Consider the following 57,494-nt stretch of genomic DNA (forward strand, 5'->3'; position numbering starts at 1 on the left):
CTCTCCGGCGGTGAGCTGCAACGGGTGTGGCTGGCCGCCTGCCTCGCCCAGGACACCGGCGTGCTGCTGCTCGACGAGCCGACCAACCATCTCGACCTGCGCTACCAGGTCGAGATCCTCGACCTGGTCCGTGACCTCGCGGACCGGCACCAGACGGCGCTCGGCGTCGTCCTGCACGACCTGAACCAGGCCGCCGGCGTGGCCGACCAGATCGTGCTGCTGAGCCAGGGCCGGGTGCGGGCCGCCGGCCCGGCGGCCGAGGTACTGACCACGGAACACCTCTCCGAGGTCTACGGGTTGCCGATCGACACCACCGTGGACCCGACCACCGGTCTGGTGCGGGTCGAGCCCCGAGGGCGACACCACCGGCGCCACTGAGCGCCCGGTCAACCAACGAGTGAGGAATCTGATGAGAACCCGATCGATGACGGCTGCCCTGGCCGCCGTCCTGTTGATCCCGTCGGCGCTGGCCGCCTGCGGCACCAGCGATCCGCAGACCGCAGACGCCACGCCCACGGCCAACGCCTCCGGTGAATGCGCCGACGACACCACCGTGACCTCTACCGGACCGGTGGAGGTCACCGACGCGCTCGGGCGCACCGTGACGTTGGACGAGCCGGCGCAGCGGGTGGCCGTGCTGGAGTGGCAGCAGATCGAGGACGTCCTCACCCTGTGCCTCACCCCGGTGGCGGTGGCCGACCCGGACGGCTACCGCACCTGGGACACCGCCGAGGAGCTACCGGACGGAGTCGCCGACGTCGGCCTGCGCGGCGAGCCCAACCTCGACGCGCTGTTCGCCGCCGATCCGGACCTGGTGATCGTCGAGGCCACCGCCGAGGACGACCCGGTCATCGCGCAGCTCGCCGAGTACGACGTCCCGGTGCTGGCCACCCGGGGGGCGGATGCCGCCGACCCGGTCCAGAACATGCTGGACACCTTCGCGATGATCGCCGAGACCCTCGGCCGCTCCGAGCGGGCCGACCTCGTCGCCGACGAGTTCCAGGCCAGCCTCGACGAGGCGAAGCAGCAGATCACCGGTGCTGATCTCACGAGCACCGAGTTCGTCTACTTCGACGGCTGGGTCCAGGGCGGCAACGTCGCCATCCGGCCGTTCGGCCAGGGATCGCTGGTCGGTGAACTCGGCGAGGCGATCGGCCTGACGAACGCCTGGACCGGCGAGGTCGACCCTGCGTACGGCCTGGGCCAGACCGACATCGAGGGGATGACCACCGTCGGTGACGCCACGCTGTTCTACACCGGCACCACCGACCCCGCCGGCAGCGTCCTGACCGAGCTGGAGAAGAACGAGATCTGGGCGTCGCTGCCGGCGGTCGAGCAGGGGCGGGCGTACGCCTTCCCGGCCGGCATCTGGACCTTCGGCGGCCCCCGCTCGTCGCAGCAGGTGCTCGACGCCTACGTCGACGTCCTGGCCAGCTGACCATCGTGAACGACGGTCCACGGGTGCCCACGGGGATCCGTCCGACGCCGGGCGCCGTCGCCACCCGACCGGTGGCGGCGTCCGGTGTGGACCGCCGGGCCGTGGTCGGCGGGTTGGGCACCCTGCTGTCGCTCGGGGTGGCCCTGGTGGTCGCCGCCGGCTGGCACCTGACCCAGGGTACCTCGGGGGTGGGGCTCGCCGACCTGCTCTCGGCGGCGGTCGGCGGGGAGACGGGTGCCGACGGGGCGGTCCGGGAGATCCTGCTCGGCTCCCGGCTGCCACGGCTGGCGGCCGGGATCGCGGTCGGCTTCGCCCTCGGCGTCGCCGGCGCGCTGTTCCAGTCGCTGGCCCGCAACACACTCGCCTCACCGGACACCCTCGCGGTGACTGCGGGGGCGTACCTCGCCGTCAGTGCAGTCGCGGCGTTCGGCCTCGGTGTGCCGCTCTGGGCGTCGGGCGTCGTCGCCTTCGTCGGCGGGCTGCTGGCCGCCGGTCTCGTTCTGGGTCTCGCCGGCGGCGCGGGCAGCTCGACGACTCGTCTCGTCCTGGCCGGCTCCGTCGTCGCGATGGCGTTGCAGTCGGCCACGGCCGCGGTGCTGATCGGCTTCCAGCAGGAGACGACCGGGCTGTTCGCCTGGGGCAGCGGATCGCTGAGCCAGCTCGGGCTGACCGCCTTCGGGCAGGCCGCGCCGATCGTGGTCGGCGCCACGGCGGTGGCCGGGCTGCTGGCCCGCCGACTCGACCTGCTGGGTCTCGGCGACGACACGGCCGGAGCGCTGGGCGTACCGGTCCGGGCGACCCGGGCGGTCGGGACGGTGCTCGCGGTGCTGCTCACCGCGGCGGCGGTGACCCTGGCCGGCCCGATCGGGTTCGTCGGTCTCTGCGCGCCGGCGGTGACCCGGATGTCGGCACGGTTCGTACCGGCGCTGCACCGGCACGCCGTACTGGTGCCGGCGGCGGGTCTGGTCGGCGCGCTGACGGTCGTCCTGGCCGACGGGGTGATCCGCGCCCTGCTCGGCGCGGACCGGGCCGGCCAGGTGCCGACCGGGGTGGCCACCACCCTGGTCGGTGCCGTCCTGCTCATCGTGCTGGCCCGCCGGGTACGCGACTCCGGCCCGAGCCGGCAACCGCCGGGCAGCCGGATGGGGCCCCGGAGTCGCCGCCGGTACTGGGCGGTCCTGGCGGTCGTCGGCGTCACCGCCGCCGGCGCCGGGCTGCTCGGCCTGCTCGCCGGCAACACCTGGCTGCTCACCGGCGACATCGCGCTCTGGCTGTCCGGTGAGGGACCGCCCGTCATCCGCTTCGCGCTGGACGAACGGGCACCACGGGTGGCGGCGGCGCTGGCCGCCGGGGGTGCCCTCGCGTTGTCCGGCTCCCTGGTCCAGGCGACCTGCCGCAATCCGCTCGCCGAGCCGGGGATCCTCGGCATCACCGGTGGTGCCGGGCTGGCCGCGGTGATCGTGGTGACCGGCGATGTCGGCGGCAACGCGACGATGATCGCCGCCGCCACCGGCGGCGCGCTGGCCGCCTTCGGTCTGGTCTACTCCGTGGCCTGGCGAGGCGGGCTGCACACCGACCGGCTGGTCCTGATCGGGGTCGGGGTCTGGTACGCGGCGACCGCCCTGACGACCTATCTGCTGGTGCGGTCGAATCCGTGGGACACGCCGAAGATCTACACGTGGCTGTCCGGCACGACGTACGGCCGCAGTTGGACCCAGGTGGTCCCGGTGGTAGTCGCCCTGCTGGTGGCGCTGCCGGTCGCCCTGGCCGCCCGCCGCGATCTGGACCTGATCGCGATCGACGAAGACACGCCCCGGATCGTCGGTGTCGGTCTGGAACGGATCCGTCTCCTGGTGCTGGCGGTCGCGGCCGTGCTGGCCGCGTTGAGCGTGACCGCGATCGGTGTCGTCGGTTTCGTCGGACTGGTCGCGCCGCACGCCGCCCGGGCGCTCGTCGGCGGCCGGCACGCCCGGATCATCCCGGTCGCGGTGCTGCTCGGTGCGGTCCTGCTCGGACTGGCCGACACCGTGGGCCGTACCGTCGTCTCGCCGGCCCAGCTGCCGGCCGGCCTGGCGGTGGCGTTGATCGGTGCCCCGTACTTCGTCTACCTACTGGCCCGTTCCCGGGCCTGATCCCGGCGGCCCGGGAACGGGTTTGTCCACCACTGTGGTCACGGCTGGTCACCCACGGCGTTCCACACCTTCTGTCGACACTGGCAAAAGTCTGGGATGAACCACCGAAAGATGTAGACACCTCGATCCCAAGTCCGCTAGCCTCCAGATCACCGAGGCATTCGGTTAGGTAACCAAACAGTTTGGCTGCCTCGACCGGACGCCGTCGGGCGGGCACGGCACCCGCCCGACGGCGACAACCTCGCCGGGGCCGTGGCACCCCCCGGAAACACTGGACGCATCCGATCGGCGCGGCGGCGCGCGCCTCCACCTCCGTCGCCCTACTCACCCCTGGCCCGCCAAGGCAGTCGTCACCTGTCGAACCCGCCCGGACGTTTCCCGTCACCCACCACCCGCACACCCGGTATCACCACGCACCCGCCTGGTATCACCACGCACCCGCCCGGCGTCGGCCGCCGAGCTCGGTTGCCGGTGAACCGTGACCGCCGCACCCGTTCCCACTGGTGCAGCTACCACGCGCCCGGATCACCCCAACCTCTGACCGACCATGCGTCAACTCTGTCCGAAACAGACCGGTATGTGATGAAAGGTAGCCGGACATGGCAGTCAACCCTGACGATCGCGGCGGGCCCGTCCGCCCGAGCAGACCGCCGACCAAGCCGAGACGATCGCTGACCGCGCTGGCGGCCGTGCTCGCCATGGTCCTCACCAGTACCTTGGCCGCGGCGCCGGTCAACGCCCGCCCGACCCACGGCGGTCCACCGGAGTACCGGGCCGCCCAGGTGCTGACCTGGACCGCCGGCAACGACGTCACCGCGTACACCTCGGCACCGACCATCGCCGAGCCCGGACCGGCGACGCTGGTCTTCGAGAACAGCGCCGCGACCGGCAACACCAGCGGCATGCAGCACACGCTCACCTTCGAGACCGGTGACCCGACCTACAACCAGGACGTGAACGTCAACATCCTGGCCGACCCGTACGACTCCAACGGCGGCCTGTGGACGGTCGACGTGGTACTCACCCCGGGGACGTACCGGTACTTCTGCGCCATCCCCGGCCACGGCCTGATGAACGGGCTGCTGGTGGTCAGTGCCGTCAGCACCGAGGACACCACCGCACCCCAGGTGACCGCGGCGCTGTCCGGGCCGCGCGACGACGACGGGGCCTACCTCGGTGCCGCCACCGTCACCCTCACCGCCACCGACGACATGTCCGGTGTCGACACCATCGAACACTCCCTCGACGGCGGCGGGTTCCGCGAGTACACCGCACCGGTCACGGTCAACGAGCCGGGCCAGCACACGGTCGCCTACCGGGCGACCGACATCGCCGGCAACACCTCCGACCCGCAGTCGGTCACCTTCACCGTCGCCCCGCCACCGGACCCGGACACCACCGCACCCACGGTGACCGCGTCCGTGTCCGGCGCCCAGAGCGAGGTCGGCTCCTACCTCGACACCGCAACGGTCACCGTCACCGCCACCGACGACGACTCAGGAGTCGCCAGTGTCGAGTACTCCCTCGACAGCGGCGCGTACACCGACTACACCGCCCCGGTGACGGTGAACAGCCCGGGTGCGCACACGGTCAGCTACCGCGCCACCGACGAAGCCGGCAACACCTCCGACCCCGGATCGGTCACCTTCACCGTGGTCGCCGGCGGCGGCGACCCGCAGTGCCGGGTGCTGGACACCCGGCCGACGGTCTGGCTGGGCACCCGCAACAGCGAGGTGACCAACCGGCAGGTGGGTCCGGGCTGCACCATCAACAACCTGATCGCCAGCGAACGGATCTGGCGCAATCACAACGAGTTCATGCAGCATGTCCGGGCGGTGGTGAAGAACCTGCGCGAACAGGGCGTGATCAGCCAGGCCGAACGGGTCACCCTGATCGACACGGCCAAGCTGTCCGCGGTCGGCAAGTCGGACGCCCACACCGGCTACCAGTCGATCCTCAACCGGTCGGGCGCATCGTTCGATCAATGGGAACAGGTCGGTGCGGGCGGCTTCACCCGCAACGCCGACGGCTCGGTCACCAGCCGGCCGGTCGCCGGACTCGGCCTGCTCTGGTTCCCGATCCGCAGCTATGGCGATTTCTCGATGAAGCTGCAGTGGCGCGACGACGCACCGGGTGACGCCCGAGCCAACAGTGGCGTCTTCGTCCGGTTCCCCGCCGTGCACCAGCACCCGCAGGAACCCCGGCCGGAATGGGTGGCCATCAAGTACGGCCACGAGGTGCAGATCTTCGACAGCCCGGTCGGCGACCGCTACAAGACCGGTTCGGTGTACGGATTCGGCGGCGTCGACGTCGACGCCGCCGGGGTCACCCCGAAGGGCACCTGGAACGACTACGAGATCCGGGTGGCCGGGCAGCACTACTCGATTTTCCGCAACGGGGAGCTGGTCAACGAGTTCGTCAACACCCCTGACCTGGTGTTCGACCCGCCCCGGGCCGACGACCCGGGCGGTGCCGGCCGGCAGCGTACCGAAGGTTACCTCGGCCTGCAGGTGCACGGCGCGGACGACATCGTCAGCTTCCGCAACGTCCGGATCGCCCCGCTGACGCCGTGAGCGGACCGGGACCCCGACGGACACACCACCACCCCCCGACCGGCGATGACCGGCGCGACGAACAGGAACGGACGTTGAACGAGACGACGCATCTGAGCACCGACCCGATCGACGAACCAGCCAGACCGGGTGGCCCGGGTGGCAACGGCGTAGGCCGGGCCCTGGTGGTCCTGGCGGTCCTGGCGGTCACCTTCGCAGGCGCCGGCACCGCGTACGCCGTCAACCAGAGCGCCACCGACCCGGTGGCCGCAGCCGTGCCGGCCGACGGCGTGGTGCCTGAGGGCTGCGTGGCACCGGACCGGGAACTGCAGCTGTACGCCGTGGAGCTGCCCCGCGACCCGGTGACCAACCAGATCCGGCTGGGCTACGGCCTGACCCCGCAGACCGCCTCCTACCCGGGCCCGACGATGGAGATGATCGAAGGCGAGTGCCTGGCGATCACCCTGCACAACCAGGTGACCGCCGAGACGCTGGGGCAGCTGCGGACCGATCCGGAGCACCCGCTCGGTGTCTCGTTGCACGCGCACGGGGTGAAGTACACCCAGGACTCCGACGGTACCGTACACAGTGGCTCATATGTCGGGCCGGGTGAGTCCCGGACCTACACCTGGTACGCGAAGCCGCGCAGTTCCCGGACCGGCTCGCCGGGCACCGCCGGCTACTGGTGGTACCACGACCACGTGGTCGGCGGCCCGCACGGCACCCAGGGCATCGGCTCGGGCCTGTTCGGCGGCCTGGTGGTGCGCCGGCAGGGCGACCCCCGGCCGGACCGGACCTATGTCACGGTCTTCGGCGACCGCCAGTCGATCAACCTGCGCCGCGGGGCCGCGACCGACGACTGCGACCTGGACAACCCGGTGCCCGGCCCGGCCTGCTTCGTCGCGAAGGTCGGCGAGCGGGTCGAGTTCATCGTGGTCGGCACCGGCGACGACATGCACACCTGGCACGTGCACGGCCACTCCTGGGCGGACACCCGCACCGGCGTGGTCGCTGGCGACAACAAGGCGATCGTCGACTCCATCCCGGTGATCGACAACAAGACCCTCGGTCCCGGCGACTCGTTCGGCGTGACCATCGTCGCCGGCGACTCGGTCGGACCGGGCCACTGGATGCTGCACTGCCACATGCAGTTCCACTCAGACCTGGGCATGGCCACCACCCTGCACGTCCTTGACGAGAACGGACAGATGCCGCCCGGCGGTCACCAGCACCGTGCGGTGCTCGCCCAGTCGGGTGTCGACGTCGGCGGCGAGCCGGCCACCGACCTCCAGGCCGGTGCCGGACACGACGGCCACCAGAACTGAACCGTCCCAGCCACCCCACCCCGGCGCATCCCGCGCCGGCCGCTGTAAGGAGCAGGAATGGCCGACAGACGCCATTTCAGATTCCCCCGACTGCGCCACCGATCAGCCGCCGCGGCCGCGGCCGTTACCCTGCTGGCCGGTCTGCTGACCGCGCCGGTCTCCCCCGCCCAGGCCGACCCCACGCCACCCACCTGGGGCAACCGGGTCGTCAACGTGCTGGTCTTCCACGGCCCCGAGGCCGAACAGAGCGACCCGGTCCGCCGGGCCACCAACGTCATCCGACGGCTCGGCAACGAGCACGGCTTCTACGTGCACTCGTCCGACGATCCGAGCGTGTTCAACCCCGACAACCTGGCCCGCTACCGCAGCGTGGTCTTCCTCTCCACCGCCGGTGTCACCCTCGACGACGCACAGGAGGCGGCGTTCCAGGCGTACGTCAAAGGCGGCGGCGGCTTCGTCGGCGTGCACGACGCGGCGTACACCCAGCCCGGATCGGAATGGTTCACCGGTCTGCTCGGCACCCGGCCGGCACCCACCCTGCCGCCGGCGGAGACGGTGGTCGAGGCGAGCGCCAGCGGCAACAACCCGCCGAACGAGACCGCCAGCCACGCGTTCGACCGCGCCACCGGCACCAAGTGGCTGACCCGCTCCCCGACCGGCTGGCTCGCCGGTGAGCTGGCCGAGCCGACCGTGGTCAACCGGTACGCGCTCACCTCGGCCAACGACTTCCCCGGCCGGGACCCGCGGGACTGGACGCTGCAGGGGTCCAACGACGGCGAGAGCTGGACCGATCTGGACCGCCGGACCGGGCAGAGCTTCCCACAGCGGTTCCTCACCCGGCAGTTCGCGTTTGACAACACTGACGCCTACCGGCACTACCGGCTGGACATCACGGCGAACAGCGACGAGCCGCTGACCCAGCTCGCCGAGCTATGGCTGATCGGCGCCGACGCCGGTGCGGCACCGGAGACCCAGGTCCAGCAGGCAGAGGTCGACGTCACCGACCGCAACCACCCGGCGACCCGCGACCTGCCGATGAACTGGACCCGCGACGACCAGTGGATCAGCTGGGACCCGAACCCGGTTGGCCGGGTGCACGTCGTCGCCCAGGTCGACGAGACCAGCTACGACGCAGGGCTCAGCGGCAACGGACCGTTCCACCCGGTGGCCTGGTGCCACGACTACGACGGTGGCCGGTCGTTCTACACCGGAATGGGCCACACCGAGGCAAGCTGGGCCAAGGACCTACAGTTCCGCGAACACGTCCTCGGCGCGATCCGGTGGACCGCCGGCACGGTACGCGGTGACTGCCAGGCGACGATAGCCGCCAACTACCGGATCGAGCGGCTCACCGGCACCAACCAGCAGGGCGAACTGGATCAGGTCGGTGAACCGCACGGCCTGACCATCGCACCGGACGGCACGGTCTTCTACATCGGCCGCGCCGCCTGCCCCTCCGGGGCGATCCCCGACTGGTCGAACCCGGACATCGGCAAGGGCTGCGGCACCATCCACCAGTGGGATCCGCAGACCCGGCAGGTGAAGCTGCTCACCACCCTGGAGGTGATGGGCAACCGGGGCAGCGGCAGCGAGCTGGTCAAGAGCGAGGAGGGTCTGCTGGGCATGACCCTGGACCCGGCGTTCACCGACAACGGCTGGTTCTACGTGTACTGGATGCCCCACGAGTCGATCGACCGGGAGAACCGGATCGGTCAGCGGACCGTGTCCCGGTTCACCTACGACCACGACAACGCCAGCATCGACCAGGCCACCCGTGAAGACCTGCTCAGCTGGGACACCCAGATCCACAGCTGCTGCCACGCTGGGGGTGGGATGACCTTCGACGACGCGGGCAACCTGTACGTCAGCACCGGTGACGCCAACTCGTCCGGTGGCTCCAGCGGCTATTCCGGCAACAACTGGACCCAGGAGTACGCCGGCGTCTCGTTCCAGGACGCCCGCCGTACCGCCGGCAACACCAACAACCTCAACGGCAAGATCCTGCGGATCACGCCGGAACCGGACGGCACGTACAGCATCCCGGACGGCAACCTGTTCACCGGCGAGGAGGAAGGCGGCGGCAAGACCCGTCCGGAGATCTACGTGATGGGGGTACGCAACCCGTCGCGCATCGCCTGGGATCCGGTCAACGACTGGCTGACCGCTGCCTGGGTCGGCCCGGACGCCACCAACCCGGACCCGGAGCTCGGGCCGGCGAAGTACGAACACGCCACGATCATCACCTCCGCCGGCAACCAGGGCTGGCCGTACTGCATGGGCAACCGCCAGCCGTACCGGGACCGCAGCAACACCGACGCGGCGGTACTGACCGGCTGGTACGACTGCGACAACCCGCGTAACACCTCGCCGCGGAACACCGGGCTGGTGGACCTGCCGCCGGTACGCGACAACATGATCTGGTACTCACCGCAGGGCGGCGGCCCGGTCTTCCCGACCCGGGCCGATGGCAGCGGGTTGCCCACGTACGAGCCGGGCGAAGAGACCTTCACCCGGCCGTACCTGCGTGGCGGCGGCCAGGCCGTGATGAACGGCCCGACGTACCACCGCTCACAGGTCGACACCGACAGCGGTGTGGCGTGGCCGGCGCACTGGGACGGGAAGTGGTTCATCGGTGACCAGTCCAACGCGGACAACCGGGTGGCAGTCACCGTCGACCCGGCGATGGTGCCCGACCATGGTGCCCCTGCCTACGCGGAGGATCTTCGGGCGGTCATACCAGGTGGCAACGGCGGCACCCAGTTACAGCACTGGATGGACGCCAAGTTCGGCCCGGACGGCGCGCTCTACCTGCTGGACTACGGCGGCGGCTTCTTCACCCTGCACGGCAACCAGAAGCTGATCCGGATCGTCTACGACGGCGGCGCGCAGACCCCGGGACCGGAGTACGCCTCGGCCCGGGTCCCGGATCCGAGCGACCCGCGCACGGTCACCTTCTCCAGCCACCGGGTGGGCGGGGTGGCCTGGGAATGGACCTTCGGTGAGGGCAACCGGGTGTCACACCTGCCGCACCCGACCCACACCTACCGCAAGCACGGGCAGTTCGAGGCGACGGTGAAGGTGACCTACGCCGACGGCGAGGTGGCCGAGCACACCGTCGTGGTCGACACCGGCTGCGACGCACCGGACGCTCGGGGGACGGTCTGGCTGCTGGACACCGACACCGGCGTACCGAATCACGATGCCGGTGCCGGGTGCACGGTCAACGATCTGATCGACGACGAGCGGCAGTGGCCGAACCAGGGCTCGTTCACCAGCCACCTGGACGAGGTGCTGGCGCAGCTCACCGACGCCGAGGTGCTCGACGAGCAGGAGGCGGCGACGCTGCGTACCGCGGGCGCCGACTCCCCCGTCGGCCGTACCGACGGCTACCGGACGTTGTTCGACGGCACCAGTCATTCGCTGTCCGGCTGGCGGCAGGCCCCCGGCGGCACGTTCAAACTGCTACCGGACGGGTCGATCAGCAGCTCCGGCGGGCTGGGCATGCTCTGGTACGGCGAGGAGGAGTTCGCCGACTACTCGCTGCGGCTGCGGTTCAAGGACGTCTCGCCGGGTGACACCCGGGCCAACAGCGGGGTGTTCGTCCGGTTCCCGGATCCCCGGGTGCCGGTGGACGAGCGTCCGGAGGGCAGCTGCGGCACGGTCGGCTCCGCCCGCAGTTCCCAGGCCTGGGTGGCGATCTTCTGCGGCCACGAGATCCAGCTCTACGACGGGGCAAGCGGGGAACCGCAGAAGACCGGGTCGATCTACAACTTCCAGCCCAACGACCTGGACCAGGCGCTGCCCGCACCGAAGGGCGAGTGGAACGACTACGAGATCCGGGTGGTCGGGCAGCACTACACGATCATCCGTAATGGGGTGACGATCAGCGAGTTCGACAACGTGCCGGGCAAGCAGTCGTCCCGGGCCGGCGACCCGCCCACCGATCTGCGCCAGTTCGTGAGCGGATTCATCGGTCTGCAGAACCACGGCAACAGCGACGTGATGGAGTTCCGCGACGTACGACTACGGACTCTCTGACCGGTGACGTGCCGGGTCCGGACACATCGTCCGGGCCCGGCACGTCAGGTCGTCGGGGCCCGGCACGTCAGGTCGTCCGACCGGCGGCCTTCGTCCAGAGTTCGGTGACGACGACCCGCCGCAACGACGGCACCAGCACCGTGTAGCCCGACCAGACCAGGCCGATCGCGGCGCACGAGGCGGCCGTGTGGAGCAGTCCGTCACCGGCCAGTGCCCGACCGACGAGGGCCGCCACCGCCACCGCCGGGGCCAGCAGCGACAACAGCCGGACCAGTTGGCGCAGCAGGTGCAGCGACAATGCCGAGCCGACCAGCATCACGAGGCTGGCGACCGTCGCGGCGACACCGATGGTGACCGGACCCCAGGAGCGCCACATGACGAGGTTGACCACGGCGGCGGCACCGAAAGCCAGCCCGTTGACCACCGCCACCCGCCGGTTTCGACCCCGGGCGTTGAGCACCTTCACGAAGGTGTATCCGAGCACGTGCGCCCAGATGCCGAGGGAGAAACCGAACAGCATGACCGACGTCACGTCCACCGCCCGGTCGTCGAACGCGCCGCGGGCGTAGAGCAGCGAGATGATGCCGCGGGCGTTCACCGTCAACGCGACGGACAGCGGGATCGTCACCAGCAGGACCGGGGCGATCAGCCGCTCCAGCCCCGCGACGACCTCGTCGCCGCGCATCCTGGCGAAGGCGGCGAGGCTGGCCAGGCCGAGCGGGGCGGCGATCAACGCCATCAGCGAGTCGACGACGAACCGGGAGTACTCGGTCGCGGCGACCACCTCGATGCCGAGCAACGAACCCACCGCCCGCTCGACGGCGATCGACCCCTGCAGCAGCACCGGAAGCAGCAGCAGCGGGCGGAGCCGACGCCAGAACATGGTCAACGCCACCGCGTACTGCGGCCGCGACGTGGGCGGCAGGGATCCGTCACCGCCGTCGGCACGCAGATACCCCTTGCGCCGGACCCAGTACGCCCCCCAGAGGAAGAGCACCACGTACGGCGCGGTGAAACCCCAGGCGAGCAGGACCACGTCGCCGGTGAGATAGGCGAGCAGCGTCGCGCCGATCAGGCCGACGCTCTGCACGCAGGCGCGCAGGTTGACCAGGCTGACGTCGTCGCGGGCCAGGGCAACCAGCGTGTACAGCGCGTACTGCACGTAGAACGGCACCGAGAACGCCGCGATGGTCAGCATCGCGACGGCGAGCGTGGCGGCTGCGTCGTCGAGACCGGGTCCGAGCAGTGCGATCCACAACTTCCGCAGTAGCAGCAACGCGACGACCAGCAGCATCGAAAGTCCACCCAGGATCGTCCGGACCGCCCGGTAGAGCGCCAGCGCCAGCGCCGGGCTGTCCTGCCGGTAGCGCACGTAGATCGGCAGGAATCCAGCGGACAGCGCGTCCGCGGTGAAGAAGTTGACCGGCACCATGGTCGCGGTCTGCGCGACCCGGTTCGCCCCCACCGCCCGGCCGGCGCCGAACAGGGCCGCCAGTAGCACCTCGCGGACGATGCCGAGGAGCTTCCCGGCGATACCACCAAGTACGAGACGGAGAAAGGTGCTAGCCACGACTCGTCGCCAGCCCGGTCACACCAGCTCCCGGTAGAGTGACTCGAGCTTTGCGGTCTGTCTGCTCAGGTCGAAGCGGTCCTCGACCATCTTCCGTCCGCCGGTCCCGAGCCGCTGGCACAGGTCCTGATCACCGAGCAGCGCGACCAGGCGATCAGCGAGCGCGGCGGGATCGCGCTCCGGCACCAGGTAGCCGGTGACGCCGTCGACGACCGCCTCGGGGATGCCGCCGTGTCGCGTGCCGACGACGGGTCGATTGGTGGCGGCCGCCTCCAACAGCGCCATGCCGAGCCCTTCCTGGTCACCGTTGGCCGCCGTCACGCTCGGCAGGCACAGCACTCGAGACTGTGCAACCGTGGCCAGTACCTCGGCGTGCGGACGGACCCCGAGGAATCGCACCGTCTCCGCTACGCCCAGCTCGGTGGCGAGTGCACCCAACTGCCCATGCAGCGGGCCGTCGCCGATGATGACGAGTTCTGCCGTCGGCACGGCTCGATGCACGACGGCGAAGGCATGCAGCAGATCAGCGGTGCCCTTCTTCTCGACCAGCCGGGCGATGTGCACGATCCGGGGTGTCTCCGGCAGCGGCACCGGTTTGACGACCTCGGTGTCCACCCCGATCGGGAGCATCAGAGTCCGCTCGGCCGGGTAGCCCCACTCGATCGCGCGCCGCTGGATGTGCTCGGAGACGCAGACGAACGTCGCTCCGCTCTCGAACAGCGACCGTCGCCAGGTGACGTAGTTGACCCAGGACAGCTTGCGGGAGGCCAGCAGCTGTCTCCTGGTGACGCTCACGTCGAAGCCGTGCAGGGTGGTCACCAGCGGCACGCCGAGTGCCCGTGCGGTAGGGACGGCGAACACCCCCTCGACGCCGAAATGCGCGTGCAGGAGCCGCACCTCACGGTCTCGCAGCGTCCGCACCAGATGACCGGACCTGCGGGTCAGCAGGTACGACATGGTTGCCGGCCGGCCGTGGGGGGCGAGGCTGACGACGTCAGCGCCGGCCGGCACCCGCAGCGCCGGGTCCCGACCGACGAAGACCGGATGGTACGTACGCATCGCCAGCGCCTGCGCCTGGATGAACGTCTCGGACGGCTGGAACAGCTGGTGGCGCACTATCCCGACGCTCGGTCTGCCGGACACGTCGGACCTCCTCGGGAAGCGGATGAATCAAAAAGCACAGGAGCAGGGCAATCACCGGGATCGTATGGATGTCGCCGAAGATGTCGGTGTTCTCCCCCATCGCCTGGATGCAGACCCAGGCAACGGCCGCACCGGTCCAGGCGACGAACATCGCGTTGCGCGGAGAGTCACCGGCCGCTGCGCGGGCGACGAGCCGGAGTTCGGCGACGAGGAACCCGATCGTCGCGGCAAGACCCAGCAGGCCGGTGGACGCCCAGGCCGCCAGCAGGATGTTGTGCGGTGGGAAGGTGTCGTCGTAGATGTCGTTGCGGCGCGCGTAGTCGGCGAAGCCTTCGAGCCAACCACCCCAGCCGAGCCCCAGCACCGGACCGTCCCGGAACGCCGCGACGGCGTACCCCCAGATCTCGGTCCGCTGGCCGAACGCCGTGCGGACCGCGCCGAGGAAGCCGCCGCCGTCGCCGAGGGTCACCACCAGCACCGCCGGCACCGCCGTGGTACCTACCACGGCCACCAGGAGGCGGCGAGCCCGGACCGTCATCCGGGTCTGCCAGTGGTACGCGACGACCACGGCCAGCGGCAGCACCACCGCAAGCACCCGGCACGCCTTGGAGCCGGTGAACCACACCCCCAGGTAGCCGACGAGCCCGCAGATCAGCACGATCCGCTGCCGGGTGACCGACCAGATGGCGAACGCCGCCATCGCGCAGACGCCGAGGAACAGCCCGGCGACGTTGCCGTTGACGAACACGCCACCGGCCTTCGCCGGGTCAAGAACGTTGTTCCGGTTGACGTCGAACAGCCCGGCGACGGTGTTCTGCCCGGCGAAGTATCCCGCGATCCAGCGGAGGTAGGCGTTCTCCACATCGGGAAAGAGCTGAAAGACCGCGACCAGGCCGGACTGCGCGACGACGAACGGCCACAGCAGGTAGTGGGCCCGGTAGAGCAGCCATGGATCCTCCCGGGCCGCGTTGTCCATCAGCACCAGCGTGACCAGGAACTGCACCAGCAGCATGGTCGGCAGCCGCCCGTCCCCCGGATCCGGCGACCAGGCAAACGCCGCCAACCGGGCCAGCAGCAGTACGAACACGCTGCGCACCAGGGCGGTGCGCAACAGTCGGCTACCGGGGGTGCGGCACGCCCGGGCGGCGACGACCGGCGCCAGCGCCAGAGCGGCGACCGTCGACAACGGGATGTCGATCGTGCCAGCCGGCAGGAGATACAGCTGCGGTACCGCGAGCGCGAATACGATCATGACGCCGGTCCGTTGCGGTACCTGCGCCGCAGCGGCCATGCTCCGGGTGCGCATTGTGGGGCCTCGATCGGGGGTCGGAGGAGTCGGAAGAGCCGGTGAGTTCGGTCATCCGGCGGCGGTCCGCCGGGCGGTGAGCAGCGCGGCCAGCAGGTGACGCAGCAGCTGACCACGCTCGCCCCAGCCGTGCCGCCCGGCGCTGTCGATCCGTTCGGCGATCACCTCGTCGGTGACCGGGGTCAGCAACCGGCCCAGATGTTCGGTGAATTCGTCGTCCCCGGCGGTGACGACGTGCGGGTTCGACTCCGCCACCCGGCGCACCGATGGCAGCGCGGTGCTAAGCACCGCGAGGCCGGCCGACAGGTACTCGAAGCACTTCAACGGGCTGACGCCGACGGTGTACTCGTTCAGCGCGTACGGGACCAGACCGACCGCGCAGCTACCGGCCACCTCGGCGAGCTGCGACGGGGTGAGCAGACCGACGTGGCGGGCACCCACCCGTTCGAGCCGGCGCAGCTCGGCGGTGAAGCTGCCGCCACCAGCGGCGAGTGGGCCGGCCAGGATCAGCTCACCGCCCAACTCTCCGACGGTGGCGCCGACCCGCTCCAGCAGCGCGACGTCGAGCTTGGCGGTGGTGAGGTTGCCGGAGAAGATCACCGCCGGTCGACGCTCGACCGCCGGACGGCTGCCCCGCTGGAACACCGTGGTGTCCGCGACGTTCTCCAACAGCTCGATCCGGGAGAAGCCGGACAACGCCAGGTGTTCGCGTACCGCGTCGCTGGTCGCGATCGCGACCACGCCAGGCCGGGCGGCGAGGTCGCGCTCGCCGTTTGCCACGGCCACCGGGTCGACGCCGGGGAACCTGGCCAGCAGGTCGACACAGTGGTAGACGACCACGTCGGCCGCATCCTCAAGCCCGTAGGTCACCGGGGCGAACGTCCACAGCACCCGGGGCCGGTCACCGGTGAGCCAGTCCGCCGTCGCCCGGCGCAGGACTGCCTGGTTCAGTCGTCGCGTCGGTGCCCGGTGCACCGGTACCACCAGCGGCGAGACGATCGTGGTGTTCGCCGGCCTCACTCTGGCCGGTTGGCAAGGCACCGGACCGGCCGACGCGCCGAAGGCCCGCCGGGCGCGGCCGACCATCCGGGCAATGTCGTCAGGACGCAGCGTCGGTCGACGTAGACCGAGCGATTCCACGAAGGTGACCCGCGCACCGACCGCCAACTCCCGGGTGACGTAGTGCTGGTTGGTGGGTACGGCCGAATCCCATTCGGCCGTACCCAGGATCAGCACGCTGACCGCAGAATCTCTCGCACCGCCCGGTGTACTCAGCATCGCCCATCCCAACGAGTCCGCCGGGCAGAGGAATCGACAGTTGCCCGACCCACGGTCGGCCTTCGTCGCACCACGGCCCGCCGACTGCGACAATCGCGCCATGGGTGACAGCGATGAGAGCGTCGACCGCGCCTCGGCGAGCGCGGACTTCCTGGAGTGGAGCTTCTCGCTGAAAGGAGAGAGTTCCCCGTGGTCGGTGGAGCAGAGCATGACCCAGTTGCTCGCCCACGAGAGCGCCGAAGGGATCGGCCTGCCACTCGCCGACGCCGTACCGGCCGACGCGGCGGTCATTCACGAACTGGGCCGGCGACGGACCCCGACCGCGGTCGCCGCGCTACGCGGTTTCCAGGCGATGAGCACCATCGACACCCAACGGGAACTCGCCCGACTCAACGCCGACCGGCTCGTCGGGCACGGGCTGCCGGAACCACCCTGGGCCGACACCATCGGCCGGGTCGACGTCGACTGCTGCCGGTGGACGCACGACCCGTACGGCGAGACGGCGATACTGCTCTGCGGCTTCTCCTACGGCGGCACCGACGAACACGGCATCCTCACCGTGATCGACCAGGCGATCGGCGGTGGACGGATCCGGGAGGTCCTGCTCGGCGCCCGGATCGACTCGCTAGGGCAACTGCTCGACCGCGCACACGGGGGCGAGGACGGTTTCGTGACCGAACCGCTCGACCCGGCGCTGGCCCGACGACTACTCGAGGACGCCGTCGCCACGTCGGACGAACTGATGGAGAACCCGGAATACAAGCTGCGGCCGATGCCCGACGCGTACCGGAAGATGCGGGCGTTGACGCTGGCCCGGGCCCGCGCGCTCAGTGACGTCGCGGCCCCGCCGGAGCCGTTTCCGACCACCGTGGAGATCGAGCTGCTGAAGCGGGCGTTCCTGGCTTCCGAGGCGGCTGCCGGGTTCCCGACCGACGGCACCGCCAGCCGCGCGGTCGACCTGCTCGTCGAGCAGTTCGTCGAGCAGGCCGCCTGCCATCCACTGCAGCTGGGTCCACGCCGGGTGCTCGCCGTACTCGGCCTGCCGGCGCTCGCCGCCGAAGCCGGTGCCGACCCGGTGGCCGGACCGGTCCTGCCCGACGTCGCCGCGGCCTGGGTCGGCTGGACCGCCACCGAGCGCGGGTTGAGCCCCGACGCGCGCGAGCGACTCGTGCGTACGGCGGACCAGGCCTGTGCTCAGCTGCGGTCGGCGATCGCCGGTGGCGACCCGTCGGTCTGACCGCCGGTGCCGTGGTCCTGTTGGCCGGGCCGGCCACCGCGTCCGCCGACCGTCCGCAGGTTACCGACCGTTCGCGGATCCAGGCCCCGCTCGAACGGCTGGAGTCGACCTGGCTCACCACGTGCCGCAGACCGCAACCGGGATCGTCGTCCACGCCGATGTCACCCCGACCGAGATCGACGGTCTGCGGGCCGGTGGCTTCCGGATCGGCCAACTACTGCACGAACCGGCCGACAGCCGGGCACGCGTCGCCGAGCGGGAGGCGACGATCGCCAACCACCGCGCCGACAACCAGACGTTTACCGCGCGGGTGCGGCAGGACGCCGCCGTTGCCGGCAGCGATCTTCTACGCGCTGGACGGTAGTCAGCCGACCTTCGGGGCGACGCTCTACGCCGCCGGCGGGTACGGGAGGGCGGCGAGACCCTGACCGTACCGTACGGGACGAAGGTCTTCTGGTTCTCGGTGGACGCCGTGGGCAACATCGAGAACAACTACCAGCCGGACACCGACGCCAAGAACTAGCGGGGTGGGTTCGCCATCGTCTCCGACAGTTGACCTGCCCGGCCGGCGGCGGTCACCAGCGCTTGCGCCGGTAGTGACCGTGGTAGCCGTGGTGGCCACTGCCGTAGTGACCGTAGTTGCCGCCCCGGCGCCGGCGGTTGAGCCGGTGGTCGACCTCACGGAGCAGGCTGTCGACGGGCGAACCGTGCCCCCGCCGCCGGGCGTGCCGGCTCAGCTTCGACGCAAGCATCGCCAGCAGGAATCGTTTGATGAAGCTGCTCATCGTAGGCTCCTCCAGCCCTGTGTCCCGACGCCCGCCACGGTAGCTCGTGGTGTCCGGGTCCAGCTGGGCGGAAGCTGACGGTCGGCTGGCAGTACGACGGCCCACCTCCCGGCATGGTGCCGACGTCTGCCATGCTCGCAAGGGTGACCACCGGGTTTCCTACCGGCCGGCGTCGCGGCCGCACGCTGCGTATCCTGCTGATCCTCGTCGCCGTCGCGACGGTGCCGGCCGTCGTCGCGCTGGGTGTGGTCGTGGTGCCGTGGCTGCGGGAGCCGGGGCCGCGGCCGTTGTTCCAGCTCCCGGTCGCCTGCGGCGAGACCTGGCAGCTGGGCACCTACCCCGGCCACGACGACTACGACGTCGACCTGTTCCCGACCGAAGGCGACCCGTGGGGTCGGCCGGTGCTCGCCTCCTACGCCGGCGTGGTCACCGTGGCCGGCGTCAACGGCTCGGTGGGCGGTCGGAACCCGGAGGATCCGGACGGCCCCCGGGGCCGTGGTGGCGGTTACTGGGTCAAGATCGACCACGGCGGCCGGTGGGAGACGCAGTACCTGCATCTGCTCGAACCGCCGATGGTCCGGGAAGGCCAACGGGTGGCGCGCGGCGAGCAGATCGGGCTGCTCGGCAGCACCGGCAACTCGGGCGCGCCACACCTGCACTACGAGCAACGGCGCGGCTGGCAGAAGGTGGAGACCTACTTCGACGGCCTGCCGTCGGGCATCACCCACGACGACTACGAGTACACCGTGCGGCTGACCAGCAACAACTGTTGAGCCGGCCCATCGGCGGGCGGTGGGTGTCCAGTCGTAGAAGCCGTCGAGCCCCCAGGTATGGCGATCTCGTGCAACAGGATCGTCATGTTCTCTGCGTCGAGGTTGTTCATGAAGTACTCGCGGCCCATCCGCTGCTCCCAGTCCCCGCCGGCGCCCCCGCCGAAGCCGTCGGTGAGCCACAGTGACTGGTCGTAGTGTCGTGCGGCACCGCCGGGACACTTGGCGTACTGGCCGTTCTGGTTGGAGAACCGGCCGCAGCCGGTGGAGCACTGCGGAGCGTTCTCCCGGATGTCATTGACGTGTATGTCGACGGAGTTGTCGGTCCACTGCAGCTGGTTGCGGTCACGCACGGCCCAGCCGACGACGCGGACCGGGACATCGGCGTACGGCCACGCGTTGTGGCCGACCAGGGTGTTCATCCACTTCTTGTGCTGCCGGGCGAGAGTGGCGTGGATCCGATCACGCAGAGCGGCGGTGGCGCTGGCGGTGGAGTCCCAGCGGACGCAGTAGTTGATGTAGCCACAATTGGCCATCAACCTGGTCCCAGCCGCAGTTGCGGAAGGCGTACAGGTTGCCGTTGTTGTAGGTCTGCTCCTGGTGCTGCCAGACCTGGTCGAGCGGGGTGACGAGGTGTGCGGGTGGGTTCCAGCCGGTGGTGTGCGGCGCCGTGGTCGGGTGGTCGCGCCGGGACAGCCGACGCCGTTGAGAGCGACGGCGGTCGGCGGTGGGTTGCTGGTGTTGCTCCAGGCACCGTTGACGCCGAAAAGTGACGGTGGTGCCGGTCGCGAGGTCGCCGTTGCAGCTGGCGTTGTCGGCGGTGACCTGCGCCCCGGACTGGGTCACCACGGCGTTCCAGGCCTGGGCGACCGTCTGCCCGGCGGTGAACGACCAGGTGAGTCGCCAGACGGTGAGGGGGTCGCCCAGGTTGGTGACGGCGATGGCGGCACCGAACCCACCGGTCCACTGGCTGGCGATCTGGTAGTCGACGCGACACCCGGTGGCGGCCAGGGCAGGGACGCCGCCGCTGACGGTGACGAGTGCCGCCAGGGCGAAGAGGCAGTCGGAACAGTCCGGGAACAGACCAGATCTCGACGTACCGGCTCCGCCCGGCTAACATTTCGCCGTCTGGATCTGCTGGCGCGATTCACCAGGCACCGACCACACGTACGTACGTCCGTGCAGGAGCCTTCATGCGCCTCAGATGCCACCCACCCCGTCCCCCTGCGCGACTGGCCGCTCTCGCCGCGGCCTGCGCGGCCGCGCTGGTGGCCACGATCGCGACCGCCCCGGCCGCGACGGCGGACACCACGATGCTCGCCAACGACTTCGAATCCGGCTCGTACGCACCGTGGGGCCCCCGCGGTGACGTGACGCTGCCGATCGCCGAGGAAGGTCGGGACAGCGCGAACAGTCTGTCGGTCACCGGCCGTACCGCCGACTGGCACGGCCCCGCGACCAGCGCGACCGACCTGCTCGGCGACGTTGCCGTCACCGGCCCCGACGAGACTCCCGGCGCGGTCACGGTGAGCGCGGTCGACTTCGAGGACGGCACCACCAGCACCTGGTTCGCCAGCGGTGACCCCACCCTGACCGTCGTGGACACCGACGACGGCCGGGCGCTGCGGGTCAGCGACCGTGTCGAAGGGTTCGACGGGCTGCAGAGCCCTACCGGAATCTTCACCGCCGGCGTCACCCACACCTTCTCGGCGCGCGTCCGGCTGGCCCCGGACGGGCCGGCGTCGTCCGGGTTCCGGTTCGTCATGAAGCCGGACTACGACTGGATCGGCGACACCACGGTCACCGCCGACGACTGGACCACGGTGACCGGCGTGTTCACCGTGCCGGCCGACGCCGACCCGGCCACGTACCAGGTCTACCTGGAGGCCGCCGAGGCCACCGCCACGTACCTGGTCGACGACATCCTGATCACCGCGCCGGACACCGGGCCGGGCGGGCCACCGCCGGGCACCGTCGTCATCGACAGCGACTTCGAGGACGGCCTCGACGGTTGGGGGCCGCGCGACGGTGGCCCGGGGGCACCGACCGTCGAGTTGACCGACGTCGCGCACGGCGGCGCGACGGCCGCGCTCGTCACCGACCGGGTCAACCAGGGCGCCGGGATCGGGCGGGACGTCACCACCGCGTTCGAGCCGGGCGTCGGCTACGAACTGTCCGGCTGGCTGCGGTTCGCGCAGGGTCAGCCGACCGACGCCATCTGGTTGAGCATTGCCGCCACCACCGCCGACGGCAGCGAGTCGTTCAGCACCCTCGCCCAGTTCGAGTCGGTCACCGATGACGGGTGGACCGGAGTGACCGCGAGCTTCACCGCGCCGACCTTCACCAGCGCGTTCCTCTACTTCGAGACCAGCTGGCAGGGCGCGGACGTCACCGGCAACACCAGCGACTTCCTGCTCGACGACGTCGTGGTGCGGGTGCCCGAGCCACCGGTCATCGAGGACCTCACCGGGATCCACGAGACTACCGACTTCCCGGTCGGCGTCGCGATCGACAGCCGGGAGACCGTCGGGTCCGCCGCCGAGCTGCTGACCCGGCACTTCACCAACGTCACACCGGAGAACCACATGAAGCCGGAGGCGTGGTACGACGCGGACCGCAACTTCCGGCCGCACGAGCAGGCAATCGCAATGATGGACTTCGCGCAGGCCAACGAGCTCGGCGTGTACGGACACGTGCTGGTCTGGCACAGCCAGACCCCCGAGTGGATGTTCCAGGACGCCGACGGCGAGCCGTTGAGTTCGTCGGCCGCCGACCAGCAGGTGCTGCGCGACCGGCTGCGCGGGCACATCTTCGCGGTGGCCGAGTCGCTGAGCGACCGGTACGGCCGGTTCGGCTCCGACACCAACCCGCTGAACGCGTTCGACGTGGTCAACGAGGTGGTCAGCGACAGCGGCGAGTACGCCGACGGCCTGCGCCGCAGCGAGTGGTACCGGATCCTCGGCGAGGAGTTCATCGACCTGTCGTTCCAGTACGCCGACGAGGCGTTCAACGACGTGTACGCGGTGGCCGACGCCGATCCGGTCACCCTGTTCATCAACGACTACAACACCGAGCAGAGCGGCAAGCAGGCGCGCTACCACGCTCTCGTCGAGCGGCTGCTCGACCGCGGCGTGCCGCTCGACGGGGTGGGACACCAGTTCCACGTGTCGCTGTCGACACCGGTCGGCAGCCTCGAAACCACGCTGGAAAGGTTCGCCGGTCTGCCGGTGGTCCAGGCGGTCACCGAGCTCGATGTCACCATCGGGACCCCGGTAACCCAGGCCAACCTGATCGAGCAGGGCTACTTTCTGCGGGACGCGTTCCGGATCTTCCGGGCGTACACCGATGAACTGGCCGTCGTCACCGTGTGGGGGCTGACCGACAATCGGTCGTGGCGCTCTGACAGCGGCGCCCCACTGCTGTTCGACGACGGATACCAGGCCAAGCCGGCGTACTACGGCGCGGTCGACGCGGAGCTGCCGGCCCGGCTGCGCACCGCGAACGTCTTCGCCGGCGACGTCGCGTTGTCCGCCGGGGCCACCTCGGACCTCACCTGGCGCAAACTGCCCCTGCACCCGGTGAAGGAGACGGCGGGGTTCCAGCTGCGCTGGTCGGCAGACCGGCTGACCGCGTACGTCTCGGTCACCGACCCCACCCTGTCGTCGGACGACCGGGTCGAGTTCGTGCTCGACGGCGAGACGTACCCGGTGGCCCGGGACGGGGCGGGGGACGTACCGGCGGTGGCGACCGAGCGGGACGGCGGTTACGCCGTCGTCGCGCAGCTGCCGCTGACCGACCCGGACGAAGGCGACACCGTCCCCTTCGACGTACGGGTCACCGACGACGACACCACGACCGGCTGGGCCACGACCGGCACCGTCGGCACCCTCACCCTGGTCGAGGAGCTGTCCTACCTGGAGGTCGTCCGGACGCCGAGCGCTCCGGTCATCGACGGTACGGTCGACGCGGGCTGGTCGCACGCGACCACGGTCACCACCGCCAAGCAGGTGGCCGGCACCGACGGGGCGGTGGCCACCGTCCGGACCCTGTGGCAGGACCAGACGTTGTACGTGCTGGCCGAGGTGGCCGACCCGGTGGTCGACGTCACCGGCTCCGATCCGTGGACGCAGGACTCGGTGGAGATCTACGTCGACGCCGGCAACGCGAAGAACGGCCCCTACCGCTACGACGACACGCAGATCCGGGTCAACGCCGACAACGTCGTCTCGTTCGGCACCGGTGACGAGGCGTTCCAGGCCGGCCGGTTGACCAGCGCGGCGGTGCGTACCGACACGGGCTACACCGTCGAGGCGGCGATCAGTCTGCTCGAGTACGGCGGTCTGGACACCTTCCACGGACTGGACTTCCAGGTCAACGACGCCGCCGACGGCGCCCGTACGGCGATTCGCAACTGGGCCGAGCAGAACGGCGTCGGCTACCAGACGACCGCGCGGTGGGGGGTCGGCCGGCTGGTCGACGGCACCAATGTCGACGTGACCTTCGAGCCGATCACGCAGTGGGACTCGGACAGCGGCGGCGGGTACTGCACGGAGATCATCGCCAGCAACGCCACCGATCAGCCGGTCGACTGGCGGGCGGCGGTCGAGCTGCCCGGCGACGTCTACACCGCGTGGAACTTCGAGCGGGAGTCGTTCGGCGACGGCACCTGGCGGATCACCGGCGTGGACTGGAACCGGACGTTGAAGCCGGGTGCCCGGACGTACAGCGTCGGTTACTGCGCCACCTGGTGACCGTCGCCGGGGGGTGCGTCGACGGTCGTCGACGCACCCCGCGGGTCGTCGGCAGGCGGGGTGCCGGGCCGGGGCATTGCCCGGTCGACCGGACCGGGCATACCATCAGGTCAACCAAGCACTTGCTTGATCGGCGGCGGGGGATCCCCGGCGCCGCGCACCCGTCGATCCCCGGGAGCTCCGATGGCCCGCAGCTACCTCGGTCACGTCCTGCCCGACCGCCTCGAACTCAAGATCGAACCGACCCGTACGGCGCTGCTCATCGTGGACATGCAGAACGACTTCGTCCACGACGACGGATACTGCGCGAAGGCCTTCGGCACGGCGATGGTGGCCGGCTTCCAGAGCGTGGTGACGCCGATCGCCCGGCTCGCCGCCGCAGCCCGCACGGCCGGCGTCGCGGTGCTCTACTGCCGGGTGGTACAGCATCCCGACGGGTCGCTGGCCTCACCGGTCTGGCTCGCCGACAACCTGCGGCACGGCTTCGAACCGCTGCACTGCATGCGGGGCACCTGGGGTTGGGAGATCGTGGACGCGCTCGCCCCGCAGCCGGGCGAGGTGGTGTTCGAGAAGCTGCGGCGCAGCGCGTTCGTCGGCACCCAGCTGGAGAACCTGCTCCGCAGCCGGGACATCCGCAGCCTGGTGGTGACCGGTGTCGCCGGCACCGGATGTGTCGAGTCCACCGTCCGCGACGCGATCGAACGGGACTACTTCACCGTCGTGCCGGCCGACTGCGTCGCCAACAACAACGCCGAGCTCACCGCCGCCTGCGAACCGGCGTTCCGGGCCCTGCTCGCCCCGGAGGACTGGACCACCAGCGATCAGGTCGTCGCGGTCTGGACCGGGCCGACCACCGCCTGACCCGCCGGGTCACCCGGGGTCCCGGGAGCCGGCGTGGGCCCGTCATCCGAACCGGGTCGCGGCGTCGGCCCGCAACCGGGCCTTGTCCGCCTTGCCGCCCGCGCTCAGCGGCAGCTCGGCCAGGGTTGCCAGCCGTTCCGGCCACTCGTACTTGGAGACTCCCCGGGCGGCCAGCTCGGCCCGCAGCTCGTCGAGGGTCAGCTCGGCTCCGTCGGTGGTCACCACGTACGCGCAGGCCCGCTCGCCGAGCACCTCGTCGGCGGCCGGCACCACCGCCACCTGGGCAACCCGCTCGCAGCCGCCGACCGCCTCCTCGACGGCCAGCACGCTGATGTTGTGTCCACCCCGGATGATGAAGTCCGCCACCCGGCCGGTGACCGTCAGATAGCCGGCCGGGTCGACCCGCACCAGGTCGCCGGTGAGCATCCAGCCCTGCGGGTTGACCAGTTGCCGGTTGGCGTCCGGATCGTCGTAGTAGCCGGGAGTCAGCCCGGGCCCCCGGGCGGCGCACTGCCCCGGCCCGCCGGACGCGGTCACGTCGACACCGTCGGTGTCGAACAGCCGCACCCGCATCTGCGGAATCACCCGGCCGGCGGTGCCCAGCCGGTACTCCCGGGAGTCGTCAACCCGGGTCACACTGATCGGTCCGGCCTCGTTGGAACCGTAGAACTGCAGCACGGCGCAGCCGGTCTCCTCCTCGAACCGCGCCGCTCGCTGCGCCGGCACCCGCTCCCCGCCGGTGAACAGCACCCGCAGCGACGACACGTCCCGCTCGGCGTACCCACCGGCGTTGAGCATCATCACGAACTGGCTGGTCACGGCGGCGAGCACGGTGACCCGGTGCCGTTCGATCAGCTGCCAGGTCTGCTCCGCGTCGAACTCCTCGGCCAGCACCGTCGGGTAGCCGTACATGGTCGGCACCACGTGCCCGCTCCACTGCCCGAAGCCGTACGGTGCGGGCAGCGCACTGGCGAACACCTCGTCCGGACCGAACCGGGCGGCCTCGGCCGCGAGCGGCCCGAAGTACTTGCGGGTGTTCATCGTCTGCATCACGCACTTGGGCAGGCCGGTCGTGCCCGACGTGGAGTTGAGGAAGAACAGGTCGTTGGCGCCGAGGCCGCGGCCGGCAAGGGCGGCGGCCGCCGTGGCCACGTCGGGCAGCGGGAGTGGTTCACCGTCGCGCAGCAGGTTGACCTCGCCGGCCGCGGTGAGGTGCACGGTCAGGTGCGCCGGCCGGTCGGCCGGGGGTTCACCGGCGCGCAGCTCGGCGGCCAGGTCAGCGGCGGCGCGGCCCCGGTGCACCGGCCGGGTGAGCAGCGCGGTCGCGCGGGTACGCCGGATGAGGTGCCGTACCTCGGCCGCGCCGGCCCGGGGGCCGATGCCGACCGTCACCAGGCCGGCCTTCTGCGCCGCGAGGTAGGCGACGTGCACCAGCGCGCCGTTGGTGAGCAGGGTGGCGATCCGCTCCCCCGGCCGCAGGCCGCCCAGCACGTAGCCGCCGGCCAGCCGGGTGCTCAGCGTGTCGTACGCCGACCAGCTCAAGGTGGCGTCGGTGGCGAAGAACGCCGGGTCGTCCGGGCGGCCGGCGGCGTGCCGGGCGACCATCGACGCGATGGTGTCGTCGTCCCAGTGCCCGGCCCGGGTGTACTCGTCGATGGTCGCCCGGTCGAAGACGCCCGGGCCGGCGGCTGCGGTCATGCGTTCTCTCCTGTGGGGTGGCCGGTCGGTGCCGGGTCGGGCCACAGCGGCGCGAGCCGCTCGGCGACGGAGTCGAGGGCGGCCAGCCGGTCCGCCCGGGTGGCCGCCGGTAGCCGCCGGGTGAACGGCGCGACGACCAGGTGGTCGAGACCGGCGTCGCGGTACGCCTCGACGGCGGCGACGCTGATTTCACCAAAAAGCCTGACGTGGTGGGTGAAGTCGTCGTCGGCCCGGCCGAGCTGCTCCCGCAGCGCGGTTATCCGAGCGCACAGCCGGGCGGAGGTGGCCAGGTCGACGTCCGGCCCGAACCAGCCGGCGCCGTGCCGGGCCGCCCGACGCAGCGCGGCCCGGCTGTGCCCGCCGACCACCACCGGCACCGGCGGTTGCGGCGCGGCACCGAAGTGTACGGTCGGAAAGTCGAAGAACCGCCCGTGGTGGGCGACCGGCCGGCCGGACCAGAGCAGGTCGAGCACCCGCAGCATTTCGTCGGTGCGGGCGCCCCGGGTGCCGAAGTCGGCGCCGAGCGCGGCGAACTCCTCGGCCATCCAGCCGACCCCGACGCCGAGCACCGCCCGGCCGGCGGACAACTGCTGCAGACTTGCCCAGGCACGGGCGATGTGGAACGGATCCCGTAGCGGAGCGATCAGCACGCCGGTACCGAGCCGGATCCGGGTGGTCCGGGCGGCCAGGTGGCCGAGCGTCACGGTCACGTCGGCCAACGGGGTGCTCGGCCGGATGCCGGGGTCGCCGGAGGACCGGTACGGGTAGGTCGGCGCGTAGCTTGCCGGGGTGATCACGTGGTCGGCCAGCCAGACGGTGTGGAAGCCGAGCCGCTCGGCGTGCACCGCGAGCGGCGCGTACTCGGCGGCCGACAGACCGAACAGCTGCAGGTCGAACCGCATCAGCCGGCACCGTCCGGCCGCTCGCGCATGCTACGGGCGTCGTGGCCGGCCAGCGGATCGTCACCGACCTCCGCGTTGTGCGCGTGCGCCACGTGGTGCAGACCGAACACCGAGTCCATCCCGGCGCGCAGACCCATAAGGTCCTCGGCCTGGTTGACCGCCTTCTTGGTCAGTGCCAGGCCGAGCCGGGGCATGGTGGCGATCCGGCCGGCCAGCTCCATCGTGTACGGCTGCAGCTCGGCCCGGGGCACCACCCGGTTGACCATGCCGAGGGCCAGCGCCCGGTCCGCGTCGACCTGCTCGCCGAGGAAGAGAAACTCCTTGGCGAACCGGGGTCCCATCACCCACGGGTGGGCGAAGTACTCGACGCCGGGAATGCCCATCCGTACGACCGGATCGGCGAACCGGGCGTCGTCAGCGGCGACGATCAGGTCACAGCACCAGGCGAGCATCAGGCCGCCGGCGATGCAGGCGCCCTGCACCATGGCGATGGTCGGTTTGGGCAGTTCCCGCCAGCGCCGGCACATGCCGAGGTAGACCTCGGACTCGCGGGCGAACCGGCTCTCCGCGCCGGCCTTGCCGACGTGGTCCCACCACAGCCCGGCCCGGCGCGGGTAGCTGCGGTCGGCGTCGCGCCCGGGTGTGCCGATGTCGTGCCCGGCCGAGAAGTGCTTGCCGGCACCGGCGAGCACCACCACCCGTACGTCGTCGTCGGCGGCGGCCCGGGAGAAGGCGTCGTCGAGGGCGTAGGTCATCGCGGAGTTCTGCGCGTTGGCGTACCGGGGGCGATTCATGGTGACCACCGCCACCGGCCCGTCGGTGGCGTACCGGACCACCGCCTCGTCGTCGTGGGCCGTAGCGTCGTCGGCGGGTGGCGGGCTCGCGGCGGCGTCGGTCACGGTCGTCCTCCTTGCTCGGCGGTGGCAGCGGGCAGTCCGATCGCGGTGCCGAGCCGGTCGAGGTGATAGTCGGTGCCGGCGGTCGCTGCCACGATCGCCCACACCCGCTTGGCGTACAGGTGCAGGTCGTACTCGGTCGTATAGCCGATCGCGCCGTGGCACTGCAGCGCGGCGCGGGCGGTCCGTTCGGCTGCGTCGGCGGCGAGCAGGTAGCCGGCCGACACGTCGGCCGGACGGCTGTCGGCACCGGTAGCGGCCGCCCAGCCGGCGGCGAGCACAGCCGGGGCGGCGAGTTCCAGCCCGAGCAGGGCGTCGGCGAGCTGGTGCTGCACCGCCTGAAAGCTGCCGACCGGGGCGCCGAACTGGCGGCGGGTGCCGACGTGGCCGACGGTGAGGTCGAGCATCCGCCGGCCCAGCCCGACCAGCTGGGCCGACGCGGCCAGGGTGGCCCGGTCGGCGGTCAGCGCCAGCAGATCGGCCGGCACGTCGAGCCGGATTCCGGCCGACGGCCCGACGGCGGGGTCCCCGGTGAGCCGCAGCGCGGCCCGGCTGCCGTCCATGGTCGGCACCGGCGTGGCCGCGACCCCGTCCGGTCGGACCAGTCGGGGTCCGTCCGGCGGGGTCAGGAGCAGCAGCAGGTCGGCCCGCTGCCCATACGGGACCAGGCCGCCCGGCCCGGCGACGGCGATCCGGCAGCGGCCCTCGACGAGCGCGGCCAGCTGCCCGCCGGGGTCGCCGGCGGCGGCCAGCAACGGGCCGGCGACGGCGGCGGTCTCGGCCACCGGCAGCGGCACCGCCGCGTACCCGGCGGCGGTGAGCGGCGGCACCAGGTCCACCTCGGTCAGTCCGAGCCCGCCAGCGGCGTCGGGCACCGCTGCGGCGAGCAGGCCCATCTCGGCGAGCGCGGTCCACAGCCGGTCCAGCGGGGCGGGGTCACCGCCGGGCCAGCCGGCGCGGACCACCGCCGGTGGGCATTCGGCGGTGAGCAGGTCGTCGACCGCGTCGCGCAGCGTGGCCTGCTCGTCGGTGAGGGCGAACCGCATGCCGTCTCCTCCTCAGCGTCGGGGCAGGCCGAGCAGCCGCTCGGCGACGATGCCGCGTTGGATCTCGTTGGTGCCGGCGTAGATCGGGCCGGCCAGGGAGAACTGGAAGCCCCGGGTCCAGTCGGCGTCGACCTCGGCCTCCGGGCCGAGCAGGTCGAGGGCGGTACGGTGCAGCGCGATGTCCAGCTCGGACCAGTGGATCTTGTTGAGGCTGGCTGCCGCGCCCGGCGGGTCACCGTCGAGCATCCGGGTCACCTGGGCCAGGGTGAACAGCTGGTAGGCGCGGGCGCCGAGCCAGGCCCGTACCACCTGCTCGCGCAGCCGGCCGGTGAGCCGGTCCGGCCGGTCGCCGGCCAGCTGGACCAGCCGGGCGGCGGCTGCGGTGAACCGGCCCGGCGGGCGCAGGGTGAGGCCCCGTTCGGAGCCGGTGGTGGCCATCGCCACCCGCCAGCCGGCCCCGACCTCGCCGATCACGTCGGCGTCGGGGACGAACACGTCGTCGAGGTAGACGTCGGCGAACCCCTCGTCGCCGTCGAACCGGCCGAATCCCCGCACGGTCACCCCGGGGGCGTCCAGCGGCACCAGGAGGTAGGTCAGCCCTCGGTGCCGCTGCTGCTGCGGGTCGGTGCGGAACAGGCCGAAGAGGTGGGTGCAGAACGCGCCCCGGGTGGTCCACGTCTTGTGCCCGGTCAGCCGCCACCCGCCGGCCGCGTCGTCGCGGACCGCCCGGCTGGTCAACGCGGCCAGGTCGCTGCCGGCTCCCGGTTCGGACCAGCCCTGGCACCACAACTGCTCGGCGGCGGCCATCCCCGGGAGGATCCGGTCCCGCTGCTCGTCGGTGCCGAACTCGAACAGGGTCGGCGCGAGCAGGAAGATGCCGTTCTGAGTGACCCGCTGCGGAGCGCCGGCGGCGGCGTACTCCTCCTCAAAGATCAGCCACTGCCAGGGCGAGGCGTCCCGGCCGCCGTAGCGGCGCGGCCAGGAGACCACCGACCAGCCGCCGTCGTGCAGCGTGCGCTCCCACTCCAGGTGGGCGGCGAAGCCGGCGCGGGTGTCGCCGGAGGGCAGTGGACGGGCCGGCCGGTGGGCGCGCAGCCAGTCGCGGGCCTCGACGCGGAACTGTTCGTCGGCGGGGTCCGGACGCAGGTCCATCGGTCAGCCCTCCCGGCCCGGTTCGGCCGACCCCGGCCGGTCACCATGTTGCTGTGCCGGCCCGGTGTCGGGCCGGTCGCCGAAGCCGTCGCGGACCCGGTGTGCGACACCGGACAGGTTCAACTCGAAGGTGAAGCCCTGCTCGTAGCGGTAGCTGCGTTTGACGTCCCACGGGTCGATGCCGTTGAGCGACTCCTTGGCCGCCCGGATCACCGCCGGGTCCTTGGCGGCGATCTGCCGGGCGACCTCCAACGCGGCGGACCGCAGGTCGGCGGCCGGGACCACACGCAGCACCGAGCCGTAGGCGTGCAGCTCGGCGGCGGTGGCGGTGGCGGAGGTGTAGAGCATCGCCCGGGCCCGGTGCTGCGGCACCAGGCGGGACAGGTGGGTGGCGGCGCCGAGCGCGCCCCGGTCCACCTCGGGCAGTCCGAACGTGGCGTCGTCGCTGGCCACGATGATGTCGGCGTTGCCGACCAGGCCGATGCCACCGCCGAGGCAGAAACCGTGGACGGCGGCGACCACCGGCACCGGGCAGTCGTAGACGGCGGCGAACGCCGCGAAGCAGCCCCGGTTGGCGCCGATCAGCGCGTCGTTGCCGGGATCCGCCTGGATCTGCTTGATGTCGACCCCGGCGTTGAAGCCGCGGCCCTGCGCCCGCAGCACCACGGCCCGGGTGGCCGGGTCGGCACCGGCGGCGGTGACCGCCTCGGCGAGGCGGTACCAGCCGGCGACCGGCAGGGCGTTGACCGGTGGCCGGTCGACCACGATCTCGGTCACTCCGTCGGCGCCGGTGGTCGCGACGACCATCGTGCTGTCCGCTGTGGATGTCATGGTCGGGTCCTCACGGGTGTTGGCTGCTGACCGAGAGCACCTCGCCCACCAGGTACGAGGCGTAGTCGCTGGCCAGGAAGACGATCACGTTGGCCACCTCCCAGGGTTCGGCGGGCCGGCCGAACGCCTCCCGGTCGGCCAGCGCGGCCAGCAGGGCGTCGTCGGTGACCTTGGCCAGGTTGGCGTGCATGGCGAGGCTCGGCGCGACGGCGTTCACCCGGACCCCGGCCTCGGCGGCCTCGACGGCGCTGCACCGGGTCAACGCCATCACCCCGGCCTTGGCGGCGGCGTAGTGTGCCTGGCCCTGCTGGGCCCGCCAACCGAGTACGGAGGCGTTGTTGACGATCACGCCGCTGCCGCGCGGCATCATGTGTCGCAGCGCGGCCCGGGTGCACCGGAAGGTGCCGGTGAGGGTGACGTCCAGCACCCGGTGCCACTGGTCGTCGGTCATCTCGGTGATCCGGGCGGTGCCGCCCAGGCCGGCGTTGTTGACCAGCACGTCGAGCTGGCCGTAGCCGGCGACGACCTGGTCGATCATGGTCTGTACCTGCGATTCGACGGTCACGTCGCAGACGACGGCGAGGGGTTCGACACCGGTGGCGGCGGCGAGCTCATCGGCGGTCGCCCGCAGCCGGGTCTCGTGCCGGTCGCTGATCGCCACCCGGGCACCCTCCTCGGCGCAGCGTCGGGCGGTCGCCGCGCCGATGCCGGTGCCGGCGGCGGCGGTGACCAGCACGGTCCGGCCGGCGAGCAGGCCGTGCCCGGCCGGCGGTACGGGTGGCTGCGGCCCGGCGGGTGCACCGCGCCCGGCCGGCGGTTCAACGGTCGCCATCGGCTCGTCCCTCCTGCAGTCCGCCCAGCACCGCCGTCGCCTCGGCGACGATCCGGTCGATCAGCTCGGCGCAGCTGGGCAGGTCATCGATGAGCCCGGTCACCTGCCCGGTCGCCATCACCCCGAGGTCGGCCCGGCCGTCCACCATCGCGGCGCGCAGCAGCATCGGGGTGTTCGCGGCGAGCAGCACCTGCCCCCAGGTCAGCTCCCGGTTGCGGCGCATCGCCCGGCCTTCGGCGAGCAGGTGCCGCCACGGGGTTCCGGTGAGCTGCCGGAACCGGGCGGCGCTGCGTACCGAGCGGACCAGCCGGCGTGCCGGCCCGGCGCGTTCCAGCCGGTCGATGAAGTTGGTGCGCAGCACCCGCTGTGGCACGCCGTCGAGCGCCCGGGTCACCACGGTGCCGTCCAGCCCGGCGTCGAGGTAGCGCCGCAGCACCTGCGGGCTGACCGTGCTGTCTCTGGTGAGCAGGAACCGGGTGCCCATCGCCACCCCGGCCGCGCCGTAGGCGAGGGCGGCGACCAGCCCTCGGCCGTCGAAGAACCCGCCGGCGCCGATCACCGGGATGTCGACGGCGTCGGCCACCTGCGGCAGCAGCAGGCTGGTCGGGACCGCTCCGGTGTGGCCGCCGCCCTCGCCGCCCTGCACGATGACCGCGTCGGCACCCCAGGCAGCCACCTTCTCGGCGTGCCGGCGGGCACCGACCGAGGGCACCACCCGTACCCCGGCGTCGCGTAGCCGGGCGATCAGCTCCGGCTCCGGGGCCAGGGCGAACGAGGCGACCCGGACGTTCTCCCGGATCAGCAGGTCGATCCGCTGCGCGGCGTCGGCGGCGTCGGCCCGCACGTTCACCCCGAACGGCCGCGTGGTGTTCCGCCGGATCTCGGCTATCGCGGCGGCCAGGTCGGGCAGGTCGAGGGTGGCGCCAGCGAGGATGCCCAGCCCGCCGGCCTCGGCGGTGGCGGCGACCAGCCGGGGGCCGGAGACGAAGCCCATCCCGGTCTGCACGATCGGGTAGCGCACCCCGAACAGTTCGCAGATCGGGGTACGCAGCGCCGGGTGGGTCCGGGCCGGTCCGGCGGCCGGCCGCTCCGGGCGGTCGGTCATCGCCGCACCTCCGTGTCGCGGTGGCCGGCCGGGTCGATGACGGTACGGATGAGGGTCAGCTCCTGCGCCGTCGGCAGCCGGGTCTGCGGCACCTCCCCGCCGGTCCACAGCTCGAACCCGGTCGCCTCGTGGACCTGTTCGACGGTGACGCCGGGATGCGTCGACACCAGTCGCATCCGGTGGTCCGGGCCGGTGAAGTCGAAGACTCCGAGGTCGCTCACCACCCGACGCAACTGGTGGAAGCGTGCCGCAGACGGCCCGGCAGACGCGGCCCGGTCGTAGCCGATGCCGCAGACCAGGTCGACCTGCTCGACGAAGGTCCGGCGGCTGTGCCGGGGCACCCAGTAGCTGCACGGGTGGCTGACCGTGTTGCCCGGTGCGCCCCGGACTCCGAGCAGGGCCACCTTCGGCCGGTGGAAGTCGCCGATCGCCGAGATGTTGATGTTGCCGTACCGGTCGATCTGACCCGGTCCCATCATCACGTGCCGGCGGCCGGACCAGATCAGCTCGAAGATCTGCCGGAACGGCAGTGCCCCCTCGGTCTGTGCCGGGGATCCGCCGACCGGCCAGGTGCCCACGCCGAGCGCGGCCTCACCGTCGGTGAGCAGCAGATCCGGGGAGAAGGTGGCCCGGGCCAGGCGGGCGCCAATCGTCGGCACCAGTCCGATCGGGCTGGCCAGGATCTCCCCGTCGCCGCGCCACGCCTCGGCGCAGGCGACCGCACACACCTCGGCGCGGGTCGGTTCGGCCGCCGCGCTCACCGAGCTACCTCCGTCCACTCGTTGCGGTCGGCGACGGCCCGCTGGTAGCCGGCCTCGTCGGTGTCGAGGTAGCGGTCCCGGAACGCGGCCCACCGCTCGGTGCCGGCCGCTACGGCGTACTCCCGCTGGAACGGTTCGTCGCGCGGGTAGTCCGGGTCGCACGAGGTGAAGTGGGCACCGCGCGCGGCCGGGACCACGCCGCGGACCTGGTGGCGACGCACCAGCACCGCCGACGCCGGGGTGAGCTGCTCGGTCGGCACGACCTGTTCGCAGGAGACGTAGGCGCGGTCGGCGGCCGCGCAGTACAGGTCGTCGAAGTACGGGTCGGGCCCGAGGCAGAGGGCGTTGCCGTGGACGTCGGCACGGTGCAGGTGGACCAGGGCGGCGTCCAGCCGCAGCGCGGGCACGGCGAGCAGTTCCTCATTGTCGTACGGCGAGCGCACGGTCCGCAGGTCCGGGTTGATCCGCATCAGGTCGGAGCCGAGTCCGACCCGGGTGGGCAGGAACGGCAGCCGGCAGGCGGCGGCGTACAGGCCGAGGTAGAGCATGCCCTCGTCGTATTCGACGGCCTCGACGGCGCCTGCCTGGCGGGCGGCCCGGAAGTGCGGCTCCAGCGGGATCGAGTCGAGGGAGACGAAGCCGTACACCAGCCGGCGGACCTTGCCGGCGGCGAGCAGCAGGCCGGCGTCGGGGCCGCCGTAGGTAACGACGGTCAGATTGTCGAGGTCCGACCGCAGGATCGCCCGGACCAGGGACATCGGCTTGCGGCGCGAGCCCCAGCCGCCGATGCCGATGGTCATGCCGGAGCGCAGTTCGCTCACCACCTGCTCGGCGGTCATCCGTTTGTCGGTCATCGCCACCTACTCGATCCTGGCTGGTCACGGGTGCGGGTACGCCGGAACCGGCGCACCCGCAATGTACCAAGCGCTTGATTGGTTGGCCAGCCCGGGTTCAACTCGCCCGCTCGATCACCATCGCCATCCCCTGCCCCCCGGCGGCGCACATGGTGACCAGTCCGAACTGCCGGTCACGTTCGCGCAGTGCCCGGATCAGGGTGGCGGTGATCCGGGCACCGGTCATCCCGAACGGGTGACCTACCGCGATCGCCCCGCCGTTGACGTTCACCCGGTCAGGATCGATGCCGAGCAGCCGCACGCAGGGCAGCACCTGGGCGGCGAAAGCCTCGTTGATCTCCACCAGGTCGATGTCACCGATGGTCAGCCCGGCGTGCCCCAACGCCCGCCGGGTCGCCTCCACCGGGCCGAGGCCCATGATCTCCGGACTGATCGCGGAGACGCCGGTGGCCACGATCCGGGCCAGCGGGGTGACGGCCAGCTCGGCGGCCCGGGCGGCGCTCATCACCACCAGGGCGGCGGCGCCGTCGTTGAGCGGGCAGCAGTTCCCGGCGGTGACCGTGCCGTCCGGGCGGAACACCGGCTTGAGCGCGGCCACCGACGCCAACCGCACCCCGGGGCGGGGGCCGTCGTCGCGGTCGACGACGGTGCCGTCCGGCAACATCACCGGGGTGATGTCGCGGGCGTAGAAGCCGTCGGCGATCGCCTGCTCGGCCAGGTTCTGACTGCGCACCGCGAACTCGTCCTGGTCGGCCCGGCTCACCCCGTACAGCTGCGCGACGTTCTCAGCGGTCTCCCCCATCGCGATGTACGGATCCGGCAACGCCCCGGTGTCCCGGGGGTCCTGCCACCGACCACCGTCGCCGGCGGCGCGCGCCGCGCTGCGGACACCGGCGGCCGCGTACCGCTCGTTACGAGTTCCCGGCAGATTGTCCGACTTTCCGGCGTCGTACCGGGAGACCATCTCCACGCCGGCGGAGATGAAGACGTCGCCCTCCCCGGCCCGGATCGCGTGGAAGGCCATCCGGGTGGTCTGCACCGACGAGGCGCAGTAGCGCTGCACGGTGGTGCCAGGGGTGCCGTCCAGGCCCAACCCGACGGCGACCATCCGGGCCAGGTTGTGGCCGTGTTCGCCGGCCGGCTGGGCGCATCCGAGCAGGACGTCCTGCACCTGCGCCGGGTCCAGGGCGGGCACCTGCGCCAGCGCGGCCCGAGTGATGTCCACGGCGAGGTCGTCGGGGCGCAGCGTGGCGAGTGAGCCCTTACGCGCCCGGCCGATCGGCGAGCGGGCGGCGGCGACGATAACGGCCTGCGGGGCGGCGGAGTCTCGGGGCGACATGGCGGGCAGCGTACCCTAACAAGCGCTTGGTTCGCCATGGTCGGTATGACCGGCAGCCCGCCAACGGCTGTCGTTCTGCTGACCAGAAAGGCCGGTCGACGCGGATTCTTCTGAACAGAAGCGGGGTTAGCGTCGGGCAACCTCGGCCGGCCCTGCGTCCGCAGACCGGCCCGGCCCACACCCACCAGGAGGCACGTTGACGGCCAGCGACGGGCAGACCGATGAGTTCATCGTGGTCGGTGGCGGCATCGGCGGGCTCGGCACCGCTCTCGCCCTGGCCCGCGCCGGGCGGCAGGTCCGGGTGTTGGAACGGGCCGCCGCCTTCGGCGAGGTCGGTGCCGGCATCCAGCTCGCCCCCAACGCCACCCGGCTGCTACGCGAATGGGGCCTGCTCGACCAGTTGATCGCCGCCGGGCTGGCGCCCCGGCACCTGGTCCTCGCCGACGCCCGCACCGGACGGGAACTCAACCGGCTCGACCTCACCGGGCCGTTCACCGAGCGTTACCTGGCCCCGTACGTCGTCGCACACCGCCGCGACCTGCTCGACCTGCTGCTCGCCGGGGCCGCCGAGGCCGGCGCGGTACTCGAACCCGACCGCGAGGTGATCGCGATCCGGCCCGACCCGGACGCCGTCGAGATCGACTGCGCCGGCGGGCAGCGCTACCGCGCCCGGGCGGTCGTCGCCGCCGACGGCCTGCACTCCCGGTTCCGCGCACTGGTCAGCGACGACGAGCCGGAATGCAGCGGCTACGTCGCCTACCGGGGCGCGATCCCGATCGAACAGGCCAGCCGGACCGCCGACCTGTCCGAGGTGGTCGCCTTCCTCGGCCCCGGGATGCACTTCGTGCAGTACGCCCTGCGCGGCGGCAGCTACTACAACCAGGTCGCGGTGTTCCGCAGCGAACGGTACCGGCAGGGCGACCCGGACTGGGGCGGCCCGGCTGAGCTGCAGGAGGCGTTCTCCCGGTCCTGCCCGCACGTGCGGACCGCCGTCCAGGCGATCCGGACCGACCAGCGGTGGCCGATGTACGACCGGACGCCGATCGACGACTGGGTGCACGGCGGACGGGTCGCCCTGCTCGGCGACGCCGCCCATCCGATGCTGCAGTACCTGGCCCAGGGCGCCTGCCAGGCGCTGGAGGACGCCGCCGCGCTCGCCGCCGCCGTCACCCGGCACCTGCCCGCCGGGCCGGTCAACGCCGACGCGCCGGTCCACCTCGCGCTGCGGGAGTTCGTCCGCGAACGGGCCCCCCGCACCGCCCGGGTGCAGCGCAACGCCCGCACCTGGGGCGACATCTGGCACGTCGATGGCGTCGCCTCCGCGTTGCGCGACGACGCGCTGGCCCACCGTGGACCAACCGACTACCGGTCCACCGACTGGCTCTTCGGCCACACCGCCGCCCAGCGCGGCTCCTCCCCCACCGCGAGTCCCTCCGCGAACCCCACCGTGAACCTGGCGCCGGACGCGCCGACCGCCACCCCGACGACGAGCCGAGACGAGGCGCAATGATCCCCGACCCCGGACGCGACTGGCGGCTGCTGATCGACGGTCGGCTGGTCCCGGCCGGCGACGGCGGGGCGGCCCCGACCCGGTCACCGGCCACCGGCGCGGTGCTCGGCCGGGCACCCGCCGCCACCGTCGCCGACGTCGACCTGGCCGTACGGGCGGCACACGCCGCACAACCGCAGTGGGCGGCCACCCCGCCCCGGCAACGGGCCGCCGTACTACGGTCGATGGCCGAGGTGCTGCGCGCACACCGCGCCGAACTCGGTCACCTCGACGCGGCCGACGGCGGCAACCCGGTCACCGCGATGACCGCCGACGTCGACCTCGCCGCCGAGCTGCTGGACCGGTTCGCCGACTGGGCCGACCAGCTGGGCGGCCGGACCCTGCCCGGCGGCGACGACCATCTGCACTACACCACCCGACGGCCGTACGGGGTGGTCGCCCGGATCGTGCCGTACAACCACCCGGTCATGTTCGCCGCTTCCCGGGTCGCGGCGCCGCTGCTGGCCGGCAACTCGGTGGTACTCAAGGCCCCCGACCAGACGCCGCTGTCCGCGCTGCGCTTCGGTGAACTGGTCGCCGACCTGCTGCCGGCCGGGGTGCTGGCGGTGCTGACCGGCGACGGCGCCACCGTCGGGCCGGCGCTGGTCGGCCACCGGCTGGTGCGGCGGATCGCGTTCACCGGCAGTACCGGCACCGGCCAGGCGGTGCTGCGCACCGCCGCCGCGCACGGCGTCAAACAGGTGTCGTTGGAGCTGGGCGGCAAGAACCCGATGGTGATCCTGGCCGATGCCGACGTGGCCGCCGCCAGCGCCGGAGCGGTCGCCGGGATGAACTTTCACTGGACCGGCGGGCAGTCCTGCGGCTCCACTTCCCGGCTGCTGGTGCACCGGTCGATCGTCGACGAGGTGGTCGAGCGGGTGGTGGCCGGCACCCGCACGGTGCGGGTCGGCGACCCGCTGGATCCGGCCACCGAGATGGGCACCATGGTCTCGGCCGCCCACCGGGACCGGATCGCCGGCTTCCTGCGCCAGGGTCGCGACACCGGGCTGACCGTGGCCACCGGCGGTGGCCTGCCGGACGGGCCCGGCGCGTACGTGGAGCCGACCGTCTTCGTCGACGTGCCGCCGGACAACCCGCTGGCCCGCGAGGAGATCTTCGGGCCGGTGCTCTGCGTCACCCCGTTCGACGACGAGCGGGAGGCGCTGCGGATGGTCAACGACTCGCCGTACGGCCTGACCGCCAGCGTGTGGACCGGCGACGTCGGTCGGGCGCACCGCTGGGCCCGGTCGGTCGACGCCGGCTACGTGTGGATCAACACCGCGTCCCGGCACTTCGCCGGCCTGCCGTTCGGCGGGGTCAAGGACTCCGGCCTCGGCAGTGAGGAGAGCGTCGAGGAACTGCACTCGTTCACCCAGCCCAAGTCGGTCACCGTCCACCTGGGACCGACATACGACTCACGAGGAGGCGACCGTGGCGACCACTGACCACCCGGCCGACACTTACGACGGCATCATCATCGGGGCCGGCCAGCACGGCCTGATCCTCGGCACCTACCTGGCCCGGGCCGGTCTGCGGGTGCTCCTGGTCGAGCGGCGGCTGCGCCACGGTGGCGGGCTGAGCACCGAGGAACGCACCCTGCCCGGCTTCCAGCACAACCTGCACTCGATCAACCACTTCAGCGTCACCTCGACGCCGTGGTTCCGTGACCTGGGGCTGTCCGCCCGGGTGCGCTACCTGACGCCGCGGTACGAGTTCGCCCAGCCGCACCGCGACGGCAGCGCGCTGGTCTTCTCCCGCGACCTCGACGAGACACTCGCCAGCATCGGCCGGTTCAGCAAGGCCGACGCCGACACGTTCCGGGAGTGGAACGCCAAGGCGGAGGAGATGACCCAGCGAATCTTCCTGCGCGAGCGGTTCAGTGAGCCGCTGAGCCCGGCCGACCGCGACGAGCTGCTCGGCCGCACCGCGTTGGGTCGTGACTTCATGGAGCTGACCCGACGGCAACCCGGTGAGGTGGTCGAGGAGCTGTTCACCGATGAGCGGGTCAAGGTGCTGTTCCTGTTCAAGCTGTCGCTGTTCGGCACCGTGCTGCACGAGACGCTCGGCACGCACAGCCCGCTCGGCTCGCTGATCCGCGCCTTCGACCTGACCACCGGCTACGAGCTGTGCGCCGGCGGCAGTTGGAATCTGGCCCGCGGGCTGATGGAGGAGTTCATCGCCGCCGGCGGACACTTCGTCAACCAGGCGCACGTCGAGCGGATCGTCGTCGAGGGCGGTCGGGCCACCGGCATCGAACTCGCCGACGGGCGCTCGATGCGGGCCCGGCAGTTCGTGGCCAGCACGCTGGACCTGCACCAGACCCTGGAGACGCTGGTCGGCCGCGATCAACTGCCCGCCGACTACCTGGCCCGGCTGGACAAGTTCCACTACACCGGCTGGACGTTGTTCGGCCTGCACCTGGCGCTCGACGAGGCTCCAGCGTACACCTCGGCGGCCTTCGACCCACACGTGAACGGGGCGCTGAAGTACAACATCGGCTCGGAGACCATCGCCAGTCTGATGGCCGCGCACGACGACGTGGACAACGGTCGGGTGCCGGCCAACGTCCAGTTCGGTGCCGGGGCGCTGAGCGTGCTCGACCCGAGTCAGGCGCCGCCGGGCAAACACACCGCGTACGCCTGGCACGTGGTGCCGTGGGCACCCGACGGCGACCACGAGAACCTGCGCCGCATGCAGGGCGACATGGCCGCGTCGATCATGGACAGGTGGCGGGAGTACGCGCCCAACCTGACCGACGCCACCGTGCTGGGCTCGTACACCTACACCGCGTACGAGTACGCGCAGGAACTGATCAACATGCGGCACGGCGACATCTTCATGGGGGCGCTCAGCGCCGACCAGGTGCTGCACAACCACTTCGGCTACCGCACCCCGCTGCCGAACCTCTACCTGGCCGGCTCGGCCTGCCACCCCAACGGGGCGATCAGCGGCGGCGCCGGATACATCGCCGCCGGGGTGATCGCCCGCGACCTGGGCGTCGAACCGTGGTGGCAGCCGATGGACGCCCGTACCGAACTGTCCCGGCTCGGCGATGGCTGACCGGCTGGCCGGTCGGGTGGCCATCGTCACCGGCGGCGGACAAGGGCTCGGCCGGGCCTTCGCGCACCGGCTGGCGGCCGACGGGGCGCGGGTGGTGGTGGCCGACCGCAACACCGAGGCGGCCGGTGCCGTCGCCGCCGAGATCGGCGACGGCGCGCTCGCCGTCGAGGTTGACGTCGCCGACCCGGACAGCGTGGCGGCGATGGTCCGGCGCGGCACCGACGCGTTCGGTGAGATCGACGTCCTGGTCAACAACGCGGCGATCTTCTCGACTCTGGCGATGCGGCCGTTCGACCAGATCGACCCGGCCGAGTGGGACCGGGTGATGGCGGTCAACGTCCGCGGACCGTTCCTGTGCACCCGGGCGGTCGCGCCGGTGATGCGCCGGGCCGGCTACGGCAAGGTGGTCAACATCTCGTCGGCCACCGTGTGGATCGGCCGGCCGAACTACCTGCACTACGTGACCTCCAAGGCGGCGCTGATCGGGATGACCCGGGCGCTGGCCACCGAGCTGGGCCCGGCCGGGGTACGGGTCAACGCGGTCACCCCGGGCGCCACCCGTACCGAGATCCCGCGGGCCACCGTCACCCCGGAGCAGGAGGCGGCGATCGTCGCCGGCCAGGCGATCAAACGGCGGCAGGTGCCGGCCGACCTGGTCGGCGTGGTCGCCTTCCTCGCCGGGCCGGACAGCGACTTCATCACCGGACAGACGGTCAACGTCGACGGCGGCGCGGCGTTCCACTGAGGATGCCCACATCGCTGCGAGGATTGGAGGCACCATGGCGCAGCGGCTGCCGATCAGCCTGGCCTGCTGGGACTACGACCGCACCCGGGCACTGCGGGAGGGCATGGTACGGCCGACCGGCGTTGACCTGACCTACCTGCCGCTGCCGCCCGAGGAGACCTTCTTCCGGATGCTGCGCTGGCAGGAGTTCGACGTCGCGGAGATGTCCCTGTCGTCGTACGTGCTGTCGCTGTTCGCCGACGAACCGCCGTTCGTGGCGATCCCGGTCTTCCCGTCCCGGGTGTTCCGGCACGGCTCGATCTACCTGGCACCGTCGTCGCCGATCCGCGACCCGGCCGAGCTGGCCGGCCGTACGGTCGGGATCCCCGAGTACCAGATGACCGCCGCCGTGTGGATCCGCGGCATCCTGGCCGAACACCATGGGCTGCCGGTCGACGGGGTCAGCTACCGCACCGGCGGTCTGCACCACGCCGGCCGGCAGGAGAAGCTGCGGCTGGACCTGCCGGACCGGTTCGACGTACGGCCGATCGGCGCGGGCGAGACGCTCGACGGACTGTTGCGCGGCGGCGCGATCGACGCCCTGTACACCGCTCGGGCACCCCGGTCGTTCGAGCCGGCCGCCGGCCCGGACCGGGTCCGTCGACTGTTCGCCGACCCGGTCGCCGCCGAACGGGCGTACCTGCGGGCCACCGGCATCTTCCCGATCATGCACACGGTGGTGCTGCGCCGCGACGTCTACCAGCGGCACCGGTGGCTGGCCCGGGCGCTGCTGGACGCGTTCACCGAGGCTAAGGACCAGGTCTACGCCGAACTGCGGGAGGTGACCGCGTTGAAGGTCAGCCTGCCGTGGGTGGTGCCGGCCGCAGAGGAGGCGGCGGCGCTGCTGAGCGACGACTTCTGGCCGTACGGCGTCGAACCCAACCGGACGGTGCTGGAGACGTTTCTGCGCTACTCGCACGAGCAGGGCCTGGCTCGGCGGCGGCTGAACCCGGCGGAGCTGTTCGCCCCGGAGACCCTCGCCGACACCCTCGTCTGAACCCGACACCCGACACACGCTGGTCGCAGTCCGGACCGGCTAGGACACGGCGGACCGGCGCAGCAGGGCCCGCAGCGCCGGCTCCTCCACCGGCCGGGACAGGCCGAACCCCTGCCCGAACTCGCAGCCCATCGCGGTCAGCTCGGCCCGCTGGTCGTCGTTCTCAATCCCCTCGGCCACCGTGCTGAGTCGCAGTCCCCGGCTCATCGCCAGGATGGCCTGGACCACCGGCAGGCAGGTCGGATCCTCGGCGCCGATCCGGCTCACGAACAGCTTGTCGATCTTCAACTCGTCGATCGGATATCGGTGCAGGTGGCCGAGGGAACTGAACCCGGTGCCGAAGTCGTCCAGGGCGATCCGGACGCCGAGTCGACGCAGCGCGGCCAGCTGCGACTCGATCGCATCGTGCTCGGTGGCCAGGACGCTCTCGGTCATCTCCAAGGTCAGCGTGACCGGCGGCAGGCCGGAGCGTTCCAACGCGGCCAGCACGTCCGCGACCACGTCACCCAGCATGAACTGGCGCACGCTGACATTGACGTTGATCTGCAACGGTCGGCCACTGAGTCGCTGCCATCCGGCACCGGTGACACAGGCCTCGCCGAGGATCCAGCGGCCGAGTGGCACGATCAGGCCACTGCCCTCGACCAGCGGAATGAACTGGTCCGGCCGGACCATGCCGCGCTGCGGGTGACGCCACCGGACCAGCGCCTCCACTCCGCGTACCGCGCCGTCGGACAGCGCGTGGATCGGCTGGTAGTGCAGGACGAACTCGCGCCGCGACAGCGCGTCCTGCGCCTCCACCTGCAGGCGTACCCGGTCGACCGCAGCCTGGTGCAGTTCGGTGCGGTACCGCACCCGACGTGCCCGGGGCGCGGCCTTGGCAATCTGCAACGCGATGTCGGCCTCGCGCATCAGCCGGTCGGCATCGGCGTCGCCGTCGCTGACCGCGATGCCGACCCGGGCGGCGACCAGCCGCAGGTGGCCGGCCGCCTCGATCGGCCGGTCGAAGACCGCCAACAGGTCGTCAGCGATCCACTCGGTGTCGCGGGCGGCGGCCCGCTCGGCGGTCAGCAGCACCGCGAACTCGTCACCGCCGAGGGCGGCCAGCAGGTCGGTGGCCGTCAACCGGCGCCGCAGCAGGCCGGCGACCGCGACCAGCAGTTCGTCACCGGCCTGGTGGCCGAGAGCGTCGTTGACCACCTTGAACGAGTCGATGTCGAGCAGCAGCAACGCGACATCGGTGGTGCTGCCGAGCGCCACGGCCAGCCGTTCCCGCAGCAGGGCCCGGTTGGCCAGGCCGGTCAGCGGATCGTGGTACGCCTGATGGCGCAGCCGCTCGGTGAGCCGTACCCGCTCGGTGACGTCACGGACGGCGAACAACAGCCCGCGTACGTTCGGATCGTGCAGCAGGTTCTGCCCGCTGATCTCGACCGTGGCGGGCTGGTCGGCGTCCGGGGCCGCGACCCGGCACTGCAAGGTCGCCGCCGCGCCGGGATCGCCGAGCAGCCGGGCGAGCCAGGCGTCGGCCGCCGGCCGGTCCGGCGGGACGATCCAGGACAGCAGCCGGTCACCGGGCAGCCCGGCGGCGAGCCGGAACACGTCCGCCGCCGAGGGGCTCAGGTAGCTGACCGTGGTGTCCCGGTCGGTCAGCACGATCACGTCGCGCGACGACCGGACGACCGCCTCGAACCGGGCCGCCGTACCGGCCTCGAACCGGCGTACCGCGAGCAGCACCAGGCGCAGTGCCAACGACGACAGCAGCATGCCGGGTCCGTACTGGCCGAGCTGCACCTCAGCCAGGGTGCCGCCAGCGGCGAGCACGCCGGTGGTCATCGCAGCGAGGGTGAACCCGACCGAGAGCAACGCCGCGGGCAGCCCACCGTAGAGCGCGCGCAGCGCGGTGCCGACGAACAGCACCCCACCGGCCGGCAGCGCCCCGACCGCCCAGATCACCACACCGACGGCGACGGCGGCGAGCAGGTCATGGGCGATCGTCGGTCGTTCCCGCCGGTACAGCCGCACGGCGAGCGCCGCCAGGACGGCGACGGCGGGTAGCACCGGCCAGGAGCGGCTCGGCTCGACCACCGGCGAGATCAGCCACTGTGGAATCACAATGGCCAGGCAGGCCAGCAGGAAGGCCAGGAAGGCTCGGCGCACCACCGGCAGTAACGGCTGGTTCGCCCCGACCTTCACCCAGGAGCGCAGCGCGGTCGACCACTGCCGGCGACGTCCAGAGGCCATGTCCGCCAGACTACGGCCTGCGATCATGGTCTGGGGGGCCGACACTCCAGCGTTTGGTGTCCCTGGTGGACTGTTCGGTGGATACCGCAGGCCGGGCTGCCGGTGTTAGCGACCAGTTCGTCACAACAAGTTGGACCGGTGGAATCCGCCATCGACCGGAATCATCGCCCCGGACAGGTACGACGAGTCCTCCGAACACAAGAAGGCGATGGCCGCGGCGAACTCGTCGTACCCGCCGACCCGGCCCAGGTGCACGGCCCGGTCGAGATGCTGCTGGCGGTCCCGGGTCCGGTTGGGAAACGGCGCGTTGCCGACGACGATCCCGTTCGACGAGATCCCGCGGGACCCGTACTCCTTGGCGATCGAGGCGACCAGGGCACCCATTCCGGCCTTGGCGGCAGCGTAGGCCGCACCGTTGACCTGGCCGTTGGTGCCGGAGATCGAGCCGATGCCGACGATGTGCCCGCGCTCGGCGGCCAGCATGCCGGGCAGTACGGCCCGGGCGCAGAGGAACGCCGAGGTGAGGTTCAACGCGAGGAAACCACTCCAGTCCTCGAGGCTGGCGTCGGCCACCGCCGCCCAGGCGGCTCCGGGCAGTGTTCCACCGGCGTTGTTGACCAGGATGTCGACCGGGCCGTACCGGTCGACCACCTCGGCGACCAGGTCGGCCACCTGGTCGGCCGAGGTGACGTCGGCCCGACCGGCGACTGCCCGGCCGGGCAGGTCAGCGGCGGCCGCCCGGGTCTCGGCGATGCCGTCGGGATTGATGTCGTTGACGACGACCGTCGCTGACTCGGCGGCGAACCGCAGCGCGGTGGCCCGGCCGATCCCCCGGCCGGCGCCGGTGACCAGAGCAACCTTTCCGGTGAATCTCCCGGGCATCCCGTCAGCCTTTCCGGAACAGGGGGTTGCGGGCGTTTTCGCTGATCACAACCATGGTGGCAAAGCGCCAGCCGACATCGGGTTCACGTCGCATGCCGAACAGGTAGGCACCTTCGTGCTCGCCCCGGCGAAACTGCGGGCCGTCGCCGCTGGTCGCGACGAGGCTGTACACGGCGGCGACCGAGGCGGTCCGGCCGTCATCGGCGACCCGGATCACCGGAGGATGGATGAGGTGACGCAGTTCGTAGGAGTTGATCACATCGACGGACGGTGGCCCGTCGGCGTCACCGGAGCGGGGCAGGACCGGGCGGATGTACAGCTCGCGGAGCTTCTCCTTGCCCTTGACGGTCTCGTTCAGGGTGCCGCGCAACTGCCGCTCGAAGTCCTCGGTGTAGTACTCCAGCAGGTCGTCCCAGCGACGCCGGTCGCACAGCCAGCCGTAGAGCATCACCAGGTCGGCGATCCGGCGGTGGTCCTCGGCAAGGGCCACCCGCTGCTCGACCGTCTCCGGGGTCCGCTCGGGCAGTTGGACCACGGCGATCAGTTCGTCGAGTTCGTCGTCAGTCATCGGGTCTCCACGTTTCGGGCAGGTAACGGGGTCTCGCTCAAAGTACCAAGCGCTTGTTAGGCTGGCAACGTGCGATCCGATGAACCGGCTCCGTTGCTCGCCGTCGAGAATCTCGCCACGAGCTTCTCGACGCCGCGGGGTGTGCTGCGCGCCGTCGACGGGGTCTCCTTCACCCTCGCGCCCAGCGAGGCGCTCGGCGTCGTCGGCGAATCCGGGTCCGGCAAATCGGTGCTGGTCCGCACCGTCATGAACATCCTGCCCCGGCAGGCGCAGGTCGCGGCGGAAAGTCGGATCCTGTTCGAGGGCCACGAGGTACGCGACCGACGAGGCGCCGCCGCCCGGCACTTCTGGGGCGCCGAGGTGGCCATGGTGTTCCAGGACCCGATGACGTCGCTCAACCCGGTCCGCACCATCGGTCGGCAACTCACCGAGCCGATGCGTCACCACCTAGGGCTCAGCAGACGGGCCGCCGACACTCGTGCCGCCGAACTACTCGCCGAGGTCGGCATCAGCGAGCCGGTCCGACGGCTGCGGCAGTACCCGCACGAGCTCTCCGGCGGCATGCGGCAACGCGTCATGATCGGCATCGCGCTGTCCTGCTCGCCCAAGCTGCTCATCGCCGACGAGCCGACCACCGCGCTGGACGTGACCGTGCAGAAGGAGATCCTCGACCTGCTCGCCCGGCTGCGTACCGAACTGCGGATGGCGATGATCCTGATCAGTCACGACCTGGCCGTGGTGTCCGGCCGTACCGACCGGACGATGGTGATGTACGCCGGACGGGTGGCCGAGATCGGACCGACCACCGAGCTGTTCCGGTACACCCGGCACCCGTACACGGCGGCCCTGCTGCGCTCGACCCCTCGGATCGATCAGCCCAGCCACACCCCGCTGGAGGTGATCGCCGGCGGCGCTCCCGACCTGGTGCACCCACCGCCCGGCTGCCGCTTCGCCCCCCGCTGTCGGCAGGCCCGGCCCCGGTGTCAGCAGGAGGACCCGGCGCTGGCCGACGAACCCGGGCACCGGTACGCCTGCTTCTACCCGGTCGGCACCGAGGCCGGCGACCGCGCGCTCGCCGAGAACCTCGCCGACGGGCGGACCGGGGCCGGACTGGACCTCACGCCGGTCCGCACCGACCGGTCCACCCTCGACGGGGCGGTGAACTGATGGCCGGCACCGGCAGGGCGCACCTGCGCGACACCGACGACGTGGTGCTGCGGGTCCAGGACCTGACCGTACGGTTCCCGGCCGGCCGGGGACGCAGCGTGCAGGCGGTCTCCGGGATCAGCCTCGACGCCCGGGTCCGAGAGACCGTCGGCCTGGTCGGTGAGTCGGGCTGCGGAAAGTCCACCACCGGCCGGGCGATCCTGCAGCTGCCCCCGCCGACGAGTGGATCGGTGCGGTTCGACGGCACCGAGTTGACGGCGCTGCGCGGCGAGCGGCTGCGGCGCACCCGCACCCGACTCCAGATGATCTTCCAGGACCCGATCTCGTCGCTCAACCCCCGCCGTACCGTCCGGGACATCGTCGCCGAAGGCCTGCGGATCTGGAACCGCGAGGGCGGTCCCGCCGCCCGGCGGCGGGTGGACGAGGTCCTCGACGCCGTCGGGCTGAACCCCCGGCTGGTCGGCGACCGGCGACCGCACGAGCTCTCCGGCGGGCAGTGCCAGCGGGTCTGCATCGCCCGCGCGCTGGTGCTGGAACCAGCCGTGGTGCTCTGCGACGAACCGGTCAGCGCGCTGGACGTCTCGGTGCAGGCCCAGATCCTCAACCTGCTGGAGGAGATGAAACAGCGGTACGGCCTGACGCTGCTGTTCGTCGCCCACGACCTGGCGGTGGTGAAGCGGGTCAGCGACCGGATCGTGGTGATGTACCTGGGCAAGATCTGCGAGGTCGCATCGCCGGATGTGCTGTTCGCCCGTCCCGCCCACCCGTACACGGCGCTGCTGCTGCGCTCGATCCCGGAGCTTGACGACGGCTCCCCGGCACCGGTCCGCACCAGCGGTGAGCTGCCGTCGGCGCTCGACCCGCCGAGCGGCTGCCGGTTCCGCACCCGGTGCCCCCGCGCGGCGGATGTCTGCGCCCGCACCGAGCCGCAGTTGCGCCAGACCGGCCCGGACCAGTACGTCGCCTGCCACTTCCCGCAGGACGCGCCGGCCGACGGAGCCACCGCCGGCCGGTCGCGGCCGTGACGGGCGGCTCAGTCCCCGGCGGCCGGCGCGGCAAGCAACTCGTCGTGGCGCATCCAGTCCAGCACGTGTTCCCGACGGCTGATCAGCCAGCGGCCGTCGACCCGGACCAGTTCGTCGAGGTAGCGCAGGCCCCGGGTGCGCATCCGGGGGCCGGTGGCCGGCCGGTCGATCAGATGGGCCTGGGCGTAGGTCTGCGCCACCGCGCGGTCGCCGATCACTTCGGCGTAGTGGTTGCCGATGAAATGCATCGACGCCCGCAGGTCGACGATCTCCAGGGGGAAGCGAACCGGCGACTGGCCGGTGAAGAACGCCATGATCCGGTCGATCCCGCCGGCTACCCGTACTCCTTCGTAAATCCCCTCCACGTGGTCGGTGAAGCAGCCACGCAGCCGGTCCCAGTCCCGGCTGTCGATCGCCATGAAGTACCGGTTCACCACGTCGGCGATGGCCAGCCGGTCGGCGGTCAGCGTTTCCATGACCCGATCTCCCGTTCTTGAGTCGACGGTGCCGCGCAACCGCGGCACCCAATCGAAAGGTGTGCATGATGTCCGGATACGCCGATGACCGAGCGGCCATCGTCGAATTGTTGAACCGGTACGCGCAGTGCTGCGACCGGCGTGAGTTCGAGGCGGTCGGCGGCTGCTTCACCGACGACGCCCAGGCCGAGTACTCCGGCAAGCGGTTGCCGCGCGGCGTGCGCCACATCGTCGCGCACATGGCGCCGCTGGCCCGACTGGCCGCCAGCCAGCACGTGGTCGGCTCGGCCACCATCGAGGTCGACGGCGACTCGGCGGTCGCCAGCTCGTACACGGTGGCCCACCTGGTCCGGCCGGTGCCGGACGGCCACGAGGTGGTGCACCGAGGACTGCACTACGCCGACCGGCTGATCCGCACCGGCGACGGCTGGCGGATCAGTGAACGGGTGCACCAGGTGCTCTGGAGCACCAGCTCGCCGACCACCTGGCCGGTGCCCCGGTTCACCACCGCCGCCCAGCCGGCCGACTGACCGGTCGTCGCAGGCAAACCCGGGGGTGCAGACAGAGATCCGGGTGGGTCCGGCATCGCCGGGCTCACCCGGACGCCGTCAGGTCGTCGACAGCGTCCCCAAGGCGGCCGACCGCGGCCACCAGACCCGCCGGATCCAGCATGCTGAACGACAGGCGCAGGTGCCGGGGGTAGGCGTCGGCCAGCGAGAACTCGTTACCCGGCACCACCGAGACGGCCCGGCGCATCGCGGCGCGGGCCAGGGCCAACGCGTCGATCCCCGGAGCCTGGACGCCGGCCCAGACGAACATCCCGCCGTCCGGCATCGAGGTGGCCAGCCGGCCGGCCAGCCGGCCGGCCACCGCCCCGGTCAGGGCTTCGGCCCGCACCCGGTAGAGGTCCCGCAGCCCGGCCAGATGCCCGGCGAACCAGTCCGGATCGGCCAGTAGCTCGACGAGCAGCCGTTGGCTCAACGCGGCGGAGTTCAGGTCGGTGGCCTGCTTGGCCACCGCTAGCGGCCGGTGCAGCCACCGGGGCGCGCACAGGTAGCCGACCCGCAGCCCGGGTGCCACCAGCTTGGAGAAGCTACCGAGGTAGACCACCTGCTCGGCGGCGTCGGCGGCGACCGGCGGCAGGTCCGCTCCGGCGAACCGCAGCTGACCGTACGGGTCGTCCTCGACGATGAGGAAGCCGTACCGGGCCGCGAGCTGCGCCAGTCGGGTACGCCGTCGCGCGGTGAGGGTGCGTCCGCTCGGGTTGGAGAAGTTCGGCACCAGGTAGCACAGCTTCGGCCGCAACCCGGCCCGCAGCCGCCCGGCCAGCAGCTCGGTGTCCATCCCGTCGTCGTCGACCGGCACCTCGACGATTCTCGGCTGGTAGCCGGCCAACGCCCGCAGCGCCCCGACGTAGGCCGGCGACTCGACCACCGCCACGTCACCGGGGTCCAGCAGCACCTTGCCGATCAGGTCGAGCGCTTGTTGCGATCCGGTGGTGACCAGCAGCCGCCCGGTCGGGTCGGGCAGCCGCAGCCGGCCGGCCAGGTCGGCACCGACCAGGTCGAGCAGGTCCGGGTCGCCCTCGGTGGCCGAGTACTGCAGGGCGGAGCCGCCCGCGCCGGCCAGTGCCCGCTCGGCCGCCGCGGCGACCGCCCGCGCCGGGAACGCCTCGGCCGGCGGCAGCCCGCCGCCGAGCGACAGCAGGGCCGGCCCGGGTACCTCGCCGGCGGGTGGCCGGGCCGCCGCCGCGACCAGCTCCCGCAGCTTCGACGGACGCATCCCGGCGGTACGGGCGGCGAACTCGGGTCGGGCGGTCATCGTGTTCCTTCCGTGGACGTCGGTGCGGCACCTGGTGCAGGCGCGCCAACTGGCCGGAGTGGCGTCAGCCCATCGACCATCCGCCGTTGGCCCGGATCAGCTGCCCGGTGACGAAGCGGGCGGCGTCGGAGACCAGGTAGAGCACCAGCAGCGCCTGGTCCTGCGGGTCGCCGACGATGTTCAGCGGCGAACGGGCCGCCATGCCGGCCAGCCACTGACGCTTGCGCTCGGCGTCGACGGTGCCGTCGGCGGCGGTGAAGTTGCGGGCGCTGAAATTGGTCAGGGTGGCGCCAGGCGCGATCGCGTTGACCCGTACCCCTTTCGGGCCGAGCTCCAGGGCGAGGGTCCGGGTCATCCCGACGACGGCGAGTTTGCCGAGGTGGTACAGCCCGTAGCCGGCGGCGGGCAGGTCGGCGGCGGTCGACGAGATGTTCACGATGGCTCCGTGGCCCTGGCGGGTCATCACCGCAGCGGCGGCCTGGCAGCCGTACAGCACGCCCTTGACGCTGATCGCGAACTCGGCGTCGAGGTCCGCGCCGGTGACCTCGGTCAGGTCGCGGACCAGCGACGGTACGCCGGCGATGTTGCACGCGATGTCGAGGCCGCCGTACCGGTCGACGGCGGCGGCGGCCAGGGCGTCCAGGTCGGCCCGACGGCTGACGTCGGTGTACTGGAAGCTGGCCCGACCACCGGCGTCGGTGATCGCGGCGACGGTCACCGCGCCGCGCTCGGCGTCGATGTCGGCGACCACCACGGCGGCGCCGACCCGGGCGAGGGTCTGCGCGACCGCCTGACCGATTCCGCTGCCGGCACCGGTGACCGCGGCCACCCGGCCGTCCAGCCGGAACGCCGACTCGTCCATCCGCATGATGTACCTCCTGCTGCTCGGGTCGAGGGCGGCCAGGTTCCGGACGTTGTCGTCAGACCTGCAAGTCCCGGGGATCCCAGCGGGCCCGGGCACGCTCCCCGACGATGTTCAGGCTGAAGACGGTGAGGAACATGAACACGCCGGGGATCAGCGGTACGTGCGGGTGCCGGCGCAGCTCCCGCAGGCCACCCTCGGCGATCATGTTTCCCCAGGACGGGGCGGGCTGCTGCAGCCCGAGGCCGAGGAAGGCCAGCGATCCTTCCGCGACGATCAGCACGGCGGCGACGATGAAGGCGTAGGAGACCAGCGGCAGTGCCACGTTGGGCAGCAGTTCGCGGATCAGGATCCGGGTGTGCCGGGCGCCCATCGCCCGGCTGGCGGTGACGAACTCCCGTTGGGCGAACAGCAGCGTGTTGGCCCGGGCCAGCCGGATCATCGTCGGGATGCCGACCACGGCCAGGGCCAGACCGCTCTTGAGCACCGCCTCCGGCACGGTCCGGGGCGGGCCGAGCACCGCGGCGAAGGCGATCAGCAAAACGAGGGCGGGGATCACCAGGGCGGCGTCGGCAAAGACGCCGATCACCACGTCCACCCAGCCACGGAAGTAGCCGGCGATCATGCCTACCGCACCGCCGATCAGCAGGCTGACCAGCACGGTGCAGCCGACGGTCAGCAGGCTCACCCGGGCTCCGTAGATGGACCGGGCCAGCAGGTCGAGACCGAAGCCGTTGGTGCCCAGCGGGTTGGCCGAGAACGGGTCGGGTCGGGCGTAGCCGGCGATCCCGATCGTCTGGGTGGTGTCGTCGGCGTTGCCCAGCGGCAGCAGGTCGGCGAGCAGGGCGCAACCGGTGAGAACGACCAGCCAGCCGAGGCTGAACCAGAAGGCGAGGTCGATCCGACGGCGTCGGGTACGGCTGGGCTCAGGCATGCCGCCTCCGGATCCGTGGGTCCAGGTAGCCGTACAGCACGTCGACGGTGAGGTTCAGCAGCAGGTAGATGACCGCGATCAGCAGTACGCCGCCCTGCACCAGCTTGTAGTCGTTGCTCTGCGCGGCGTTGATGATCACGTTGCCCACCCCGGGCAGTACGAAGACCGCCTCGACGATGATCGTGCCGCCCAGCAGGCGGCCGGCGCTCACCCCGGCCAGAGTGATCAGCGAGAACGACGAGGGGCGCAGCGCCTCCCGGAGCATGATGTGCCAGCCGGGCATGCCCTTGGCCTTCGCGGCCAGGATGAAGTCCTCCTGCAGGGTGGCGACCAGGTCGCCGCGCAGCAGCCGGGCGAAGACCGGGGCCTCGGCCAACGCCAGGGTGAGCGCGGGCAGGAAGGCGTGCCACAGGTTCTGGCCCAGACCGTCGTCGGACGGCCGGGACCACTGTCCGAGTGGGAACCAGTCCAGGTGGATGGCGAACACCAGCAGCAGGAGCAGGCCGACCAGGAACGGCGGGACCGAGATGACGCCGATGGTGCCGGCCGAGATCCACCGGTCGACCAGCCCGCCGGCCCGGTACGCCGACCACATCGCCAGCGGGACGGCGATCAGCAGGGCCAGCACGATGGCCATCGCGGCGAGCTGCAGGTTCACCGGGAACGCCCGCAGCAGCCGGTCGGAGACGTTCTCGATCGGCGGGACCAGGTTCTGGCCGAGGTCGCCGCGCAGTACGCCGCCGAGCCATTCGAGGTAGCGCTGCACGGGCGGCTGGTCCAGCCCCATCTCGGTCCGGATGCGCTGGTAGTCGGCGGGCGTACCGGCGTTGCCGAGCACCTGCGCGGCGGGGTCGCCCGGCCCCAGTTGGAGCAGGACGAACGTACCCACGCTGACCAGGAACAGCACCGGGACGAGCAGGGCCAGCTTGACGGCCACCGTCCGTAGCATCAGTGCTCCTCCTCTCGTCGTCGCCGGGTCACACCAGCGGGGCCGGCCCGCCGTCGACCTCGATGGTCTGACCGGTCAGGTACGACGCCGCGTCGCTGGCCAGCCATCGGATCGCCGCGGCGATCTCGGCGGGTGCGCCGATCCGGCCGAGGACCGCGATCCGGCCCATCGCGTCGATCTCGGCGGCGCTGCGGTTGCGCTCCATCAACGGGGTACGGACCGGTCCGGGTGCGACGCAGTTGACCCGGACCCCGGCGGGGCCGTGGTCGATGGCCAGCGCCCGGGTCAGTCCGACCACGCCGGCCTTGGCGGCGCAGTACGCCGGGTTGGCCCGCATGCCGCGCAGTCCGGCCCCGGACGAGACGTTGACGATGGCCCCGCCGACCGCGGTCAGCTGCGGCAGCGCGGCCCGGCACATCAGGTAGACCGAGGTGAGGTTGAGCGACAGCCAGCGGTCCCACTCGGCGAGGTCGATGTCGATCACGGTACGGCCGGGCCGGCTGCCGCCCACCACGTTGATCAGCGCGTCCAGCCGCCCGTACCGGGTGGTGGCCGCGTCGACCGCCATGGCGGCGCCGGCCTCGGTGGTCGCGTCGGCGACGACGGTCGCCACGCGGTCAGCGCTGGCCGGATCGGCACCGGCCAGGTCGGCGGCGGTCGCCGCCAGCCCGGCCGCGTCGACGTCGGCCAGCACCAGCCGGTGTCCGGCCTCGGCGAAGGACCGTGCGGTGGCCGCCCCGATCCCGTGGGCGGCCGCAGTGATCAGGGCCACCGGGGGTGCCGGGGTGGCGCCGGCAACGCCGGCACCACCCCGGCCGGTGACCCGCGCCGACGGGTCAGCGGCGTCGGTCGCGGATCGTCCGGTCATCCCCGCGTCGCCCGACCGAGCAGCACCACGGTGTTGACGCTCTGCAGCACGTCGCCGACCTCGTCGGAGATCAGCACGACCTCCGGCTGCGCGGTCAGCGCGAGGAACGGCACGTCCTCGGCGTACGCCCTGGCGATGGTGCTGATCGCGGCTTTCACCTCGGCCTCGCTGCCGGCGCCCCGCCCGGCGGCGATCGCCTCGTCGACGGTGGGATTGACGTAGCCGGAGAAGTTGCCACCGCCGGTGGTGACGTAGGTCGAGTTGAAGTCGCGGTTGAGGGCGAAGAACGGCTCGGCGTCGGAGATCGACGAGCCGAAGCAGGCCAGGTCGAAGTCCTTGCGCACGATGACCGCCGAGGTGTTTGCGGCGATCTCCTGCTGGTCGGTGAGGTCGACCTGCATACCGGCCGCCTCCAGCATGCCCTGTACCGCGGTCCCCCAGGTCGGCAGGCCGGTGTGGCAGCTGATCCGGATGCGCCCGTTCCAGCCGTCGGCCTTGGCCTGCTCGACGAGCTCGCGGGCCCGCTCGATGTCGTAGGCCGGTCCTTCGACACCGTTGTACCAACGGGACTCTTCGGAGATCAGGTCGCTGGACATGAAGCCGGCACCGCCGTACACCCGCTGTTTGAGCGTCTCCAGGTCGATGGCGGCGGCTACCGCCTGCCGGACCCGCTTGTCGGCGGTGGGTGCGGTGGACTCCAACTGGGTGCCGTCCGGTCGGCCCTCGCATCGGGGCGCCGGTTCACCTTCCTGGCAGGTGATCGGGAAACCGTTGTTCATGATCAGGGTGTCGTTGGCGGAGTACTGGACCCGGATGCCCTCGGCACCGTCCGCCTCGGCGTCCGCGATCGCCCCGGCGTCACGCAGGAAGGCCAGGTCGACGCTGCCCGCGCGGAACGCCTCGTAGGTCTGCGGCCCGTCACCGGCGTGGATGAACCGCACCCCGTCCAGCGGGACCTCGCCGCCCCAGTAGTCGGGGTTGCGGGTGAGGGTCAGCGACTCGTCGGGCCGGAACTCGTCGAAGACGAACGGCCCGGCACCGGCGCCCTGTGGGTTGGTGCCGAACGCGTCGCCCTGGGCGGCCACCGCCGCCGGGTTGACCACCATCCCGGGGGTCCCGGCGAGGGCGAACGGGAAGTTGTTCCACGGGAAGGCGAGGGTGAACACTACCGTCAGGTCATCGGGGGTGGCGTAGTCGGTGATCGGCGCGACCAGCGAACTGGCGTTGGACCGCGCCTCGGTGTGCCGTTGCATGTTCGCCACGACGGCCGCCGAATCGTACGGCGCGCCGTCGCTGAAGGTGATCCCGGAACGCAAGGTGAGGGTCCACTGGGTGAAGTCGTCGCTGGGGGTCAGCGAATCGGCGGTCTGCGGCTCGAAGGCGCCGCTGGCCGGGTCGTACCGCATGATCGTGTCGTAGAGCGCCGCGAGCTCCGCGCCGCCGGAGTTGCCGGTGCCAGCCACCTGAACCGGATCGAGTGACTGGGTGGCGGACCAGGTGGCCATGGTGATCGTGCCGCCGGTCTCGTTGGTTTCGTTGTCGTCTCCGCAGGCGGTGACGGTGGCGAGCAGCAGCCCGGCCACCGCGACACGGGCGGTCGCCCCGTTCCACTTGTATTCCCGACCAGTTGCCATCTGCTTCTCCTGGTAGCCGTGAAGCCCGAGGCTTTGTGAATGCCATGTAAACTAGCCGCGCACCGGCCACCAATCAAGCGCTCGCTTGGAGATTGTTACCCGAGCTCGACCTGGGACGACCAGCCCGACCCCGACACCGTCGCACCAAGCGCTTGATTGACCCTGCTATGCTGACGCCCGCCCGTTGCACCGCAGACCCGAAAGAGGCACCGTGGCAGAGTCGCTGGATCGACGACAGCAGATCATCGCCTGCGCGGCGGCCTTCTTCGCCAGTCGCGGCGTGGCCGCCACCACGGTCCGGCAGATCGCCGACGAGGTAGGCATCCTGTCCGGCAGCCTGTACCACCACTTCGACTCGAAGGAAGCAATCGTCGAGGCGATCCTCGGCCCTTACCTGGAGGATCTGCGCCACCGGTACGCCGAGGTACTGGCCGGAGAGAACGACCCGGCGACCCGGCTGCGCGAGCTGGTCCGCGCCTCGCTGGACACCGCCGCGGCGCACCCGCACGCCACCGAGATCTACCAGAACGACGTCAACTACCTGCGTGGCCTGGCCCGGTTCCACTACCTCAAGGACGTCGCCCGCGAAGTGCAGAGCGCCTGGCTCGGGGTGATCGAAGCAGGTGTCAGCAGCGGAGCGTTCCGCCCCGACATCGATACCCGGGTGTTCTACCGCTTCATCCGCGACGCGGTATGGCTGTCGGTCCGGTGGTTCCACCCGAGCCCCGACAATCCCACCAGCCGGCTCGCCGACCAGTGCACCGCGATCTTCCTCGACGGTCTGGCCGCACGCCAGACCGATGTCGCCGCGCCGGCCCCGGCGCCCCCACCAGCCGCGGTTGACGCGGTCGGTGGGGCGGCGCCGGCACCGGCCGGCTGACCGGCCGGCTGCTCACCCGGCGGCCAGCGAGCGCCCGCTCAGGTACCCGTACGTCATCCCGGCGGCGAGCGTCGCGCCGGCACCCGGATAGCCCGGGCCGAACGGGCTGGCCGCCACGTTCCCGCAGGCGTACAGCCCGCCCATCAGCCCACCGTCGACGTCCCGCACCTGGCCGTGCTCGTCGCAGAGCGGGCC

Annotated in this window: 49 protein-coding genes (2 of these 49 cut by a window edge); 20 read left to right on the top strand and 29 right to left on the bottom strand. The window is 71.6% G+C overall.

Features of this window, described 5'->3' with window-relative positions:
• The 6 genes from ACFHW1_RS08260 to ACFHW1_RS08285 all read left to right on the top strand — a co-directional run.
• Positions 1 to 378, top strand: the final stretch of a protein-coding gene (locus ACFHW1_RS08260) for an ABC transporter ATP-binding protein (protein WP_416553232.1). 438 nt of this gene lie to the left of the window's left edge; 378 of the gene's 816 nt are visible here — the last part of the coding sequence; its start codon lies off the left edge, out of view; it ends in the stop codon at positions 376 to 378.
• A 31-nt stretch (positions 379 to 409) separates the two neighbouring features.
• A complete protein-coding gene (locus tag ACFHW1_RS08265) occupies positions 410 to 1,438 on the top strand; it encodes an ABC transporter substrate-binding protein (RefSeq protein WP_416553234.1) in 1,029 nt (342 codons plus the stop codon).
• Positions 1,439 to 1,461: 23 nt separating this feature from the next.
• Positions 1,462 to 3,570 (top strand): iron ABC transporter permease, encoded by a 2,109-nt coding sequence (locus ACFHW1_RS08270; protein ID WP_416553236.1) that lies wholly within the window; start codon positions 1,462 to 1,464, stop codon positions 3,568 to 3,570.
• Between the two features lie 599 nt (positions 3,571 to 4,169).
• Positions 4,170 to 6,143, top strand: a complete 1,974-nt coding sequence (locus tag ACFHW1_RS08275; RefSeq protein WP_416567674.1) for an OmpL47-type beta-barrel domain-containing protein — start codon at positions 4,170 to 4,172, stop codon at positions 6,141 to 6,143.
• 74 nt (positions 6,144 to 6,217) lie between these two features.
• Positions 6,218 to 7,447 carry a multicopper oxidase domain-containing protein gene (locus ACFHW1_RS08280; protein WP_416553240.1) on the top strand — a complete coding sequence of 410 codons (1,230 nt, stop codon included), beginning with the start codon at positions 6,218 to 6,220 and terminating at the stop codon, positions 7,445 to 7,447.
• A 57-nt stretch (positions 7,448 to 7,504) separates the two neighbouring features.
• Complete coding sequence (locus ACFHW1_RS08285) at positions 7,505 to 11,485, top strand: ThuA domain-containing protein (RefSeq protein WP_416615187.1); 3,981 nt, start codon at positions 7,505 to 7,507, stop codon at positions 11,483 to 11,485.
• A 67-nt stretch (positions 11,486 to 11,552) separates the two neighbouring features.
• On the opposite strand, the gene ACFHW1_RS08290 is transcribed toward ACFHW1_RS08285, so the two are convergent.
• From ACFHW1_RS08290 to ACFHW1_RS08305, 4 genes are all read right to left on the bottom strand, one after another.
• Positions 11,553 to 13,055: a lipid II flippase MurJ gene (locus ACFHW1_RS08290; RefSeq protein ID WP_416553244.1), complete on the bottom strand. Its 1,503-nt coding sequence runs from the start codon at positions 13,053 to 13,055 to the stop codon at positions 11,553 to 11,555.
• An 18-nt stretch (positions 13,056 to 13,073) separates the two neighbouring features.
• Positions 13,074 to 14,114, bottom strand: coding sequence for a glycosyltransferase (locus tag ACFHW1_RS08295; protein ID WP_416553246.1), 1,041 nt, complete (start codon positions 14,112 to 14,114; stop codon positions 13,074 to 13,076).
• Positions 14,050 to 15,450 carry an O-antigen ligase family protein gene (locus ACFHW1_RS08300; protein WP_416553248.1) on the bottom strand — a complete coding sequence of 467 codons (1,401 nt, stop codon included), beginning with the start codon at positions 15,448 to 15,450 and terminating at the stop codon, positions 14,050 to 14,052. Before ACFHW1_RS08300 ends, ACFHW1_RS08295 begins: the two co-directional genes overlap by 65 nt.
• 105 nt (positions 15,451 to 15,555) lie before the next feature.
• On the bottom strand, positions 15,556 to 16,782 hold the full coding sequence (locus ACFHW1_RS08305; RefSeq protein ID WP_416567677.1) for a glycosyl transferase family 1: 1,227 nt from the start codon (positions 16,780 to 16,782) through the stop codon (positions 15,556 to 15,558).
• Between the two features lie 100 nt (positions 16,783 to 16,882).
• Between ACFHW1_RS08305 and ACFHW1_RS08310 the strand changes: the two genes are divergently transcribed.
• Together ACFHW1_RS08310 and ACFHW1_RS08315 are read left to right on the top strand one after the other, a co-directional pair.
• Positions 16,883 to 18,019, top strand: coding sequence for a hypothetical protein (locus tag ACFHW1_RS08310; RefSeq protein ID WP_416615189.1), 1,137 nt, complete (start codon positions 16,883 to 16,885; stop codon positions 18,017 to 18,019).
• Between the two features lie 121 nt (positions 18,020 to 18,140).
• A complete protein-coding gene (locus tag ACFHW1_RS08315) occupies positions 18,141 to 18,383 on the top strand; it encodes a hypothetical protein (protein WP_416553254.1) in 243 nt (80 codons plus the stop codon).
• Between the two features lie 211 nt (positions 18,384 to 18,594).
• On the opposite strand, the gene ACFHW1_RS08320 is transcribed toward ACFHW1_RS08315, so the two are convergent.
• Entirely contained in the window at positions 18,595 to 18,804 is a 210-nt protein-coding gene (locus ACFHW1_RS08320; RefSeq protein WP_416553256.1) for a hypothetical protein, read from the bottom strand.
• Positions 18,805 to 18,947: 143 nt separating this feature from the next.
• On the opposite strand from ACFHW1_RS08320, the gene ACFHW1_RS08325 reads away from it, so the two are divergent.
• Positions 18,948 to 19,577 (top strand): M23 family metallopeptidase, encoded by a 630-nt coding sequence (locus ACFHW1_RS08325; RefSeq protein WP_416553258.1) that lies wholly within the window; start codon positions 18,948 to 18,950, stop codon positions 19,575 to 19,577.
• On the opposite strand, the gene ACFHW1_RS08330 is transcribed toward ACFHW1_RS08325, so the two are convergent.
• On the bottom strand, positions 19,538 to 20,110 hold the full coding sequence (locus ACFHW1_RS08330; protein ID WP_416553260.1) for a hypothetical protein: 573 nt from the start codon (positions 20,108 to 20,110) through the stop codon (positions 19,538 to 19,540). The genes ACFHW1_RS08325 and ACFHW1_RS08330 overlap by 40 nt on opposite strands.
• The gene (locus tag ACFHW1_RS08335) at positions 20,037 to 20,657 is read right to left on the bottom strand and encodes a cellulose binding domain-containing protein (protein ID WP_416615214.1); all 621 of its coding nucleotides are present in this window, start codon (positions 20,655 to 20,657) and stop codon (positions 20,037 to 20,039) included. The genes ACFHW1_RS08330 and ACFHW1_RS08335 overlap by 74 nt, the downstream gene beginning before the upstream one ends.
• A 110-nt stretch (positions 20,658 to 20,767) precedes the next feature.
• Between ACFHW1_RS08335 and ACFHW1_RS08340 the strand changes: the two genes are divergently transcribed.
• Together ACFHW1_RS08340 and ACFHW1_RS08345 are read left to right on the top strand one after the other, a co-directional pair.
• Positions 20,768 to 24,325 (top strand): endo-1,4-beta-xylanase, encoded by a 3,558-nt coding sequence (locus ACFHW1_RS08340; protein WP_416553262.1) that lies wholly within the window; start codon positions 20,768 to 20,770, stop codon positions 24,323 to 24,325.
• 183 nt (positions 24,326 to 24,508) lie between these two features.
• Positions 24,509 to 25,186, top strand: coding sequence for a cysteine hydrolase family protein (locus ACFHW1_RS08345; protein WP_416553264.1), 678 nt, complete (start codon positions 24,509 to 24,511; stop codon positions 25,184 to 25,186).
• Positions 25,187 to 25,228: 42 nt separating this feature from the next.
• Here ACFHW1_RS08345 and ACFHW1_RS08350 read toward each other — a convergent pair whose 3' ends face one another.
• The 11 genes from ACFHW1_RS08350 to ACFHW1_RS08400 form a co-directional block, all read right to left on the bottom strand.
• Complete coding sequence (locus ACFHW1_RS08350) at positions 25,229 to 26,884, bottom strand: class I adenylate-forming enzyme family protein (RefSeq protein WP_416615190.1); 1,656 nt, start codon at positions 26,882 to 26,884, stop codon at positions 25,229 to 25,231.
• Positions 26,881 to 27,786, bottom strand: coding sequence for a TIGR03619 family F420-dependent LLM class oxidoreductase (locus ACFHW1_RS08355; protein WP_416553268.1), 906 nt, complete (start codon positions 27,784 to 27,786; stop codon positions 26,881 to 26,883). The genes ACFHW1_RS08350 and ACFHW1_RS08355 overlap by 4 nt, the downstream gene beginning before the upstream one ends.
• Positions 27,786 to 28,685: an enoyl-CoA hydratase gene (locus ACFHW1_RS08360; RefSeq protein ID WP_416615191.1), complete on the bottom strand. Its 900-nt coding sequence runs from the start codon at positions 28,683 to 28,685 to the stop codon at positions 27,786 to 27,788. The genes ACFHW1_RS08355 and ACFHW1_RS08360 overlap by 1 nt, the downstream gene beginning before the upstream one ends.
• Positions 28,682 to 29,728, bottom strand: a complete 1,047-nt coding sequence (locus ACFHW1_RS08365; RefSeq protein WP_416553272.1) for an acyl-CoA dehydrogenase family protein — start codon at positions 29,726 to 29,728, stop codon at positions 28,682 to 28,684. The genes ACFHW1_RS08360 and ACFHW1_RS08365 overlap by 4 nt, the downstream gene beginning before the upstream one ends.
• A 12-nt stretch (positions 29,729 to 29,740) precedes the next feature.
• Positions 29,741 to 30,880, bottom strand: coding sequence for an acyl-CoA dehydrogenase family protein (locus tag ACFHW1_RS08370; protein ID WP_416553274.1), 1,140 nt, complete (start codon positions 30,878 to 30,880; stop codon positions 29,741 to 29,743).
• A 3-nt stretch (positions 30,881 to 30,883) separates the two neighbouring features.
• Positions 30,884 to 31,687, bottom strand: coding sequence for an enoyl-CoA hydratase family protein (locus ACFHW1_RS08375; protein ID WP_416553451.1), 804 nt, complete (start codon positions 31,685 to 31,687; stop codon positions 30,884 to 30,886).
• A 34-nt stretch (positions 31,688 to 31,721) separates the two neighbouring features.
• Positions 31,722 to 32,543, bottom strand: a complete 822-nt coding sequence (locus ACFHW1_RS08380; RefSeq protein ID WP_416553276.1) for an SDR family oxidoreductase — start codon at positions 32,541 to 32,543, stop codon at positions 31,722 to 31,724.
• Positions 32,530 to 33,648, bottom strand: a complete 1,119-nt coding sequence (locus ACFHW1_RS08385; protein ID WP_416553278.1) for an NAD(P)H-dependent flavin oxidoreductase — start codon at positions 33,646 to 33,648, stop codon at positions 32,530 to 32,532. The genes ACFHW1_RS08380 and ACFHW1_RS08385 overlap by 14 nt, the downstream gene beginning before the upstream one ends.
• Positions 33,645 to 34,409: a CoA-transferase subunit beta gene (locus tag ACFHW1_RS08390; protein ID WP_416553280.1), complete on the bottom strand. Its 765-nt coding sequence runs from the start codon at positions 34,407 to 34,409 to the stop codon at positions 33,645 to 33,647. Before ACFHW1_RS08390 ends, ACFHW1_RS08385 begins: the two co-directional genes overlap by 4 nt.
• Positions 34,406 to 35,263, bottom strand: a complete 858-nt coding sequence (locus ACFHW1_RS08395; protein ID WP_416553282.1) for a CoA transferase subunit A — start codon at positions 35,261 to 35,263, stop codon at positions 34,406 to 34,408. Before ACFHW1_RS08395 ends, ACFHW1_RS08390 begins: the two co-directional genes overlap by 4 nt.
• A gap of 97 nt (positions 35,264 to 35,360) precedes the next feature.
• Positions 35,361 to 36,611 (bottom strand): acetyl-CoA C-acetyltransferase, encoded by a 1,251-nt coding sequence (locus ACFHW1_RS08400; protein WP_416567703.1) that lies wholly within the window; start codon positions 36,609 to 36,611, stop codon positions 35,361 to 35,363.
• Positions 36,612 to 36,798: 187 nt separating this feature from the next.
• Between ACFHW1_RS08400 and ACFHW1_RS08405 the strand changes: the two genes are divergently transcribed.
• From ACFHW1_RS08405 to ACFHW1_RS08425, 5 genes are read left to right on the top strand one after another with little or no spacing between them, the layout of a single operon-like run.
• Positions 36,799 to 38,112 carry an FAD-dependent monooxygenase gene (locus tag ACFHW1_RS08405; protein WP_416567681.1) on the top strand — a complete coding sequence of 438 codons (1,314 nt, stop codon included), beginning with the start codon at positions 36,799 to 36,801 and terminating at the stop codon, positions 38,110 to 38,112.
• Positions 38,109 to 39,596, top strand: a complete 1,488-nt coding sequence (locus ACFHW1_RS08410) for an aldehyde dehydrogenase family protein (RefSeq protein ID WP_416553286.1) — start codon at positions 38,109 to 38,111, stop codon at positions 39,594 to 39,596. Before ACFHW1_RS08405 ends, ACFHW1_RS08410 begins: the two co-directional genes overlap by 4 nt.
• Complete coding sequence (locus ACFHW1_RS08415; protein ID WP_416553288.1) at positions 39,583 to 41,211, top strand: phytoene desaturase family protein; 1,629 nt, start codon at positions 39,583 to 39,585, stop codon at positions 41,209 to 41,211. The genes ACFHW1_RS08410 and ACFHW1_RS08415 overlap by 14 nt, the downstream gene beginning before the upstream one ends.
• Positions 41,204 to 41,956, top strand: coding sequence for an SDR family NAD(P)-dependent oxidoreductase (locus tag ACFHW1_RS08420; protein ID WP_416553290.1), 753 nt, complete (start codon positions 41,204 to 41,206; stop codon positions 41,954 to 41,956). Before ACFHW1_RS08415 ends, ACFHW1_RS08420 begins: the two co-directional genes overlap by 8 nt.
• Before the next feature lie 34 nt (positions 41,957 to 41,990).
• Positions 41,991 to 42,992, top strand: a complete 1,002-nt coding sequence (locus tag ACFHW1_RS08425; RefSeq protein WP_416553292.1) for an ABC transporter substrate-binding protein — start codon at positions 41,991 to 41,993, stop codon at positions 42,990 to 42,992.
• A gap of 39 nt (positions 42,993 to 43,031) precedes the next feature.
• Here ACFHW1_RS08425 and ACFHW1_RS08430 read toward each other — a convergent pair whose 3' ends face one another.
• The 3 genes from ACFHW1_RS08430 to ACFHW1_RS08440 form a co-directional block, all read right to left on the bottom strand.
• Positions 43,032 to 45,233, bottom strand: a complete 2,202-nt coding sequence (locus tag ACFHW1_RS08430; protein WP_416567682.1) for a putative bifunctional diguanylate cyclase/phosphodiesterase — start codon at positions 45,231 to 45,233, stop codon at positions 43,032 to 43,034.
• Positions 45,234 to 45,353: 120 nt separating this feature from the next.
• Entirely contained in the window at positions 45,354 to 46,115 is a 762-nt protein-coding gene (locus ACFHW1_RS08435; RefSeq protein WP_416553296.1) for an SDR family NAD(P)-dependent oxidoreductase, read from the bottom strand.
• Between the two features lie 4 nt (positions 46,116 to 46,119).
• Positions 46,120 to 46,683, bottom strand: coding sequence for a nuclear transport factor 2 family protein (locus ACFHW1_RS08440; RefSeq protein ID WP_416553298.1), 564 nt, complete (start codon positions 46,681 to 46,683; stop codon positions 46,120 to 46,122).
• Positions 46,684 to 46,752: 69 nt separating this feature from the next.
• Between ACFHW1_RS08440 and ACFHW1_RS08445 the strand changes: the two genes are divergently transcribed.
• Both ACFHW1_RS08445 and ACFHW1_RS08450 read left to right on the top strand, forming a co-directional pair.
• Complete coding sequence (locus ACFHW1_RS08445) at positions 46,753 to 47,850, top strand: ABC transporter ATP-binding protein (RefSeq protein ID WP_416553300.1); 1,098 nt, start codon at positions 46,753 to 46,755, stop codon at positions 47,848 to 47,850.
• A complete protein-coding gene (locus tag ACFHW1_RS08450; protein ID WP_416553302.1) occupies positions 47,850 to 48,875 on the top strand; it encodes an ABC transporter ATP-binding protein in 1,026 nt (341 codons plus the stop codon). Before ACFHW1_RS08445 ends, ACFHW1_RS08450 begins: the two co-directional genes overlap by 1 nt.
• Positions 48,876 to 48,883: 8 nt before the next feature.
• Here the strand turns inward: ACFHW1_RS08450 and ACFHW1_RS08455 are convergent, their stop codons facing one another.
• Complete coding sequence (locus ACFHW1_RS08455) at positions 48,884 to 49,351, bottom strand: nuclear transport factor 2 family protein (RefSeq protein WP_416553304.1); 468 nt, start codon at positions 49,349 to 49,351, stop codon at positions 48,884 to 48,886.
• 68 nt (positions 49,352 to 49,419) lie between these two features.
• Between ACFHW1_RS08455 and ACFHW1_RS08460 the strand changes: the two genes are divergently transcribed.
• Positions 49,420 to 49,881: a nuclear transport factor 2 family protein gene (locus ACFHW1_RS08460; RefSeq protein ID WP_416553306.1), complete on the top strand. Its 462-nt coding sequence runs from the start codon at positions 49,420 to 49,422 to the stop codon at positions 49,879 to 49,881.
• 64 nt (positions 49,882 to 49,945) lie between these two features.
• Here the strand turns inward: ACFHW1_RS08460 and ACFHW1_RS08465 are convergent, their stop codons facing one another.
• The 6 genes from ACFHW1_RS08465 to ACFHW1_RS08490 all read right to left on the bottom strand — a co-directional run bounded on the left by ACFHW1_RS08465 (position 49,946) and on the right by ACFHW1_RS08490 (position 56,419).
• Positions 49,946 to 51,172, bottom strand: a complete 1,227-nt coding sequence (locus ACFHW1_RS08465) for a PLP-dependent aminotransferase family protein (protein ID WP_416567684.1) — start codon at positions 51,170 to 51,172, stop codon at positions 49,946 to 49,948.
• Positions 51,173 to 51,236: 64 nt separating this feature from the next.
• A complete protein-coding gene (locus ACFHW1_RS08470) occupies positions 51,237 to 52,040 on the bottom strand; it encodes an SDR family NAD(P)-dependent oxidoreductase (RefSeq protein WP_416553310.1) in 804 nt (267 codons plus the stop codon).
• A 52-nt stretch (positions 52,041 to 52,092) separates the two neighbouring features.
• Positions 52,093 to 52,968 carry an ABC transporter permease gene (locus ACFHW1_RS08475; RefSeq protein WP_416615192.1) on the bottom strand — a complete coding sequence of 292 codons (876 nt, stop codon included), beginning with the start codon at positions 52,966 to 52,968 and terminating at the stop codon, positions 52,093 to 52,095.
• Complete coding sequence (locus ACFHW1_RS08480) at positions 52,961 to 53,917, bottom strand: ABC transporter permease (protein WP_416553314.1); 957 nt, start codon at positions 53,915 to 53,917, stop codon at positions 52,961 to 52,963. Before ACFHW1_RS08480 ends, ACFHW1_RS08475 begins: the two co-directional genes overlap by 8 nt.
• 28 nt (positions 53,918 to 53,945) lie before the next feature.
• On the bottom strand, positions 53,946 to 54,785 hold the full coding sequence (locus ACFHW1_RS08485; protein ID WP_416553316.1) for an SDR family NAD(P)-dependent oxidoreductase: 840 nt from the start codon (positions 54,783 to 54,785) through the stop codon (positions 53,946 to 53,948).
• The gene (locus ACFHW1_RS08490) at positions 54,782 to 56,419 is read right to left on the bottom strand and encodes an ABC transporter substrate-binding protein (protein ID WP_416553318.1); all 1,638 of its coding nucleotides are present in this window, start codon (positions 56,417 to 56,419) and stop codon (positions 54,782 to 54,784) included. The genes ACFHW1_RS08485 and ACFHW1_RS08490 overlap by 4 nt, the downstream gene beginning before the upstream one ends.
• 211 nt (positions 56,420 to 56,630) lie before the next feature.
• On the opposite strand from ACFHW1_RS08490, the gene ACFHW1_RS08495 reads away from it, so the two are divergent.
• The gene (locus ACFHW1_RS08495; RefSeq protein WP_416567686.1) at positions 56,631 to 57,299 is read left to right on the top strand and encodes a TetR/AcrR family transcriptional regulator; all 669 of its coding nucleotides are present in this window, start codon (positions 56,631 to 56,633) and stop codon (positions 57,297 to 57,299) included.
• A gap of 12 nt (positions 57,300 to 57,311) precedes the next feature.
• On the opposite strand, the gene ACFHW1_RS08500 is transcribed toward ACFHW1_RS08495, so the two are convergent.
• Positions 57,312 to 57,494, bottom strand: the final stretch of a protein-coding gene (locus tag ACFHW1_RS08500; protein WP_416553322.1) for an FAD-dependent oxidoreductase. Its footprint extends 1,440 nt past the window's final position; 183 of the gene's 1,623 nt are visible here — the last part of the coding sequence; its start codon lies beyond the right edge, outside the window; its stop codon occupies positions 57,312 to 57,314.

Source organism: Micromonospora sp. LOL_014, from assembly GCF_048060245.1.
Taxonomy (GTDB): Bacteria; Actinomycetota; Actinomycetes; order Mycobacteriales; family Micromonosporaceae; genus Micromonospora_E.

Coding starts and splice junctions, on each gene's coding strand:
- ACFHW1_RS08460 (WP_416553306.1), top strand. CDS start 49,420: ATGTCCGGATACGCCGATGACCGAGCGGCCATCGTCGAATTGTTGAAC.
- ACFHW1_RS08410 (WP_416553286.1), top strand. CDS start 38,109: ATGATCCCCGACCCCGGACGCGACTGGCGGCTGCTGATCGACGGTCGG.
- ACFHW1_RS08330 (WP_416553260.1), bottom strand. CDS start 20,110: ATGGCCAATTGTGGCTACATCAACTACTGCGTCCGCTGGGACTCCACC.
- ACFHW1_RS08265 (WP_416553234.1), top strand. CDS start 410: ATGAGAACCCGATCGATGACGGCTGCCCTGGCCGCCGTCCTGTTGATC.
- ACFHW1_RS08440 (WP_416553298.1), bottom strand. CDS start 46,683: ATGACTGACGACGAACTCGACGAACTGATCGCCGTGGTCCAACTGCCC.
- ACFHW1_RS08275 (WP_416567674.1), top strand. CDS start 4,170: ATGGCAGTCAACCCTGACGATCGCGGCGGGCCCGTCCGCCCGAGCAGA.
- ACFHW1_RS08300 (WP_416553248.1), bottom strand. CDS start 15,450: ATGATCGTATTCGCGCTCGCGGTACCGCAGCTGTATCTCCTGCCGGCT.
- ACFHW1_RS08450 (WP_416553302.1), top strand. CDS start 47,850: ATGGCCGGCACCGGCAGGGCGCACCTGCGCGACACCGACGACGTGGTG.
- ACFHW1_RS08310 (WP_416615189.1), top strand. CDS start 16,883: ATGGGTGACAGCGATGAGAGCGTCGACCGCGCCTCGGCGAGCGCGGAC.
- ACFHW1_RS08345 (WP_416553264.1), top strand. CDS start 24,509: ATGGCCCGCAGCTACCTCGGTCACGTCCTGCCCGACCGCCTCGAACTC.
- ACFHW1_RS08395 (WP_416553282.1), bottom strand. CDS start 35,263: ATGACCGACAAACGGATGACCGCCGAGCAGGTGGTGAGCGAACTGCGC.
- ACFHW1_RS08355 (WP_416553268.1), bottom strand. CDS start 27,786: ATGCGGTTCGACCTGCAGCTGTTCGGTCTGTCGGCCGCCGAGTACGCG.
- ACFHW1_RS08465 (WP_416567684.1), bottom strand. CDS start 51,172: ATGACCGCCCGACCCGAGTTCGCCGCCCGTACCGCCGGGATGCGTCCG.
- ACFHW1_RS08490 (WP_416553318.1), bottom strand. CDS start 56,419: ATGGCAACTGGTCGGGAATACAAGTGGAACGGGGCGACCGCCCGTGTC.
- ACFHW1_RS08375 (WP_416553451.1), bottom strand. CDS start 31,687: ATGGTCGTCGCGACCACCGGCGCCGACGGAGTGACCGAGATCGTGGTC.
- ACFHW1_RS08455 (WP_416553304.1), bottom strand. CDS start 49,351: ATGGAAACGCTGACCGCCGACCGGCTGGCCATCGCCGACGTGGTGAAC.
- ACFHW1_RS08435 (WP_416553296.1), bottom strand. CDS start 46,115: ATGCCCGGGAGATTCACCGGAAAGGTTGCTCTGGTCACCGGCGCCGGC.
- ACFHW1_RS08480 (WP_416553314.1), bottom strand. CDS start 53,917: ATGCTACGGACGGTGGCCGTCAAGCTGGCCCTGCTCGTCCCGGTGCTG.
- ACFHW1_RS08305 (WP_416567677.1), bottom strand. CDS start 16,782: ATGCTGAGTACACCGGGCGGTGCGAGAGATTCTGCGGTCAGCGTGCTG.
- ACFHW1_RS08380 (WP_416553276.1), bottom strand. CDS start 32,543: ATGGCGACCGTTGAACCGCCGGCCGGGCGCGGTGCACCCGCCGGGCCG.
- ACFHW1_RS08420 (WP_416553290.1), top strand. CDS start 41,204: ATGGCTGACCGGCTGGCCGGTCGGGTGGCCATCGTCACCGGCGGCGGA.
- ACFHW1_RS08340 (WP_416553262.1), top strand. CDS start 20,768: ATGCGCCTCAGATGCCACCCACCCCGTCCCCCTGCGCGACTGGCCGCT.
- ACFHW1_RS08370 (WP_416553274.1), bottom strand. CDS start 30,880: ATGGACCTGCGTCCGGACCCCGCCGACGAACAGTTCCGCGTCGAGGCC.
- ACFHW1_RS08385 (WP_416553278.1), bottom strand. CDS start 33,648: ATGACCGACCGCCCGGAGCGGCCGGCCGCCGGACCGGCCCGGACCCAC.
- ACFHW1_RS08285 (WP_416615187.1), top strand. CDS start 7,505: ATGGCCGACAGACGCCATTTCAGATTCCCCCGACTGCGCCACCGATCA.
- ACFHW1_RS08365 (WP_416553272.1), bottom strand. CDS start 29,728: ATGCGGTTCGCCCTCACCGACGAGCAGGCCACGCTGCGCGACGCGGTC.
- ACFHW1_RS08470 (WP_416553310.1), bottom strand. CDS start 52,040: ATGCGGATGGACGAGTCGGCGTTCCGGCTGGACGGCCGGGTGGCCGCG.
- ACFHW1_RS08475 (WP_416615192.1), bottom strand. CDS start 52,968: ATGCCTGAGCCCAGCCGTACCCGACGCCGTCGGATCGACCTCGCCTTC.
- ACFHW1_RS08425 (WP_416553292.1), top strand. CDS start 41,991: ATGGCGCAGCGGCTGCCGATCAGCCTGGCCTGCTGGGACTACGACCGC.
- ACFHW1_RS08350 (WP_416615190.1), bottom strand. CDS start 26,884: ATGACCGCAGCCGCCGGCCCGGGCGTCTTCGACCGGGCGACCATCGAC.
- ACFHW1_RS08430 (WP_416567682.1), bottom strand. CDS start 45,233: ATGGCCTCTGGACGTCGCCGGCAGTGGTCGACCGCGCTGCGCTCCTGG.
- ACFHW1_RS08485 (WP_416553316.1), bottom strand. CDS start 54,785: ATGACCGGACGATCCGCGACCGACGCCGCTGACCCGTCGGCGCGGGTC.
- ACFHW1_RS08320 (WP_416553256.1), bottom strand. CDS start 18,804: ATGAGCAGCTTCATCAAACGATTCCTGCTGGCGATGCTTGCGTCGAAG.
- ACFHW1_RS08295 (WP_416553246.1), bottom strand. CDS start 14,114: ATGCGTACGTACCATCCGGTCTTCGTCGGTCGGGACCCGGCGCTGCGG.